Annotated in this window: 51 protein-coding genes (1 of these 51 cut by a window edge); 32 read left to right on the plus strand and 19 right to left on the minus strand. The window is 71.0% G+C overall.

From position 1 onward, the window contains the following. Positions 1-163 precede the first annotated feature (163 nt). Positions 164-721: an acyl-CoA thioesterase gene (locus ABID77_RS19585; RefSeq protein WP_429599435.1), complete on the plus strand. Its 558-nt coding sequence runs from the start codon at positions 164-166 to the stop codon at positions 719-721. Here ABID77_RS19585 and ABID77_RS19590 read toward each other — a convergent pair whose 3' ends face one another. From ABID77_RS19590 to nirB, 4 genes are read right to left on the minus strand one after another with little or no spacing between them, the layout of a single operon-like run. Beyond that, positions 722-2464 carry a protein kinase domain-containing protein gene (locus ABID77_RS19590; RefSeq protein ID WP_429599438.1) on the minus strand — a complete coding sequence of 581 codons (1743 nt, stop codon included), beginning with the start codon at positions 2462-2464 and terminating at the stop codon, positions 722-724. A gap of 26 nt (positions 2465-2490) precedes the next feature. Then, the gene (locus ABID77_RS19595) at positions 2491-3303 is read right to left on the minus strand and encodes a formate/nitrite transporter family protein (protein WP_429599441.1); all 813 of its coding nucleotides are present in this window, start codon (positions 3301-3303) and stop codon (positions 2491-2493) included. 42 nt (positions 3304-3345) lie between these two features. Further along, a complete protein-coding gene (gene nirD / locus ABID77_RS19600; RefSeq protein ID WP_429599444.1) occupies positions 3346-3699 on the minus strand; it encodes a nitrite reductase small subunit NirD in 354 nt (117 codons plus the stop codon). A gap of 20 nt (positions 3700-3719) precedes the next feature. After that, positions 3720-6248: a nitrite reductase large subunit NirB gene (gene nirB / locus ABID77_RS19605; protein WP_429599446.1), complete on the minus strand. Its 2529-nt coding sequence runs from the start codon at positions 6246-6248 to the stop codon at positions 3720-3722. 352 nt (positions 6249-6600) lie between these two features. On the opposite strand from nirB, the gene ABID77_RS19610 reads away from it, so the two are divergent. From ABID77_RS19610 to ABID77_RS19620, 3 genes are read left to right on the plus strand one after another with little or no spacing between them, the layout of a single operon-like run. Next, complete coding sequence (locus tag ABID77_RS19610; RefSeq protein ID WP_429599448.1) at positions 6601-7938, plus strand: DUF2254 domain-containing protein; 1338 nt, start codon at positions 6601-6603, stop codon at positions 7936-7938. Between the two features lie 35 nt (positions 7939-7973). After that, the gene (gene parS, locus ABID77_RS19615) at positions 7974-8507 is read left to right on the plus strand and encodes a type II RES/Xre toxin-antitoxin system antitoxin (protein WP_429599450.1); all 534 of its coding nucleotides are present in this window, start codon (positions 7974-7976) and stop codon (positions 8505-8507) included. Next, complete coding sequence (locus ABID77_RS19620) at positions 8489-8965, plus strand: RES family NAD+ phosphorylase (RefSeq protein ID WP_429599452.1); 477 nt, start codon at positions 8489-8491, stop codon at positions 8963-8965. Before parS ends, ABID77_RS19620 begins: the two co-directional genes overlap by 19 nt. On the opposite strand, the gene ABID77_RS19625 is transcribed toward ABID77_RS19620, so the two are convergent. Next, the gene (locus ABID77_RS19625; protein ID WP_429599624.1) at positions 8952-9221 is read right to left on the minus strand and encodes a hypothetical protein; all 270 of its coding nucleotides are present in this window, start codon (positions 9219-9221) and stop codon (positions 8952-8954) included. The genes ABID77_RS19620 and ABID77_RS19625 overlap by 14 nt on opposite strands. Here ABID77_RS19625 and ABID77_RS19630 point away from each other — a divergent pair. Beyond that, a complete protein-coding gene (locus tag ABID77_RS19630; RefSeq protein WP_429599454.1) occupies positions 9171-9350 on the plus strand; it encodes a hypothetical protein in 180 nt (59 codons plus the stop codon). The genes ABID77_RS19625 and ABID77_RS19630 overlap by 51 nt on opposite strands. A gap of 151 nt (positions 9351-9501) precedes the next feature. On the opposite strand, the gene ABID77_RS19635 is transcribed toward ABID77_RS19630, so the two are convergent. Continuing rightward, positions 9502-11241 carry a tannase/feruloyl esterase family alpha/beta hydrolase gene (locus tag ABID77_RS19635; RefSeq protein WP_429599456.1) on the minus strand — a complete coding sequence of 580 codons (1740 nt, stop codon included), beginning with the start codon at positions 11239-11241 and terminating at the stop codon, positions 9502-9504. Positions 11242-11539: 298 nt separating this feature from the next. Between ABID77_RS19635 and paoA the strand changes: the two genes are divergently transcribed. The 4 genes from paoA (at position 11540) to ABID77_RS19655 (ending at position 15889) form a co-directional block, all read left to right on the plus strand. Beyond that, positions 11540-12232 (plus strand): aldehyde dehydrogenase iron-sulfur subunit PaoA, encoded by a 693-nt coding sequence (gene paoA / locus ABID77_RS19640; RefSeq protein WP_429599459.1) that lies wholly within the window; start codon positions 11540-11542, stop codon positions 12230-12232. Next, the gene (locus tag ABID77_RS19645) at positions 12229-13179 is read left to right on the plus strand and encodes an FAD binding domain-containing protein (protein WP_429599461.1); all 951 of its coding nucleotides are present in this window, start codon (positions 12229-12231) and stop codon (positions 13177-13179) included. The genes paoA and ABID77_RS19645 overlap by 4 nt, the downstream gene beginning before the upstream one ends. Before the next feature lie 8 nt (positions 13180-13187). Further along, a complete protein-coding gene (gene paoC / locus ABID77_RS19650; protein WP_429599463.1) occupies positions 13188-15383 on the plus strand; it encodes an aldehyde oxidoreductase molybdenum-binding subunit PaoC in 2196 nt (731 codons plus the stop codon). A 203-nt stretch (positions 15384-15586) separates the two neighbouring features. Then, positions 15587-15889, plus strand: coding sequence for a hypothetical protein (locus tag ABID77_RS19655; protein ID WP_429599466.1), 303 nt, complete (start codon positions 15587-15589; stop codon positions 15887-15889). Here ABID77_RS19655 and ABID77_RS19660 read toward each other — a convergent pair. Together ABID77_RS19660 and ABID77_RS19665 are read right to left on the minus strand one after the other, a co-directional pair. Continuing rightward, positions 15874-16674: a hypothetical protein gene (locus ABID77_RS19660; RefSeq protein WP_429599469.1), complete on the minus strand. Its 801-nt coding sequence runs from the start codon at positions 16672-16674 to the stop codon at positions 15874-15876. The two genes, ABID77_RS19655 and ABID77_RS19660, sit on opposite strands and share 16 nt — an antisense overlap. 4 nt (positions 16675-16678) lie before the next feature. Beyond that, positions 16679-17146: a winged helix-turn-helix transcriptional regulator gene (locus ABID77_RS19665; RefSeq protein WP_429599471.1), complete on the minus strand. Its 468-nt coding sequence runs from the start codon at positions 17144-17146 to the stop codon at positions 16679-16681. A 129-nt stretch (positions 17147-17275) separates the two neighbouring features. On the opposite strand from ABID77_RS19665, the gene ABID77_RS19670 reads away from it, so the two are divergent. Continuing rightward, complete coding sequence (locus tag ABID77_RS19670) at positions 17276-18574, plus strand: D-amino acid dehydrogenase (protein WP_429599473.1); 1299 nt, start codon at positions 17276-17278, stop codon at positions 18572-18574. Positions 18575-18581: 7 nt separating this feature from the next. Here ABID77_RS19670 and ABID77_RS19675 read toward each other — a convergent pair whose 3' ends face one another. From ABID77_RS19675 to ABID77_RS19685, 3 genes are all read right to left on the minus strand, one after another. After that, positions 18582-19184: a hypothetical protein gene (locus ABID77_RS19675; RefSeq protein WP_429599475.1), complete on the minus strand. Its 603-nt coding sequence runs from the start codon at positions 19182-19184 to the stop codon at positions 18582-18584. A 302-nt stretch (positions 19185-19486) separates the two neighbouring features. Continuing rightward, complete coding sequence (locus ABID77_RS19680) at positions 19487-21025, minus strand: alkaline phosphatase (RefSeq protein ID WP_429599477.1); 1539 nt, start codon at positions 21023-21025, stop codon at positions 19487-19489. Between the two features lie 47 nt (positions 21026-21072). Then, a complete protein-coding gene (locus ABID77_RS19685; protein ID WP_429599479.1) occupies positions 21073-22539 on the minus strand; it encodes an alkaline phosphatase in 1467 nt (488 codons plus the stop codon). Positions 22540-22773: 234 nt separating this feature from the next. Between ABID77_RS19685 and ABID77_RS19690 the strand changes: the two genes are divergently transcribed. Together ABID77_RS19690 and ABID77_RS19695 are read left to right on the plus strand one after the other, a co-directional pair. Beyond that, positions 22774-23832 carry a catalase family peroxidase gene (locus tag ABID77_RS19690; RefSeq protein WP_429599482.1) on the plus strand — a complete coding sequence of 353 codons (1059 nt, stop codon included), beginning with the start codon at positions 22774-22776 and terminating at the stop codon, positions 23830-23832. Continuing rightward, positions 23829-24416 carry a cytochrome b gene (locus ABID77_RS19695; protein ID WP_429599484.1) on the plus strand — a complete coding sequence of 196 codons (588 nt, stop codon included), beginning with the start codon at positions 23829-23831 and terminating at the stop codon, positions 24414-24416. Before ABID77_RS19690 ends, ABID77_RS19695 begins: the two co-directional genes overlap by 4 nt. 53 nt (positions 24417-24469) lie before the next feature. Here the strand turns inward: ABID77_RS19695 and ABID77_RS19700 are convergent, their stop codons facing one another. From ABID77_RS19700 to gntA, 3 genes are all read right to left on the minus strand, one after another. Further along, the gene (locus tag ABID77_RS19700; protein ID WP_429599486.1) at positions 24470-24931 is read right to left on the minus strand and encodes an ABC transporter substrate-binding protein; all 462 of its coding nucleotides are present in this window, start codon (positions 24929-24931) and stop codon (positions 24470-24472) included. A 173-nt stretch (positions 24932-25104) separates the two neighbouring features. Next, positions 25105-25743 carry a DUF1989 domain-containing protein gene (locus ABID77_RS19705; protein ID WP_429599488.1) on the minus strand — a complete coding sequence of 213 codons (639 nt, stop codon included), beginning with the start codon at positions 25741-25743 and terminating at the stop codon, positions 25105-25107. Beyond that, entirely contained in the window at positions 25736-26428 is a 693-nt protein-coding gene (gene gntA / locus ABID77_RS19710; RefSeq protein WP_429599491.1) for a guanitoxin biosynthesis heme-dependent pre-guanitoxin N-hydroxylase GntA, read from the minus strand. The genes ABID77_RS19705 and gntA overlap by 8 nt, the downstream gene beginning before the upstream one ends. Before the next feature lie 179 nt (positions 26429-26607). On the opposite strand from gntA, the gene ABID77_RS19715 reads away from it, so the two are divergent. The 9 genes from ABID77_RS19715 (at position 26608) to ABID77_RS19755 (ending at position 35440) form a co-directional block, all read left to right on the plus strand. After that, on the plus strand, positions 26608-27096 hold the full coding sequence (locus ABID77_RS19715) for a C40 family peptidase (RefSeq protein WP_429599494.1): 489 nt from the start codon (positions 26608-26610) through the stop codon (positions 27094-27096). Between the two features lie 145 nt (positions 27097-27241). Beyond that, positions 27242-27853: a hypothetical protein gene (locus tag ABID77_RS19720; RefSeq protein WP_429599496.1), complete on the plus strand. Its 612-nt coding sequence runs from the start codon at positions 27242-27244 to the stop codon at positions 27851-27853. A gap of 24 nt (positions 27854-27877) precedes the next feature. Further along, positions 27878-28957, plus strand: a complete 1080-nt coding sequence (locus ABID77_RS19725) for a TAXI family TRAP transporter solute-binding subunit (RefSeq protein WP_429599499.1) — start codon at positions 27878-27880, stop codon at positions 28955-28957. A 239-nt stretch (positions 28958-29196) separates the two neighbouring features. After that, positions 29197-29742, plus strand: a complete 546-nt coding sequence (locus ABID77_RS19730; protein WP_429599501.1) for a (2Fe-2S)-binding protein — start codon at positions 29197-29199, stop codon at positions 29740-29742. Beyond that, positions 29739-30755: an FAD binding domain-containing protein gene (locus ABID77_RS19735; protein WP_429599503.1), complete on the plus strand. Its 1017-nt coding sequence runs from the start codon at positions 29739-29741 to the stop codon at positions 30753-30755. Before ABID77_RS19730 ends, ABID77_RS19735 begins: the two co-directional genes overlap by 4 nt. Next, entirely contained in the window at positions 30755-33025 is a 2271-nt protein-coding gene (locus ABID77_RS19740) for a xanthine dehydrogenase family protein molybdopterin-binding subunit (RefSeq protein ID WP_429599505.1), read from the plus strand. The genes ABID77_RS19735 and ABID77_RS19740 overlap by 1 nt, the downstream gene beginning before the upstream one ends. A 939-nt stretch (positions 33026-33964) precedes the next feature. Further along, positions 33965-34384, plus strand: coding sequence for a hypothetical protein (locus tag ABID77_RS19745; RefSeq protein ID WP_429599508.1), 420 nt, complete (start codon positions 33965-33967; stop codon positions 34382-34384). Position 34385: 1 nt separating this feature from the next. Next, the gene (locus ABID77_RS19750; protein ID WP_429599511.1) at positions 34386-35111 is read left to right on the plus strand and encodes an N-acetylmuramoyl-L-alanine amidase; all 726 of its coding nucleotides are present in this window, start codon (positions 34386-34388) and stop codon (positions 35109-35111) included. After that, positions 35108-35440 carry a hypothetical protein gene (locus tag ABID77_RS19755; RefSeq protein WP_429599513.1) on the plus strand — a complete coding sequence of 111 codons (333 nt, stop codon included), beginning with the start codon at positions 35108-35110 and terminating at the stop codon, positions 35438-35440. The genes ABID77_RS19750 and ABID77_RS19755 overlap by 4 nt, the downstream gene beginning before the upstream one ends. Positions 35441-35539: 99 nt before the next feature. Here ABID77_RS19755 and treF read toward each other — a convergent pair whose 3' ends face one another. Next, entirely contained in the window at positions 35540-37189 is a 1650-nt protein-coding gene (gene treF, locus ABID77_RS19760) for an alpha,alpha-trehalase TreF (RefSeq protein WP_429599516.1), read from the minus strand. Positions 37190-37496: 307 nt separating this feature from the next. Here treF and ABID77_RS19765 point away from each other — a divergent pair, with 307 nt between their 5' ends. From ABID77_RS19765 to ABID77_RS19805, 9 genes are all read left to right on the plus strand, one after another. After that, positions 37497-38300 carry an SDR family oxidoreductase gene (locus ABID77_RS19765; protein WP_429599615.1) on the plus strand — a complete coding sequence of 268 codons (804 nt, stop codon included), beginning with the start codon at positions 37497-37499 and terminating at the stop codon, positions 38298-38300. A gap of 165 nt (positions 38301-38465) precedes the next feature. Next, positions 38466-40451: a putative bifunctional diguanylate cyclase/phosphodiesterase gene (locus ABID77_RS19770; RefSeq protein WP_429599518.1), complete on the plus strand. Its 1986-nt coding sequence runs from the start codon at positions 38466-38468 to the stop codon at positions 40449-40451. A gap of 169 nt (positions 40452-40620) precedes the next feature. Then, the gene (locus ABID77_RS19775; protein WP_429599617.1) at positions 40621-42918 is read left to right on the plus strand and encodes a heavy metal translocating P-type ATPase; all 2298 of its coding nucleotides are present in this window, start codon (positions 40621-40623) and stop codon (positions 42916-42918) included. Continuing rightward, on the plus strand, positions 42915-43352 hold the full coding sequence (cueR, locus tag ABID77_RS19780; protein WP_429599521.1) for a Cu(I)-responsive transcriptional regulator: 438 nt from the start codon (positions 42915-42917) through the stop codon (positions 43350-43352). The genes ABID77_RS19775 and cueR overlap by 4 nt, the downstream gene beginning before the upstream one ends. A 149-nt stretch (positions 43353-43501) precedes the next feature. Then, positions 43502-45748 (plus strand): ATP-binding protein, encoded by a 2247-nt coding sequence (locus ABID77_RS19785; RefSeq protein WP_429599524.1) that lies wholly within the window; start codon positions 43502-43504, stop codon positions 45746-45748. Then, the gene (locus ABID77_RS19790) at positions 45741-46199 is read left to right on the plus strand and encodes a response regulator (RefSeq protein ID WP_429599526.1); all 459 of its coding nucleotides are present in this window, start codon (positions 45741-45743) and stop codon (positions 46197-46199) included. The genes ABID77_RS19785 and ABID77_RS19790 overlap by 8 nt, the downstream gene beginning before the upstream one ends. Further along, a complete protein-coding gene (locus ABID77_RS19795; protein WP_429599528.1) occupies positions 46192-48747 on the plus strand; it encodes a response regulator in 2556 nt (851 codons plus the stop codon). The genes ABID77_RS19790 and ABID77_RS19795 overlap by 8 nt, the downstream gene beginning before the upstream one ends. Positions 48748-48834: 87 nt before the next feature. Continuing rightward, positions 48835-49068 (plus strand): DUF2789 domain-containing protein, encoded by a 234-nt coding sequence (locus ABID77_RS19800; protein ID WP_429599531.1) that lies wholly within the window; start codon positions 48835-48837, stop codon positions 49066-49068. Positions 49069-49133: 65 nt separating this feature from the next. Beyond that, positions 49134-49652, plus strand: coding sequence for a hypothetical protein (locus ABID77_RS19805; RefSeq protein WP_429599533.1), 519 nt, complete (start codon positions 49134-49136; stop codon positions 49650-49652). Between the two features lie 10 nt (positions 49653-49662). Here ABID77_RS19805 and ABID77_RS19810 read toward each other — a convergent pair whose 3' ends face one another. The 3 genes from ABID77_RS19810 to ABID77_RS19820 form a co-directional block, all read right to left on the minus strand. Continuing rightward, positions 49663-50088, minus strand: a complete 426-nt coding sequence (locus ABID77_RS19810) for a type II toxin-antitoxin system VapC family toxin (protein WP_429599536.1) — start codon at positions 50086-50088, stop codon at positions 49663-49665. Continuing rightward, entirely contained in the window at positions 50085-50339 is a 255-nt protein-coding gene (locus tag ABID77_RS19815) for a type II toxin-antitoxin system Phd/YefM family antitoxin (protein WP_429599539.1), read from the minus strand. Before ABID77_RS19815 ends, ABID77_RS19810 begins: the two co-directional genes overlap by 4 nt. Before the next feature lie 71 nt (positions 50340-50410). Beyond that, positions 50411-52927 carry an AI-2E family transporter gene (locus ABID77_RS19820; RefSeq protein ID WP_429599542.1) on the minus strand — a complete coding sequence of 839 codons (2517 nt, stop codon included), beginning with the start codon at positions 52925-52927 and terminating at the stop codon, positions 50411-50413. Between the two features lie 128 nt (positions 52928-53055). Between ABID77_RS19820 and ABID77_RS19825 the strand changes: the two genes are divergently transcribed. Further along, entirely contained in the window at positions 53056-53964 is a 909-nt protein-coding gene (locus ABID77_RS19825; protein WP_429599545.1) for an NAD(P)-dependent oxidoreductase, read from the plus strand. A gap of 29 nt (positions 53965-53993) precedes the next feature. Here the strand turns inward: ABID77_RS19825 and ABID77_RS19830 are convergent, their stop codons facing one another. Next, entirely contained in the window at positions 53994-54818 is an 825-nt protein-coding gene (locus ABID77_RS19830) for an aldo/keto reductase (RefSeq protein ID WP_429599620.1), read from the minus strand. A 369-nt stretch (positions 54819-55187) separates the two neighbouring features. Here ABID77_RS19830 and ABID77_RS19835 point away from each other — a divergent pair, with 369 nt between their 5' ends. Continuing rightward, positions 55188-56098, plus strand: partial view of a Bug family tripartite tricarboxylate transporter substrate binding protein gene (locus ABID77_RS19835; RefSeq protein ID WP_429599547.1) — the 5' portion only. It continues 73 nt past the right edge of the window; the window shows 911 of its 984 coding nt (coding positions 1-911); its start codon is at positions 55188-55190; its stop codon lies off the right edge, out of view.

The raw sequence follows: 56098 nt of genomic DNA on the forward strand, positions 1-56098 counted from the left end.
GGGTCACCGTGTCGATGCCGGCGTCCGCACTATCGCCGCGCCGGACGCGCGGCCGTGCAGGACCGGGGCTCTTTCGGTGCCCGGAACGGCGCCGCGCCGCGCTCCGGAACACGCACCTTTCCATCTAAACTTCCGCGACTTCTTCGACGGAAAAGCCAGCCCCATGAACCTGCCCGCCCACCAGTTGACGATGACCGTCCTCATGACGCCCGACATGGCGAACTTCGCCGGCAACGTGCACGGCGGGACGATCCTCAAGTTCCTCGACCAGGTGGCCTACGCCTGCGCCAGCCGCTATGCCGGCCGCTACGTCGTCACGCTGTCGGTCGACCAGGTCATGTTCCGCGAGCCGATCAACGTCGGCGAGCTGGTGACCTTCAACGCCTCGATCAACCACACCGGCACCTCGTCGATGGAGGTCGGCATCAAGGTGCTGGCCGAGAACATCCGCACGCAGGAGACGCGCCACGCCAACAGCTGCTTCTTCACCATGGTGGCGGTGGACGACGAGCGCAAGCCGACGCCGGTGCCGCCGCTGCGGCCGTTCTCGCCGGAGGAACGCCGGCGCTACGCGGCGGCCGAGTTGCGCAAGCAATTGCGCCAGGAGTACCGCAGCCGCTTCGAGGCCGCCCGCAACGTCGCGCCCCCGCCGCCCCCGCCGCGCCTGCCGGGCATCGACAAGGCCAAGGGCACCGCCCCGGCCCCGGCCGGCAAGGCCTGATCAGGCCCCGGCGATCCGAAGGCCCAGCAGCCCGATCGCCAGCGCGCCCGACAGCACGGTCGCGCACTTCCAGAACAGCACCGGATCGCGCTCGATCAGCGGCGTCGCGCGTCGCTCCAGGAACTCGCGCCCCGGCGCGCGCAGGTCGTGGACGAATTCCGACACCACCTGCTGGCGCTTGGCCGGCTGCGGATGCAGGGCCTTCTGCAGCACCGCGTCGAGCCACGCCGGCAAGGTCGGCCGGAAGTGGCGCACCGGCACGTAGCGCAGCCGCGCCGCGTCCGCCGGCGTGCGCACGCGCGTGACCTGCAGGCCGTAGGGCAGGTGGCCGGTGAGCATCCGGTAGGCGATGACGGCCAGCGCGAACAGGTCGGAGCGCTCGTCCGCGCCGGCGCCGGTGAAGTACTCCGGCGCGGTGTACTGCAGCGTGCCGACGATGGCGCGGGCCGGGTCGCCGCGCCCGCCGTCGGCCAGCCCGGCCACGTGCGCCGAGGCCAGGTCGATGATCCGCACGGTGCCGGCGCGGTCGATCATCACGTTCTCCGGCCGCAGGTCCTGGTGCAGCATCTCCTTGCCGTGCAGCGCCTGCAGGCCGCGCGCGAGCTGCTCGACGATGCGGCGCACGGCGTCGAGCGCGGGCTCGGGGTGGTCGACCATCCACTGCGCCAGCGTCTGCCCCTCGACGTACTCCATCGCCACGAACAGGTGGCCGCGCGCGCGTTCGACCGGCGCGGCCTTCAGGACGTGCGGGCTGTCGATGCGGCGCGCCACCCATTCCTCCAGCACGAAGCGGTCGAGGTGGTCGGCGTCCTCGTGCATGTCGACGGCGGGGAACTTCAGCACCACCTGCGCGCCGGTGGCGTCGTCCACCGCCAGATGGACGTGGCTGCGCGAGCTGGCGTGCAGCTCGCGCACCAGCGTGAAGCCCTCGAAGCGCGCGCGCGGCCCCAGCGGCGGCGGCAGGGCCAGGCCCTCGCGCGGCAGGGGCAGGCGGGCCGTCTCGGCGGGATCGGGCAGGGCGTCGACGCGCACGATCTGCACGGTGGCGTCGTCGTCGCTGCCGTGCGCGCGGGCCCGTTCGGCCAGCCGGCGCGCGGCGGCGTCGAGGTCGTCGGCGTGCAGCGCCAGCGCCTCGTGCACCGACGGGGCGTCGAGGTGGACGCACGCGCCGTCGGTGGCCAGCACGTAGACGTCGCCGACCGCCGTGTCCCAGCGGCGGTAGTCGATCTCCACGTGCGAGCCCGCGCCCAGCGCCCGCGCCAAGTACGACTCCAGCGAGGAGACGTGGACCCGGTGGTCCTCGGTGAGCTGCTCCAGCGCGTGGGCGTGCAGGCGGTGGACGCGGGCGTCGCCCACGTGCAGCAGGTGGGCGTCGCGGCCCTTGAGGATCAGGGCGCTGAAGGTGCAGACGTGGCCGCTGTCCTTGTCGAAGCGCGCGTCGCCGCGCATCGTCTGCGCGTGCAGCCAGGCGTTGGTGGCGTCGATCACCCGCTGGGCCGAGCGGCGCACCGACCAGGCGTCGGAGGTGGCGTAGTAGTCGTCGAGGAAGCCGCGCACCGCCGCCGCGCTGGCGATCTGGCTGACGCGGCTCGAGCCGATGCCGTCGGCGATGGCGATGGCGATGCCCTTGGCGTCGCGCAGCGCCCCCTCGGGCAGCATCGCGCCGTGGAAGTCCTGGTTGACCGCCTTGCCGGGGCCGGCCAGCGAGTGCTGGCCCAGGCTCACGCGCAGCGGGGTCCGCATCGCGCCGGTGTCCGGTCGGCGCCCGTTCAGCGCACGACGCGCTTGGGCGCCGTCTTGTAGTGCGTCGAGTAGAGCGTCAGGCCGACGAAGGTCAGGCCGCCGACCAGATTGCCCAGCACGGTCGGGATCTCGTTCCAGATCAGGTAGTCCATCAGCGTGAACTGGCCGCCCAGCAGCAGGCCGGTGGGGAACAGGAACATGTTGACGATCGAGTGTTCGAATCCCATGTAGAAGAAGATCATGACCGGCATCCACATGCCGATGGCCTTGCCCGAGACGGTGGTCGACATCATGGCGGCGACCACGCCGGTGGACACCATCCAGTTGCACATCACGCCGCGCACGAACAAGGTGAGCATGCCGGCCGCGCCGTGCGCCTGGTAGCCCAGCGTGCGGCCCTCGCCGATGTGGCCCAGGCGTTGGCCGATGGCGTTGGGCGCCTCGCTGAAGCCGAAGGTGAAGATGATCGCCATGAGCACGGCCACGGTCAGCGCGCCGGCGAAGTTGCCGCAGAACACCAGCCCCCAGTTGCGCAGCACGCCGGCCCAGGTGGCGCCGGGGCGCTTGTCGAGCACCGCCAGCGGCGCCAGCGTGAAGACGCCGGTCAGCAGGTCGAAGCCCATCAGGTACAGCATGATGAAGCCGACCGGGAACAGCATCGCGCCGACGAGCGCGTTGCCGGTGTTGACGGTCACGGTGACGGCGAAGGCCGCCGCCAGCGCCAGGATGGCGCCGGCCATGTAGGAGCGGATCAGGGTGTCGCGCGTCGACATCAGCAGCTTGGATTCGCCGGAGTCGACCATCTTGGTCACGAATTCGGCGGGGGCGAGATAGGCCATGGGGTTCCTTGGGGAGAAGAGGGAATGCGGGGAGGGCCGGGCTCAGGCCAGCGCGACCTGCACGCGGCCCTCGTGCACGCGCACGGCGTGGGCGCGCACCGAATGCTCGGGCGCCTCCAGGCATTCGCCGCTGTAGAGGTCGAAGTGGTTCTTGTAGAGCGGCGAGGCGACGACGACGCGCTCGCCCAGGTTGCCCACCAGCCCGCGCGAGAGCACGCTGGCGCGCGACTTGGGGTCGACGTTGTCGATGGCCAGGAAGGCCTGCTTCGCCGCGACGTGGAAGATCGCGACGTGCACGCCCTCGACCAGGGCGCAGACGCCGGTGTCGGGCAGGATGTCCTCGGGCGCGCACACGGCGGTCCAGCGCGGGGCGTCGTCGGTGGTGGGGGTGGTCATGGGGTGTTCCTCGATCTCGTTCATGCGGTGGCGGTGGCGGTCGCGGCGGCGCGCTCGTCGGCGTTGGCCGGGCGGATCTGCCCGCGCTCGCCGACGAAGACGATGTGCTCGTCGGGCTTGTCGCTGTTGACGAAGGAGCGGAAGCGCTGGCGCACGGCCGGGTCGGTGATGGCGGTCTTCCACTCGCACTGGTAGGTGTCCACCACGTGCTGCATCTGCGCCTCCAGTTCGGCGGCCAGGCCCAGGGTGTCGTCGATGACCACGCCCTTGAGGTAGTCGAGGCCGCCCTCGAGGTTGTCGCGCCAGGTGCTAGTGCGCTGCAGGCGGTCGGCCGTGCGCACGTAGAACATCAGGAAGCGGTCGATCAGGCGGATCAGCTCCGTCTTGGTCAGGTCGGTGGCGATCAGCTCGGCATGGCGCGGCTTCATGCCGCCGTTGCCGCAGACGTAGAGGTTCCAGCCCTTCTCGGTGGCGATGATGCCGACGTCCTTGCCCTGCGCCTCGGCGCACTCGCGGGTGCAGCCGGAGACGCCGAACTTGATCTTGTGCGGCGCGCGCAGGCCCTTGTAGCGGTTCTCCAGCTCGACGGCGAGGCCGACCGAGTCGTCTACGCCGTAGCGGCACCAGGTCGAGCCGACGCAGCTCTTGACGGTGCGCAGCGACTTGCCGTACGCGTGGCCGGACTCGAAGCCCGCCGCGATCAGCTCCTCCCAGATCGCCGGCAATTGCTCGACGCGGGCGCCGAACATGTCCACGCGCTGGCCGCCGGTGATCTTGGTGTAGAGGCCGTACTTCTTGGCGATCTGGCCGCAGGCGATCAGGCCGTCGGGCGTGACCTCGCCGCCGGTCATGCGCGGCACGACGGAGTAGGTGCCGTCCTTCTGGATGTTGCCGAGGAAGTAGTCGTTGCTGTCCTGCAGGCTGGCGAGGTCCTTGCGCAGGACGAAGTCGTTCCAGCACGAGGCCATGATGCTGGCGGCGGTCGGCTTGCAGATGTCGCAGCCCAGGCCGTGGCCGTGCCTGGCGAGCAGGTCGGCGAAGGTGCGGATCTCGCCGACGCGCACCAGGTGGTAGAGCTCCTGGCGCGAGTAGGGGAAGTGCTCGCACAGGTGGTTGTCGACGGCCATGCCGCGCTTGGCCATCGACACCTTCATCACCTGCGTGACCAGCGGGACGCAGCCGCCGCAGGTGGCGCCGGCCTTGGTGCAGGCCTTTATCTCGGCGATGGTGCAGGCGCCGGTACCCACGGCAGCGTCGATCGCGCCCTTGGAGACGTCGTTGCACGAGCAGATCTGGGCGGTGTCGGGCAGCGCCTCGACGCCGATGCCCGCCGGCGAGTGGCCGTCGCTCGAAGGCAGGATCAGGAACTCCGGCTCGGCCGGCAGCGGGATGCCGTTGAGCGCGATCTGCAGCAGCGTGCCGTACTCGGCGGCGTCGCCCACCAGCACCGCGCCCAGCAACTGCTTGTTGTCCTCGCTGACGACGATCTTCTTGTAGATGCCCTTGTGCTCGTTGACGTAGCGGTAGGCGCGCGACTTCGGCGTGCGGCCGTGGGCGTCACCGATGCTCGCGACGTCCACGCCCATCAGCTTGAGCTTGGTGCTCATGTCGGCGCCGGCGAAGGCGGCGTCGGTCTGGCCGGCGATGTGCCGGGCGGCCACGCGGGCCATCTCGTAGCCCGGCGCCACCAGGCCGAAGGTCTGGTCGTTCCAGGCCGCGCACTCGCCGATGGCGTAGATGTCGCGGTCGCTGGTGCGGCAGTGGGTGTCCACCGCCACGCCGCCGCGCGCCCCCACGGCCAGCACGCTCTGGCGCGCGAGCTCGTCGCGCGGGCGGATGCCGGCGGAGAACACGATCATGTCGGTCTCCAGCCAGGTGCCGTCGGCGAACACCATGCGGTGGCGCGCCGTCGCGCCGTCGACGATCTCCACCGTGTTGCGCCCGGTGTGCACGTGCAGGCCCAGGGCCTCGATGCTGCCGCGCAGGGCGGCGCCGCCGCCCTCGTCGACCTGCACCGCCATCAGGCGCGGCGAGAACTCCACCACGTGCGTGTCCAGGCCCATGTCGCGCAGGGCCTTGGCGCATTCCAGGCCCAGCAGGCCGCCGCCGACGACCACGCCGCTCTTGGAGCGCGCGCCGCATTCCTTCATCGCCACCAGGTCCTCGATGGTGCGGTAGACGAAGCAGTTGGGGCGGTCGCGGCCGGGCACCGGCGGCACGAAGGGCACCGAGCCCGTGGCCAGCACCAGCTTGTCGTAGTGCAGCACCTCGCCGTCGGCGGTGGTGACGGTGTTGTCGCGCCGCTCGATGGCGACCGCGCGCGCGGCCAGCCGCAGCGAGAAGCCGCTGCGGTCGAAGAAGCCGTCCTCGACCATCGTCAGGTCCTCGGCGCTCTTGCCGGCGAAGAACTCGGAGAGATGCACGCGGTCGTAGGCCGCGCGCGGCTCCTCGCACAGGATGGTGACCTGGACGTCGGGCACGCCGAGGTCGTGGAGCTGTTCGAGGAACTTGTGGCCGACCATGCCGTGGCCGATGACTGCGATTTTCATGTGGGGTCCTGCGTGCGATCGATGCCGGGGCGGGGGTCGAGGCGCGTGGCGTGCCGGGAGGCAGCGCGCATGCAGGGGACTCCCGCCAGGGAATGGATGCGAATCGGGTTGGAACGGGCGGAACGTCGGCCGGGGCCTCGGATCCGCTTCAATCCCGCCTTCGTTAGCGGAAGCACCGCGGACCGGAGGCAGCAATGCCCTGGTCGCAGTGACCGCAGAGCAAGCACGTTGCGTGCCAGCGTTTTCGGGGGCTTCGGGGCGGTCCGCCGGGGTCGCGGCGCCCGGCGGCGGCCCATCCTGGCGCACGGCCCCCGGAATTGGTGCGTCCGTGCACTCGCCTATGCTGCGGCGCATGTCCGAAAAGCTGCTCTATCTCATCCAGCGCACGATGCGCAAGACCTGGTGGCGCTGCGCGCTGTTCTCGCTCTTCGCGGTGCTGGCCGTGGTGCTCTCGACCGTGCTGGGGCCATGGATCCCGGCGCACGTCGCCCTCCGGATGGGATCGGACTCGATCGACAGCCTGCTCAACATCCTGGCCTCCAGCATGCTGACCGTGGCCATCTTCTCGGCCAGCACCATGGTCGGCTCGTTCACCGCCGTGTCCAACAGCGCCACGCCGCGCGCCTCGCAGCTGCTGATCGAGGACAGCACCGTGCAGACCACGCTGGCCGTCTTCATCGGTGCCTTCCTCTACAGCGTGATCGCGCTGATCGGCCTGCACGCCCACGTCTACGGCGACGGCGGGCGGCTGGTGTTGTTCGGCTTCACCATCGTGATCCTGCTGGTGGTGGTGGTCGTGCTGCTGCGCTGGATCGACTACCTGTCGGTGCTCGGCCGGCTGGGCGAGACCATCCGGCGCGTCGAGGCGGCCACGCGCGCGGCCATGGACCAGCGGTTGGCCAAGCCCTACCTCGGCGGGCTGCCGCAGGAGGACGGAGCGGATGGCGGGGAGGGCGCGCGCGGCGCCCATGCCGTCGACGCGCCGGACACCGGCTTCGTCCAGCACGTGTCGATGGACCTGCTGCAGAAGTGCGCCGAGCGGCTCGACGCCCGGCTGCGCCTGCACGTGCTGCCCGGCGCCTTCGTCGACCCCGGCACCGCCATCGTCAGCAGCGACACGATGCTCGACGACGCGGCCCGCCGGGCGATCGCCGACGCCGTGCTGATCGGTCCGGGACGCAGTTTCGACCACGACCCGCGCTTCGGGCTGGTGGTGCTCGGCGAGATCGCGGCGCGCGCGCTGTCGGCCTCGGTCAACGACCCCGGCACGGCGACCGACGTGATGACCGCGATGGTGAAGTCGCTCGCCCACTGGTCGCAGGCCCGGCACGCGCGCGACGCCGAGGGCCGGCCCGAAGTGGTCTTCGACCGCGTCAGCGCCCCGGCGATCGACGAGGCCGGGATGGTCGACGACGCCTTCCTGCCGGTCGCGCGCTACGGCGCGCCGGCGGTGGACATCGGCATCGCGTTGCAGCGCTCGCTGGCGTCGGTGCGGCGGCTGCGCGGCACCTTGCCGGCGTCGGCGGCGGCGCTGTCGGCCTATGCGCTGGAGCGCGCGCGACACGCGGGACTGGCGCAGGTGGACGTCGAATTGCTGGAGCGGGCGGCCTCGAAGGAGGGATCGAAGCCGGTGCGGGCGGGAAACGACGACGGCCCGCGGCAATCCATCGGATCGACGACGGCGGATTGACGAGGATTCGCCATCTGGCGTAAAGTTAACGCCATATGGCATACAGCGACCTCTCCACCGTCAGCGATGCCCTGCGTCGCACCCTGGGCTACTTTTCCAGCGAGTCCGGCGCCGACGTCGACGCCGATCCTGCCGGCGGTCCGTCGGCCACCGGCTCCGCCCTGCCGACCGGCCGGCGCTCGCGCGGCGCGGCGACGAACCTGTTCTTCTCCATGTCGGCGGACGCCGAACTCCTGCTGGAACCTGCGGCCATCGATCTCCTGGCGCGCCGGCTGCAGGTCGATGCGAACTCGCTGCTGCAGGTCTCGCGCATTCCGGCGCGCACCTTCCACCGGCGCCAGGCCGAGGGCAAGTCGCTGTCGGGCACGGAAACGGACCGGGTGCTGCGCATCGCGCGGGTCGCGAGCCTGGCCGAACGCGTCTTCGAGGACGCCGACAAGGCGCGGCGCTGGCTGTCCAAGGACCATCGCCTGCTGGGCGCGAAGCCGCTGGACCTGCTCTCGAGCGACCAGGGCACGCACGAGGTGGAGGCCGAACTCCATCGCATCGAGTGGGGCGACTTCGCCTGATGCGGGTCTACCGCATCAGCAAGCCGGCCCACGTCGCCACGTCGCTCTCCGGGCTCGGCTCGGCGGCGTACCCGGGCCGCTGGAATTCACAGGGCGTTCGCCTGGCGTACACGGCGGGTTCGTCCGCGCTCGCCATGCTGGAGCTGCTGGTTCACCTGGACAAGGAGGACGTGCCCGCCGGCCTGCGACTGCTGAGTTTCGAGCTGCCCGACGACGCGGTCGACACCCTGGACCCCCTGCCGCCGGGCTGGGACCGCCTGCCGTACGCCGCCGCCGTGCGTGCCGCGGGCGACGCGTGGATCGCCTCGACGGCCTCGCTGGCGCTGCGTGTTCCCAGCGCCGTGGCGCACGACGAGTCCAACCTGCTGGTCAACCCCGCGCACCCGAGGTTCGCGGAGGTCCGGCTGCTCGACGACCGTCCGCTGGCCCTCGATCCGCGACTCTTCATGCCGCCGTGAGGCAGAGCAGCCCGATGCACAGAGCTTGTTCTGAAAGAAAAAACGGAAAAATCGCGAAGCGCGGTGCGCGAAGCGGTGAATCGTTGTCGCACGGGAATCTGCGCGTCTTCGGTTCGGTCCTGCATGGCACCGACCAGGATGGCAGCGATCTCGATCGACCAAGTCCGTCTTCCTGACCGACAGGCGCACCCAGCAGGCCGTCGTCATGAGCCTCGTCATCATCGGCGAGGCGGCTGCGAAGGTGATGGAAGGTCATGCCGCATTCACCCGGGCGCACTCCGAGGTGCCATGGCGCGGCATGCGCAACGCATGGCCCACGGTGACTTCGACATCGACCTCGACGTGGTGTGGGAGACGGTCAGGGAGTGGTCGCCGCAGTTGCTGAGGCAACCGTCCGCCTTGCGCCCGGATGCCGACGATCGAGGCGGCGACGACCGTGCGTGAGACACGCCACGCCGACCCGCGCGGCACCCGTAGCGTCTTCATGAACGACCCCACTCGGCGTCGGCAGCCGAGCGAAGGCCGCGCTCGGTTGTTCACTGGCAGCTGAAACTCGCCGCGTTCTCCACGTCGCCCGTGCCCCGGTAGCGCGCCACCTGCGGGTAGGGGCACAGCGGCCGGGTGCGGGTGGGCGACCAGTTGGCGGGGAGCTCGGTGTTGACGCCGCCGGCGTTGCCCGCGCCGCGCGCCGAGGCGATCACCCGGTCGGGCGCCCGGCCCTGCTCGACCCAGGCGACCAGCGCGCCGACCATGTCGAACTGGTCGGTGGCCGGGCCGGCGCTGCAGTGGTTCATGCCGGGCACCAGGTAGAGCCGGGCGAAGTCGGCCGCGTTGCCGCCGTAGCCGTCGCGCAGTCGGTCGTACCAGGCGGCGGTGTCGTCGGGGGAGAACACGCCGTCGCTCACGCCGTGGTAGATCATCATCTTGGCGCCCCGGTTGCGCAGGGCCGACAGGTTGTCGGCGTTCGGCGGCGTCATGAAGGACAGCGAGGATTCGGTGTAGAGCGCGTTGGTGGCGGCGATCTTCGGCGCGTCGGTGTCCATGCTGAAGCCGAGCGCGAAGGCCCGGGTGTCGGCCAGGATCGACGTCGGCGCCGGCGGCACCTGGAAGATGAAGCCGACGGCCACCGGGTCGCGCGCCGCGCCGATCGAGGAGGTGAACTTCCAGCCGGCCCAGTTGGTGCTGGTGATGCCGGCGTCCCACGGGAAGGAGGCGTAGATCGCCTCGCCCCGGCTGTTGCGCGCGCCGGTGAAGATGTTGCCCAGGGCGGTCTTCTGCGCGCCGCTCAGGCAGCTGCCGTCGCGCGCGCCGGCGCAGGTGGGCACGTCGCGCTCGAGCGAGAACGCGGCCTTGCAGGCCTGCACGTCCTGCACTTGACCGTCGGTGGCACCGTCGAGGGCGTCGCAGCGGCCGAGCACCCGGCCGGCGACCAGCGCACGCTCGGCGACGGTGAAGGAGGTCGACAGGTCGGTGGTGCTGGTGGCCACCGTGTTGAGCTGCTGCGCGCCGTAGAGCTGGGCGACGGCGGCCTTGGGCAGGTTGAAGCCCGGATTGCCGGCCAGGATGCCGTCGTACTGGTCGGCGTAGCGCGCCGCGCCCACCATCGCGTGGCGCCCGCCGTTGGAGCAGCCCACCAGGTAGGAGCGGTCCGGGGCCTTGCCGTAGGCGGCGGCGATCACGGCCTTGGCCATCGGCGTGAGCTTGCCGACGGCCTGGTAGCCGTAGTCCAGCCGCGCCTGCGGGTCGAGGCCGAACAGCGGGTTCTGCGCCGCGCTGTGGCCGGCGTCCGAGGTGATGACCGCGAAGCCCTGCTGCAGCCCGTTGGTCAGCGGCCCGCCGCCGCCGATGCCGCCGGTGGCGGTGCCGACGACGCCGTCGGTGCCGCCGTTGACCTGGTGGAAGAAGCGCCCGTTCCAGTTGCGCGGCAGGCGCATCTCGAAGCCGATGGCGTAGGTCTGGCCGTCGACCGGACTGGTGCGGCTGAACATGCGGCCGGTGACCTGGCAGTGCTCGCCCACGGGCTGGCCGGCGACGCTCAGGGTGCCGGCGGGGACCAGCGTGGCGGCCGTGTAGGTGGTGTTGGCGTAGGCGGCGCGACCGGCGAGGTCGGTGCACGACTGCAGCGTGGCCGGCGTGGCGGCGGCGAGGCGGGGCGGCGTCGGGAAGGGCGGCGCGTCGTCGTCGGAGCCGCCGCCGCAGGCGGACAGCAGCAGGGCGGACGCGGCGAGGGCCAGCGCCCGGCCCGGCAGCGGGCGATCGAAGAGGGATCGGGACATGGGTGGGAGTCTCCTGTTGTGCTTGATCGGGGGAGCAGGGAAGCAAGGCCGGCGCGGGACCGGACCCGGTCCGAAGATAGTGGCCGCTTCCCGTTTTGAACATCGCGCTTGCCCGTAGAGACGACGTCGTACCGGGCGAAGCCAGCGCATCAATTCCTACGAGCAAACGCGCCCGCTCCCACGGAGCCGGCCGACCGCGCTTTCCATACTGGGTCCACGGATTGCCCATGGGCGCTCCGGCCACGTGCCGGGTCGCACACGCGGGTGGTGACCGACCCCACGAACAAGGAAGAAACCCATGGACCTCAATCGACAACTGCCGATGACCCGGCGCGGCGTCCTGGCCGCCGCCGGTGCCGGCGCCTCGACCGCGCTCTGCGCGGCCCCCGCCGCCGCCCAGAACAGCGGCGCCGCCAACGCCGCCGCCCGCCCGATGGACGCCTCGATGTCGCGCATCTCGATCACCGTGAACGGCCAGGTCCAGCAGATGGAACTGGACACCCGCACCACGCTGCTCGACGCCCTGCGCGAGCACCTGCACCTCACCGGCACCAAGAAGGGCTGCGACCACGGCCAGTGCGGCGCCTGCACGGTCATGGCCGACGGCCAGCGCATCAATTCCTGCCTGACGCTCGCGGTCATGCACGACGGCGGCTCGGTCACCACCATCGAGGGCATGGGCACGCCCCAGAAGCTCCACCCGCTGCAGGCGGCCTTCGTCAAGCACGACGGCTACCAGTGCGGCTACTGCACCCCCGGCCAGATCTGCTCGGCCGCCGGTGCCCTCCAGGAGATGCAGCAGGGCATCCCCAGCCACGTGACGGGGGACCTCACGGCCAAGCCGATGCTCTCGGCGGCCGAGCTGCGCGAGCGCATGAGCGGCAACATCTGCCGCTGCGGCGCCTACAGCAACATCGTCGACGCCATCGCCGAGGTCGCGGGCATCCCCGCCATCCCGAAGATGGCCGGCGCCGCGGGAGCCAAGGCATGAAGACCTTCACCTACGAGCGCGCCACCACGCCCGCCGACGCCCTGGCCAAGGCCGCCAGGTCCCCCGAGACCCGCTTCATCGCCGGCGGCACCAACCTGCTGGACCTGATGAAGCTGGAGATCGAGACCCCGGCCCACCTGGTCGACCTCAACCGCCTGAACCTCAAGGCCATCGAGCCCACGCCCGAAGGCGGCATCCGCATCGGCGCCATGGTCAGCAACACCCAGCTCGCGGCCGACGAGCGCGTGCGCCGCGACTACGGCGTGCTCTCGCGGGCGCTGCTCGCGGGCGCCTCCGGCCAGCTGCGCAACAAGGCGAGCACGGCCGGCAACCTGCTGCAGCGCACGCGCTGCCCGTACTTCTACGACACCAACCAGGCCTGCAACAAGCGCCAGCCCGGAGCCGGCTGCGCGGCCATCGGCGGCTTCAGCAAGCAGCTGGCGGTGGTGGGCGCAAGCGACGCCTGCATCGCCACTCACCCGAGCGACATGGCCGTGGCCATGCGGGTGCTCGACGCCCAGGTGGAGACGCTGCGTCCGGACGGATCGAAGCGCGTGATCCCGATCGCGGACTTCCACCGGCTGCCCGGCAGCACGCCGCACATCGAGACCGAGCTGCAGCGTGGCGAGCTGATCACCGCCGTGACCCTGCCCGCGCCGATCGGCGGCACGCACATCTACCGCAAGGTGCGCGACCGGGCGAGCTACGCCTTCGCGCTGGTGTCGGTGGCCGCGGTCCTGCAGAAGGACGGCAAGGGCCGCGTCGCCATCGGCGGCGTGGCGCACAAGCCCTGGCGCATGGAGAGCGCGGACGCGCTGCTGCCGCGCGGCTCGAAGGCGGTGGCCGACGCGCTGTTCGCCGAGGCGAAGCCGACCGAACACAACGCCTACAAGCTGCCGCTGGTGGAGCGCACGCTCGCGGCGACGCTGGCCCAAGCGAGGACCTGAGGACCATCATGAAATTCGACACCCCCGCCACCACCAACCCGATCGACCAGATGAAGGTCGTGGGCCAGCCGCTCGACCGCGTCGACGGGCGCCTCAAGACCACCGGCACGGCCCGCTACGCCTACGAACACCACGACGTCGCGCCACGTCAGGCCTACGGCTACGTCGTCGGCGCCGGCATCGCCAAGGGCCGCGTCGTCTCGATGGACCAGGCGGCCGCCAAGGCCGCGCCCGGCGTGATCGCCATCGTCACCGCCGCCAACGCCGGCAAGCTCGGCAAGGGATCGATGAACACGGCGCGCCTGCTGGGCGGCCCGACCGTCGAGCACTACCACCAGGCCATCGCGCTGGTGGTCGCCGAGACCTTCGAGCAGGCCCGCGCCGCCGCGCAGCTGCTGAAGGTCACGTACGACAAGGCGCCCGGCACCTACGACCTGTCGAAGGCCCGCGACACGCAGCGCCGCACGGTCGACAAGGACAAGAAGGTCGGCGACTTCGCCACCGCCTTCGACCAGGCCGGCATGCGCATGGACGTCACCTACACGACGCCCGACCACTCGCACGCCATGATGGAACCGCACGCCACCACGGCGGTCTGGAACGGCGACCAGCTCACCGTCTGGACCAGCAGCCAGATGGTCGACTGGTTCACCGGCGACCTGGCCAAGACCCTGGACATCCCGAAGTCGAAGGTGCGGATCGTCTCGCCCTTCGTCGGCGGCGGCTTCGGCGGCAAGCTGTTCCTGCGCGCCGACACGCTGCTCGCGGCGCTGGGCGCGCGCGCCGCGGGCCGGCCCGTCAAGGTCACGCTGCAGCGGCCGCTGATCGCCAACAACACGACGCACCGGCCGGCGACCATCCAGCGCATCCGCCTGGGCACCACGCCGCAGGGGAAGATCACGGCCGTCGCGCACGAGACCTGGTCGGGCAACCTGTCGGGCGGCGATCCGGAGGACGGCTCGGCCCAGACGGCGATGCTGTATGCCGGCGAACACCGCCTGACCGGCACGCGCCTGACCTCGCTCGACCTGCCCGAGGGCAACGCCATGCGCGCGCCCGGCGAGGCGCCCGGCCTGATGGCGCTGGAAGCGCTGATGGACGAGGCCGCCGAGCGCCTGAAGCTGGACCCGATCGAGTTCCGCGTCATGAACGACACGCAGGTCGATCCGGCCAAGCCGGAGCGCCGGTTCTCGCAGCGCCAGCTGGTGCAGTGCCTGCGCCTGGGCGCCGAGCGCTTCGGCTGGAACCGCCGCAGCGCCGTGCCCGGCAAGGTGCGCGACGGCGAATGGCTGGTCGGCATGGGCGTCGCGTCGGCCTACCGCGAGAACGCGGTGAAGAAGTCGGCGGCGCGGGTCCGGCTCGATGCACGCGGCACCGTCACGGTCGAAACCGACATGACCGACATCGGCACCGGCAGCTACACCATCATCGCCCAGACCGCCGCCGAGATGATGGGCGTGCCCATCGAGCGCGTGGTGGTCAAGCTGGGCGACTCGACCTTTCCGGTGTCCGCCGGCTCGGGCGGCCAGTGGGGCGCCAACAGCTCGACCTCGGGCGTCTACGCGGCCTGCGCGAAGCTGCGCGACCTGGTCGCGCAACGCGCCGGCGTCGACGCCAAGACGGCCGTCTTCGCCGACGGCAAGGTGACGGGCGGCGGCAAGAGCGTCGCGTTGACCGAGGTCGGCGGCGGCCAGGAGCTGATGGCCGAGGACACGCTGGAGTTCGGCAAGCTGGACAAGGAATACCAGCAGTCGACCTTCGGCGCGCACTTCGTCGAGGTCGGCGTGCACGCGTACACCGGTGAGGTGCGGGTGCGGCGGATGCTGGCGGTCTGCGCCGCCGGCCGGATCCTGAATCCGAAGACCGCGCGCAGCCAGGTGATCGGCGCCATGACCATGGGCGCCGGCGCGGCGCTGATGGAGGAACTGGCCATCGACGAGCGTCTGGGCTTCTTCGTCAACCACGACCTGGCGGGCTACGAGGTGCCGGTGCACGCCGACATGCCGCACCAGGACGTGATCTTCATGGACGAGACCGATCCGATCTCCTCGCCCATGAAGGCCAAGGGCGTGGGCGAGCTGGGCATCTGCGGCGTCGGCGCGGCGGTCGGCAACGCGGTCTACAACGCCACCGGCATCCGGGTGCGCGACTATCCGATCACGGTCGACAAGCTGATCGAGAAGCTGCCCGCGATCGAGGCCTGATCGGCCGCGCTCCTGCCGGAGCGGGCCGACACGCCGCGCGGCCCGCGCGCGGCGTGCGAATGCTGACTTTCTTCACGGGCCGAGGGACTTCGTGCCCGGTCCGGACGACACGTCAGGACACATTTCAGTGACGCTTGGTGCACCGCGAACCGCTCCATTCCGGAGCGGTTCCGCCTTCCACCCCCGTCACCCAGGACCCCACCATGAATCCGTCCGCACACCTTTCCTCCGCCCAGCCGGTGCCCTTCGACGCCTCGCAGATCCACCTCGTGCTCGAGCTGCTGGACATGCGCACGCTGGCGCCCAAGGAGACCGCCGCGCGCTTCTTCCAGCTCGGCAACGAGGCGGTCTTCTCCGCCGGCCAGCAGGAAGCGGTCGAATGGCTGTTCGAGCTCGAGGACGACCAGATCGCCGACGTGCTGATGGAATTCGCCGACGACGAGGCGCGCGACATCGTGCGCGACCAGCTGGCGCACGAAGCCCGGCTGGACTACGTGATCGCCTGATCCGGGTCCGGGTCTCGGCCCCGCAGCAAGCGGCCGGACGCCGGGCACAGCCGGGCCGGCGCGCCGTCCCACCGAAGTCCTTCTTCTTCGATCCCGGTCGGCGCCACGTCGTCGACCACGATGCCCAGGACCTCCGCCACGCGCGGGTCTCCGATGGGCAGCTCCCAGGTCAGGAACACCTGATCGCGGTCCCGGCCCGACGCGAAATCGGCGGCGTCGAACCGGTCCGCGCCGCGCGGCACGACGGCGTGCGGTTGGCCCGTGTCGAAGAGCAGCATCGTCCCGCGCGTCAGCGCGATCCGGCGGCTCGCCATCGGGAAACGCACCTCCAGCCCCCGGTCCTCGCTCAGGAAGAGGTTGCAGAAGACCGAGCCGCCGTACTGCGCGGCGTCGTGGTGGTGGCGCGCGCCCCGGCACGCCATCAAGGCGATCTCGCCGGTGGCGAGCACGTCGGGCAGGCCGAGCGTCCCCATCCAGTCCGATGCCGCCTGGACACAGCGCCTGAAATCCGGCCAGCGCATCCGCGCGCGCGGCAGCGACAGGGGCTCGACGTCGCCGGGTTCCAGTCGCAGGTTCGTCGCGATCTCGCGCGTCCAGTCCGCCACGAGCCGTGTCGGCGGCGCCGGGACGTCGACCACGCCCGACCGCACGATGCCGCCCACGCTCCGGCCGCGCATCGTCTCGCCGTCGTGGAAACGGACGACGAGCCGTCCGCTCGCGTCCTGCCCGGCCACCGGCGAGCGGCCGGCCGGCTTCGACGGTTCGACGGCGAGGCGATCGGCCATCGGGCTACCGGTCCGTCCGCAGCACCAGCGATTCCTTCAGTTCCTCCATCACCACGTAGCTGTGCGACTGCGCGGCCACCGGCAGCTTCTTGAGGAGGTCGCCGAGCAGGGCGCGGTACTCGTCCATGCCGGCCAGCCGGGCCTTGACCAGGTAGTCGAAGCTGCCGGAGACCAGGTGGCATTCCTGCACGTCGGGCATGTTCAGCAGTTCGTCGCGCACGCGGTCGAAGACCTCGCCGGATTTCGACGCCAGCGTGATCTCGATGAACACCAGCAGGGTCCTGCCCAGCGCGCGCGGCGCCACCCGGGCGTGATAGCCGGCGATGACGCCGTCGCGCTCCATGCGCCGCACGCGTTCTGCGCAGGGCGAGGTCGACAGGCCGATGCGCTGGGCCAGGTCGGTCATCGAAAGGCGGCCCTCGCGCTGCAGGATGTCGAGGATCTTGCGGTCGATGCGGTCGAGTTCTGGCATTTCACTCCCGGGGCCGGGCTGGGGGCTCCAGTTCGGCAGCATTCACTGCCGGAGCCTGGAAAAACGAAGGAATTTGCCGAGGATAAGGCCATAGATTAGGGGAATCCCTCAGCAATTCCAGGTCCTGCCATGAAAGTCCTAGTCCTCGGCGGCGGCGTCATCGGCGTCACCACCGCCTACTACCTCGCGAAATCCGGCGCCGAGGTCACCGTGCTCGACCGGCAGCCCGGTCCGGCGCTGGAGACCAGCTTCGCCAACGCCGGCCAGGTCTCGCCCGGCTACTCGACGCCCTGGGCCGCGCCGGGCATCCCGCTCAAGGCGCTGAAGTGGATGTTCCAGAAGCACGCGCCGCTGGCCGTGCGCCCGGACGGCACGTGGTTCCAGCTGCAGTGGATGGCGCGGATGCTGCGCAACTGCTCGCCGGAGCGCTACGCCGTCAACAAGGAACGCATGATGCGCGTGGCCGAGTACAGCCGCGGCTGCCTGCAGCAGCTGCGCGCCGAGACCGGCATCGCCTACGAGGAGCGCACCGGCGGCACGCTGCAGCTGTTCCGCACCCAGGCGCAGGTCGACGCCGTGCAGCGCGACATCGCCGTGCTCGCCGAGTGCGGCGTGCCCTACGAACTGCTCGCGGCCGACCGGCTGGCCACCGTCGAACCGGCCCTGGCCCGGGCGCGCGACCGGCTCGCGGGCGGCCTGCGCCTGCCGCGCGACGAGACCGGCGACTGCCACCTCTTCACGACCGCGCTGTGCCGGCGCGCCGAGGCGCTGGGCGTCGACTTCCGCTTCGGCCGGACGGTGGACGGCCTGGTGCGCGAGGGTGACCGCATCGCCGGTGTGCGCGTCGGCGGCGAGGTGCTGAAGGCGGACCGCTACGTGCTGGCGCTGGGCAGCTACTCCCGGGCGCTGCTCGAACCGCTGGAACTCGACCTGCCGGTGTACCCGGTCAAGGGCTACTCGCTGACCGTGCCGCTGGTCGACCCGGCCTTGGCACCGAAGTCCACGGTGCTCGACGAGACCTACAAGATCGCCGTCACGCGCTTCGACGATCGCATCCGCGTGGGCGGCATGGCCGAACTGGGCGGCTTCGACCTGCGGCTGGACCCGCGCCGGCGCGCCACGCTGGAGATGGTGGTGAACGACCTGTTCCCGGGCGGCGACGTCGCGCGCGCCACCTTCTGGACCGGCCTGCGCCCGATGACGCCGGACGGCACGCCGGTCGTCGGCGCGACGAGGTACGCCAACCTGTTCCTCAACACCGGCCACGGCACCCTGGGCTGGACCATGGCCTGCGGCTCCGGGCGGCTGGTGGCCGACCTGGTGACGGGACGGCGCCCGGAGATCAGCCCGGTCGGCCTGGGCATCGACCGCTACGCCGCCAGCGGCGCGCGCGCTCGCCCGCACCGGCCGGCGAGCAGCCCGGCCTGACGCGTCCTCAGTCCAGCAGGTCCGAGTAGTCGCCGCGGTCGAAGGCCGCGCTGGCCTTCCACGGCGCGGCCAGGGGACCGGCCACGCGCGTGGCGGTCACCACGTCGCGCGAGGTGCCGTGCGCGTCGCTGCGTTCGATGCGCCTCGGGTACTGGCCGGCGACGTCCCAGTCCACCTGCAGGGTGCGCTCGCCCTGGCTCAGCCGGTATCGCTGCACGCCCGCCCTGGGGGCGCCCACCGCTTCCATCTTCCGCAGGCTCGCCGGCGGGATCAGCCAGTACACGGCATCCCACGACCCGCCGTAGCCGACGTTGCCGTGGTGCGCCCGATCGACCTCGATCACGCGGCGCGTCCTGGCCAGCACCACCTCGACGAGCTCGGTGCCGTCGGCACGCCGCGTCACGCGCAGCGGCGCGCCCTGCGCCTCGTCGTGCGCGTGCCCCGCCTGCGGCCCGTGCCCGTGGTCGTGCCCGTGCGACGCGCTCTCCCGCACGTTCGCCGGCAGCTCCCGCTCGGTCCACACCGATCCCTTGCGGCGGTACACCCGGTTCACGTGGTGCGTCTCCCGCCGCACCCCGTCGCTGCCGACCGTGCGGCTGTCGTACGCCACCCGCAGATCCACCTCCGGCGCCGCATCGACCGCCGCCGTCGTCGCCGCGACCGTCGCGGTGCCGGCATCCGGCGCGGAGGAAGCGCCGGATGCAGCAGAGACAGCCGACGCTGCATGCGCTGCATGCGCTGCATGCGCTGCAGGCGCAGCCGCAGCAGACACCGTCCCCATCGAAACAGCCGTCAGGACCGCCGCAGCCCAAGGCCAGCGGACACCGCGGAACCGGCTTCGCCGGGCCGCCGGTGTCGCCCCCTGCAAGGGGGTTGGCGAAGCGACACGCAGTGCGCGAAGACTGGGGGTGTTCATAGTCCCGCTGCCTCCCTGACTTTCGAAAACACCTTCGTGTTGTCCATCGTCCCCTTGAAGATCCTCGCGCCCGCGCCGCCGGCGAACAGCATCACGTCGCCGCCGCCGTGCGTCTCCGAGCCCGGCGTGCCCAGGTTGACGCCCACTTCCTGCAGGAAGTTGTCCTGCGTCGTGTCGACGTTGGTGAGGTCGTCGCGCGTGGCACCGCGCGCCGGGGCGACCCAGGGCTTGTTGGCGTCCTCGGTGTTGATCTGGCTGGCGGCGGTGGCGTTGGGCCGGCCGCCGTTGCCGAACACCAGCGTCGTGTAGGGCTTGCCGTCGGCGGCCTTGGCCAGCTCGTTGGTCTGGTAGTCGCGTACCTTGCCCAGGATCGGGTTGCCGATGCGGGTGTAGCCGTTGAAGGCGATCGCGTGGTCGTGGTCGGCGGTGACGACCACCAGCGTGTTCTTCAGGCCCGGGTCCTTCTTCTCCATGTAGGCCAGCGCGGCGTCGATGGCCTGGTCCAGCGCCAGGGTGTCCTCCAGCGCGCGCTTGGCGTTGGTGCCGTGCAGGGCGTGGTCGATGCGCCCGCCCTCGACCATCAGGAAGAAGCCCTTGTCGTTGCGGCTGAGCACGTCGAGCGCCTTCTGCGTCATCTGCGACAGGCTGGGCTGGTCGAGCTTCTGGTTCACGCGGTCGAGCTCGTAGGCCATCTCGCTCTGCGAGAACAGGCCCAGCAGCTTGCCCGCCTTGGTCGCGTCCAGCGCGGCGAGCTGGGTGCCCGTGTCGACGTAGCTGTAGCCCTTGGCCTGCATCGCGGCCACGAGGTTGGCGCCGTCGGTGCGCCGGCTGCCGGCGTTGACCGACTTGGGCAGGTAGTTGCGCTGGCCGCCGCCGAGCAGCACGTCGACGCCGTCGCCCAGCAGGGTGTTGTAGCGCGGGTGGCCGGGCACCGACTGCTCGGCGATGGTGTTGTAGGCGTTGCGGTTGCAGACGTGGGCGTAGGTCGCCGCCGGGGTGGCGTGGCCGACGCGGGTGGTCGAGACGGCGCCGACGGCGCGGCCCTGCGCCTTGGCCAGCTCCAGCAGGGTCTGCGTTGGCTTTCCGTTGGTGGCGGCGCAGGTGGTGTCCTCGCCGTTGATGTACTGCGAGCCGTCGGCGGCGTAGGCCAGCGTGTCGGAGGACATCGAGATGACCTCGTTGTTGGCCTTCACGCCGGTCATGTACGCCGACATGGACGGCGCGCTGTCGGTGGTCTGGCCGTCGTGCGAGAAGGTCTTGATGCGCGCGGCGTGGCCGAGCGACTGCATCGTCAGCTCGGCGCGCTCGCTGGTGGGCAGCGAGCCCGGCGCGGCGGCGAGCTGCTTCTCGCCCTTGTAGATGCGCGCGGCCGTCACCGTGACCGGGCCCATGCCGTCGCCCAGGAAGAAGATGACGTTCTTCGCTTCGCCGGCGGCCTGCGCCGTGCCGCCGAGGGTGAAGAGCGCGCCGGCCAGGACCAGCGAGAGGGAGAGCGAGCGGGCGGGCGGGGTGCCGCGGAGGGGGGAGGAGGTCATGTCGTTGTTCCTTGAACTGGCGCTTCTTGCGGTGTCGCGGGGGGCGGTCACAGACCGACGGCCTTCCTGATCAGGCCGTACACCTCGTTGTTGGTCAGCGAACCGGCGAAGTTCTCGGCGCCCAGGCCCTGCGCGCCCAGGAAGACGTCGCCGCCGCCGTGCGTCTCGGTGGCCAGCGGCACCACGGCCTCCTGCAGGAAGTCCGCGCCCTCCAGCGTGCTGGCGTCGATCGGGCCGCGCGTGGCCAGGCGCCGCGGGCCGTTGCCGAAGCCCAGGATCGTGTAGGGGTTGCCGTCGACGTCCTTCGACGGCGTGCCGTCGACGTAGTTGTTCACCAGGCCCAGCACGCCGGGCTTGCCGGGCTCCGTCCTGCCGGTGCGCTTGGCGTAGCCGTTCATCTGCAGCGTGTGATCGTGGTCGGCGGTGACGACGACCAAGGTGTTCTTCAGGCCCGGATCGATGGCCTGCATGCGGTCGAGCGCGGTCCTCACGGCGTCGTCGAAGGCCACGGTGTCCTGCAGCGCGCGGCGCGCGTTGGTGGCGTGCAGGGCGTGGTCGATGCGGCCGCCCTCGACCATCAGGAAGAAGCCTTTCTTCCGCGCGGCCAGGGCGTCGATGGCCTTGGCGGTCATCTCGGCCAAGCTCGGCTCCTGCGTCGCGACGCGGTCGAGGTCGTAGGCCATGTGGCTCTTGGTGAAGAGGCCGGCGATCTTGGTCGCGCCGTCGACCGGCAGCTTGTCGAATTCGCCCTTGTTGGCCGCGAAGCCGTATTTCCCCGCCTTCAGTTCGTCGACGAGGTTGCGCTTGTCGTTGCGCAGGCCGCCGCTCTCCTTGGGCAGGAAGTAGCTGCTGCCGCCGCCGAGCACGACGTCGATGCCGTCGCCGAGCCGGGCGTTGTAGCCGGCGCCGCCGGGCACCAGGGTCGCGGCGATGGTGTTCTCGGCGTCGCGGTGGCAGACGTGCGAGTAGGTCGCCGCCGGCGTGGCGTGCGTGATGCGCGCGGTGCTGACGACGCCGGTGGCGTAGTTGGCGGCCTTCATCTGTTCCAGCAGCGTCGCCACGGGCGTGCCGTTGCCGGTGGCCGGACAGGTGCTGTCGTAGTCGAGGTGGTAGGGCTTGCCGGCGGCGTCGGTCGCCCGGGTCTCGGGCGACATGGAGATGACCTCGTTGTTCATCTTCACGCCGGTCATGTAGGCGGCCATCGAGGGTGCGCTGTCGGTGACCTGGCCGTCGTTGGAGTACGTGTGGACGAAGGCCGTCTCGGGCAGCTGGTCCATCGTCAGCTCGCCGTCCTCGCCGACCTTGTAGATGCGCGCGGCGGTCATCGTCGTGATGCCCATGCCGTCGCCCAGGAAGAAGACGACGTTCTTGTTGGCGACGGGCGCGGCCGTGCCGGGCGTCGTCGTCGTGGGCGTCGCCGGCGTGGCGACGGTGTCGTCGTCGCCGCTGCCGTTGCAGCCGGCGAGCGCCAGCGACAGGGCCAGCAGCGATGAGTGGATCAGTTTGTCTTTCATGCGATTCCTCGTCGCGCGGCCATCGCCGCGCGCTCTCGTTGATGTGTCGGGATTCGTCCGGAGCCGACGCAATCTAGGCGGGCCGCGTGACGCCCCGATGACGCCCGCCGGACGTCGTTTCCCGATCGATCGTCGCGGCCTATCCCGGCGATGTAATTTGATGACAGCGCGGCCGCGACGCCGCTGCTACATTGCGCCGCGCTCCAACCCACAACATCCAGAAGAAGCCCACCGATGAATCCGCGAAAAACACCTTCCGCCGGCGCCAGTCCGGGCCGGCTGGTCCTCATTGCCGTCGTGGTCGCCGGCGTCGCCGGCGCCTTCGCGTACACCGCCGGCTGGCTTTCGCCGCAGCGCGTCACGCCGGACAAGGTCGTCGACATCCTGGCGCCGCCGGGCGGCCCGGTCGCCGGCTACCGCCGCAACCACGCCAAGGGCATCTGCTTCACCGGTACCTTCGACGCCAACGGCGCCGGCGTCGCGCTGTCGAAGGCGCAGCTGTTCGCCGCCGGCAGCCATCCGGTGACCGGCCGCTTCAACCTCGCCGTGCCGACGCCCACGGCCGACGACGGCGCCGCCCGCGTGCGCGGCCTGAGCCTGCGCGTCCGGACGGCCGACGGCCAGGAGTGGCGCACGGCCATGATCAGCGCGCCGTTCTTCCCGGTGGCGACGACGCAGGCCTTCTACGAGCTGCAGACGGCCTCGAAGTCCGCCGATCCCGGCGCCATGAAGGCCTTCGCGGCGGCGCACCCCGAGCTCGCGGCGTTCGGCGCCTGGGCCGGCAGCGCGCCTTTCACGGGTTCGTACGCCGACACCGCCTTCAACGGCCTCAACGCCTTCGTCTTCACCAACGCGCAGGGCCAGGACGCGGCGGTGCGCTGGTCCTTCGTGCCGGCCGCCGCGCCGGTGGCGGTGCCGGCGGCCGAGCTCAAGCAGCGCGGCACCGACTTCCTCGACAAGGACATCGCCGATCGCGTGGCGCAGGGACCGCAGCGCTGGACCCTGTCGGTCACCGTCGCCGACCCGGGCGATCCGACCGCCGATCCCAGCAAGGCCTGGCCGGACGACCGTCGCAAAGTCGGCACCCTCGTCGTCACGAAGGTCGAACCCGAGGCCGACGGCCCCTGCCGCGACCTCAACTTCGACCCGACCGTGCTGCCGGCCGGCATGCGCACCTCGGACGATCCGTTCCCGGCCGCGCGGTCGGCCGCCTATTCGGTCTCCTACAACCGGCGCACCGCCGAGGAGAAGAGCTACCCCCGCACCGCCGCCGCTTCCGGAGCCAAGCCATGACCACCGCCCCCCGACGCCGATTCACCGCGCTGCAGCGCACCCTGCACTGGCTCATGGCGATCTGCATCCTGGCGATGCTGTTCATCGGCGTGGGCATGGTCTCCACCATCAGCCCGAACTACCTGACGCTGGTGTCGATCCACAAACCGCTGGGCATCGCGATCCTGCTTCTGGCGCTGCTGCGGCTCGTCGTGCGGCTGCGCGACGGCGCGCCGCCGCTGCCGCGCGACATGCCCGAGCCGATGAAGCTGGCGGCGCGGCTGTCGCACGTCGCGTTCTACGCGCTGATGGTCGCGATGCCGCTGCTCGGCTGGGCCATGCTGTCGGCGGCCGACTATCCGGTCGTGGTCGCGGGCATCCATCTGCCGGCCATCGTGGCGCCCGACGCATCGCTGCACAGCACGCTGTGGAACGCCCACCGCTTCCTGGCCTTCGCCTTCTTCGCGCTGATCCTGCTGCACCTGGCCGCCGCGCTGTTCCATGCGCTGGTGCGGCGCGACGGCGTGTACGAGGCGATGGCACCGTACCCGGTCGAGATGCCGGCACCGGCGGTCTCGACCCTGAGCCAGCGCGCCCGCAGCTGACGGCCGCGGCGGCGGCGCCCGGACGGGCGCCACGTCTTGATCGACCGACCGACCTACTTGGTCGCCGCGCGGGCGGCGTCGGCCTTCGCCTTGGCCTCGTCGGCCTTGCGCTGAAGTTCCTTGGCTTCCTTCTCGTGGGCCTCGGCTTCCTTGGCCTTGGCTTCCTTTTCCTTGTCGGCCGACGACGGGCCGGCGATGGCGTTGCCGGCCATGGTGCCGATCAGGCCGCCGGCGGCGACGGCGCCCATCGTGCCCATCAGGCCCGGACCAGCGGCGGCGGGTGCGGCGGCGGCGGCCGCCGGGGCGGCGGTGTTGGCGGCGGCGGGTGCGGCCGGCGTCGTGGCCGGGGCGCGGGCCGCGGGCGTGGGTGTCGCCGGCGTGGCCACCGGACGTGCCGCGGTGGTGGAGCGGCTGCCGAAGCGCTTGGCGTGCGCCACGCTGGGGATCGTCATGGAGGCGATCGTCAAGGCGATGACGGCGGCGGCGGTGGAGCGGAAGGAAGCTGAATGACGCATGGGGTGTCCCTTGGAAGTTGGTTCGAGAGCGCGGGGCCGACGACGGCACGCGGTGGCCCCATGATGCGCAGTGTTCGGGGCCGCATGCACCAGAGTCCCCAGGACCCGGGAGGTTTCGGGGTCATCGCGCGGGATCGCTGCGGCCCCGTGGGACGTCGAGGACGACGACGGCTTCACGGCCGCCCGGCCGCGACGATCTCGTAGTCGATCGGCTTGAACGTCCCGTTGTTCGACTGCTCGGCCGAGCACGACGTCAGCGCGCACACCAGGTCCATCTCGGCGCGCAGTTCGATGGCGTCGCCCGGCTTCGACGTCGGCGGCAGCACGGCCACCCTGCCCTGGGGGTCCACGGTCACGTTCATGAAGATGTTGAAGGTGGTGTGGATCTGCTCCGGCCGGATGCCGAACTCGGCGAAGGCCGTGTAGAGGTTCTCGAAGCAGCTCGGGTGGTGCCCGACGTGCCGGTACAGGATCTCGAACATCTCCTGGCTGCAAGGCGTCAGCAGGAAATCGTGGCGGCCGACGTCGTCGGCGACGATGGTGAACATCCGCTGGCTGTCGTTGGCGTAGAGCACGTCGCCGGTCGAGAGGTAGATCTTCGAGGCGTAGTCGATGCTGCGGCCCGACGACAGGGCGCAGGCGTGGTTGCCGTCCTGGAAGGCGTAGAGGTCGGCGACCTGCTCGCCTTCGGGGTCGGTGATGCGCAGGATGTCGCCCTTCTTCAGTCGGAAGCCCCGGCCGGACTGCGGCGGGATGCGGCACGAGACGCCATGGACGTGCGGATGGGCGTGCGAACGGTCGTGCTCAGACATCCTGCGACTCCCGGCGATGGAAGGGACAGGCCCAGTCCGACTCGACCGCGCGGCCGGAGTATTGACGCGCCTCCGACGCATCGCCGAAGCGCGAGAGCACCGGGTTCACCGAGCCCTGCAGTGCCACGTCGCGCTTGCGGATGGCTTCCTGCATCGTCTGGTACTTGCCCGAGGCCTTGAGGGCCTCGAACTGGTCGTGGAAGTTGAAGACCAGACAGGGCGCCGGCGAGCGCCGGGCCAGTCGCGAGGCCCCGGGATGCAGGCCGACGACGAAGAACGCCCGTCCGCCGATGCTGAAGGAGAACTCCTCGCGCGCCGGGTCGTTGGACACCGTCGCGTCCCAGGTCGAGCCCAGCGAGGCGTCGTAGGCGTGCATGTCGCTCAGCTGGCGCCAGAGCAGCTGCTCGAAGCCGAGTTCGTCGAGCGCTACCGGGTCGAACAGGGCGATGAAGCTGACCGGCGTCGTGCCGGGCTTCTCGAACTCCTGCGAGAAGGCGTGCAGGGCGTGCACGAGCCGGCGCGACGCCGCCTCGCTGCCGAGCACGCCGGCCGGCGCGAAGCGCAGCCGGTCCTTGTGCAGGGCGGATTTGGCGCCGACGCAGGGAAACGAGGCGCCGGCGACGAAGTCGGAGAAGGACTGCCGGGCGGGAACCGGCGCCGGGGACGAAGCGGTGGAAGGATGCATGGGGTGGCCTGATAACTGGATATACGTCCAGGGTAGGCGGCGCCGGTTTCGTCCTTGACGGTCATCGGAGCCACCTCGAGTGGGCGTGCGCGAGGCGGGGCGTAAGGGAAAGCGCTGCCGCTCACCTGCGCGTTGGCCGACACTCGGCCATCGACATTCCCGGACTTCAGGGCTTCCGCATGACCAGACATCCGCTCCTGCTTCCGCTCCTGCTGGGCGCCACGGTCTGGCTCGGCGGCTGTGCCAGCGGCCCGCGCGCCCCGGCGCCGCGGCCGACCGTCGTGCCGTCGGCGATCACGCCGGAGCAGGCGCAGGACCTCGCCATCCACGCGCTGGGCCTGGTCGGCACGCCCTATCGCTACGGCGGCAACACGGTGGAGGGCGGCTTCGACTGCAGTGGACTGATCGCGCACGTCTACCGCACCCGCGTGGGCGTGACGCCGCCGCGCACCGTGGCGCAGCTGGCGGGCTTCGGGCGGGCGGTCGATGCGGGCGAACTGCGTACCGGCGACCTGGTGCTGTTCGGCGGCGCACGGCCCACGCACGCGGGCATCTACGTGGGCGACGGCCGCTTCGTGCACGCCCCGTCCTCGGGCGGCGACGTGCGCCTCGACCGGCTCGACGGGCCGTACTGGTCGCGCCAGCGCTTCGAGGTGCGGCGGATCTGAGGGGCACGGCCGGACTCGTCGCCATGCCGGGCGCCCATGCTGCGCATAAACCCGCTTTTTGAGGGGCGCGGGCGTGGGTGATACTCGGCGCGATCACAGATCCCCACGGCATGCGCGCCCCGCGCTCGAGAAAGTTGTTGAACACATGGTGAATCTGGCCGATCAGGACACGTCGTTCCTCGTCCCGTGCCGACATTGCGGCGACCTGCTGCCCGAACAGGAGCGGATCTGCCCGCACTGCGGCAAGGACCAGACGGTCGCGCCGGCCAAGGGCGGCGCGGGCGCCGCCCCGTTCGTTTCACCCGCCTCGCCCGGCATGCCCTCGGACGACGACGGCGCGACGGATCCCTTCGCGGCGGCGCGCGGCCCGAACGACTTCACCGCCGCCGGACTCGGTCCGCACGCGGTGGACGACGGCGCGGCGCGGCGGCGTCGCAAGGCGATCGGCATCGTGGCGCTGATCGCCGGCGTGCTGCTGCTGGGCATGGCCTACGACCGCTACACGAAGCAGAACGCGGCGACCCCGCCGTCGCCCGCGCTCGCGCAGGAAGCGCCGGCGACGGCCACCGGCCCCGTCGTGCGCACCCCGTCCGCCGCCACGCCGTCGACCACCCCCGCCGCCCCGGCGACGCCGCCGGCGGCGACCTCCGGGACGACCCCGCCCGCCACGTCGCCCGCCGCGCCCGCCGGCGCCGACGACCCCGCGTCGCCGTGCAACGAGGCCCTGGCCGCGCTGTCGCTGTGCGCCCGGCCCTGAATCCGCATCCCGAAGGAGCCTCCAATGTCCATCCGATCCCTGCTCGCGGCACTGCTGCTCGCCGCCACCGCCTGCTCGGTCGCCGCCGCCCCGACGCCGGCGCCGCCTTTCAAGATCGTCACCGCGTCGAAGACCGGCACGTACATCCAGATCGGCAACGACCTGGCCAAGTGGGTCGCCGAACCGGCGGGCATCCCCCTGGAGGTGCTGGAGTCCAAGGGCTCGGCGGAGAACGTGCAGCGCATGCGCTTCGAGCCCGGCGTGCGGATGGCGCTGGTGCAGTCGGACGTCTACCAGGCCTTCCTCGACGAGGCCAAGGCCGGCAACGCGGAGGCCGGCAACATCATCCGGCCGTTGCGCCTGATCATGCCGCTCTACGACGAGGAGATCTATTTCGTCGCCCGTGCCGATTCGCCGATCAACGCCATCCACGAGATCAAGGACAAGAAGATCGGCGTCGGGCCGATCGGCAGCGGCACGGCGCTGACCTCGCGCACGGTCTACCAGCTGATGTTCGGCGAGCCGCTGCCCCCGGCCAACGCCAGCTACCTCACCAACGAGGAGGCGCTGACCAAGCTCACGGTCGACAAGTCGATCGACGTCGCCATCGTCGTGGCCGGCCAGCCCGCCAAGCTGTTCGCCGACATGAAGCCCGAGGCGCGCAAGTACATCAAGATCCTCAGGTTCGAGGATGCCGCGCCCGAGAGCGCACGGGCGAAGAAGACCTACTTCCCCGTGACCCTGCGCAAGGAGAGCTACCCGACCTGGCTCACGGCCGACGTGCCGACCCTGAGCGTGAAGGCCTACCTGGTCACCTACGACTACGGCCTGAACTCGACCGTGGACGGCCTCAACCGCTTCGCCGAGTCGCTGTGCACGAACTTCGACAAGCTGCAGGCCAGCGGCCATCCGAAGTGGAAGCAGGTCAAGCTCGACCTCCCGCCCCTCGGCCAGGGCTGGCGCTACTACGCGCCGATGGAGCGGCGTCTGCGCAAGTGCATCGCCTCGCAGCCGGTCCCCGAGGCGGGCGCGACGGCCCGCTCGCAGCCCAAGGCGCGCGCCTGCACCGAGCAGGAGCGGGTGCTGGGGCTCTGCAAGGGCTGATCCGCCGCGATCCGGGCGTCGCCGTCGCCGCCGCGTGCCGTGGCGCCCGTTCCCTCGCGGGCGCGGCGAGGCCGGCGTGGCGATTCCGACGGGGGTTGAGGCGGTGTGAGGCTTGTCCGGGCCGCGACCGGAGGTCGCTCCTACAAGTCGGGTGGAAGTCGGTCGTTAGTTTGCATGCGACGGTGGGTTGTCCTGCCGCATCAGAACGAACCCCACGACCCGCCCCACAAGGATTCCCCATGGACGACACAGTTCACCCCGCCACCCTCGCCGCGACGCAGGACACGGCTTCGCGCGACGCCACGTTCCCCATCACGCTCCATCTCAACGGCACGGCCCATCCGACCCGCGTCGCTCCCTGGGTCACGCTGCTCGACCTGCTGCGCGAGGAAGCGCACCTCACCGGCACCAAGAAGGGCTGCGACCACGGCCAGTGCGGCGCCTGCACGGTGCTGCTCGACGGCAAGCGCGTCAACAGCTGCCTGGTGCTGGCGGTGTCGGCCGACGGCGCGAAGGTGCAGACCATCGAGGGCCTGGCCGGCGGCGCCGACGGCTGCGAACTCGACCCGCTGCAGCAGGCCTTCATGGACCACGACGCCTTCCAGTGCGGCTACTGCACGCCGGGCCAGATCTGTTCCGCGCGCGGCCTGATTTCCGAGGGCAAGGCCAGGACCCGCGAAGAGGTGCGCGAACTCATGAGCGGCAACCTGTGCCGCTGCGGCGCCTACACCAACATCGCCGACGCCGTGATGCACGTGCTCCAGCGCGAAGGAGCCACGTCATGAACCGCTTCGACTACGCCCAGGCCCACGACAGCGCGGAAGCGGTCCGCCTCGGCGGCGCCGCCGGCGCGCGCTTCCTGGCCGGGGGCACCAACCTGGTCGACCTGATGAAGGAGAACGTCGAGCGGCCGGTCTCGGTCATCGACATCCAGCGCCTGCCCTTCGCCGCCATCGAGGAGACCGACGGCGGCGGACTGCGCCTGGGCGCCCTGGCGACCAACGCCGACACCGCCTACGACGAGCGCGTCGCCGAGCGCTATCCGCTGCTGGCCTCGGCCATCCTCGCCGGCGCCAGCCCGCAGTTGCGCAACCGCGCCACCAACGGCGGCAACCTGAACCAGCGCACGCGCTGCTACTACTTCTACGACACCGCCACGGCCTGCAACAAGCGCGAGCCCGGATCGGGCTGCGGCGCCCTGGGCGGCGTCACGCGCATCCACGCCATCCTGGGATCGAGCGAGCAGTGCATCGCGACGCATCCCTCCGACATGTGCGTGGCCCTGGCCGCGCTGGAGGCCACGGTGCGCGTCGAGGGTCCGGACGGCGAACGCACCATCCCCTTCGCCGACTACCACCGCCTGCCGGGCGACGACCCGGCGCGCGACAACACGTTGGAGCCCGGCGAGCTGGTCACCGGCATCGACCTGCCGGCCGAGGGTTTTCCGACCCACTACACCTACCTGAAGCTGCGCGACCGGCTGTCCTACGCCTTCGCGCTGGTGTCGGTCGCCGTGGCGCTCAAGCTGGGCGACGACGGCCGCATCGAGACCGCGCGCATCGCCCTGGGCGGCGTCGCGCACAAGCCCTGGCGCGTGCCGGAGGCCGAGGCGGCGCTGGTGGGCGCCACGCCCTCGCACGAGGCCTTCGCGGGCGCGGCGCAGCGTCTGCTGCAGGGCGCCGTCGGCCGTGGCGACAACGAATTCAAGATCGAACTGGCCCGGCGCGCCATCGTGCGCGCGCTCCAGCAGGCGGCCGACGGCACGCCCCAATCCCAAACCGACAAGCGGGTGGTCTGATGAACACGACGACGACAGAAAAGACAGCCCCGACGACCTCCAGCGTGCGCATCGGCGACGCCTTCAACCGCGTCGACGGCCTGGCCAAAGTGACCGGCCGCGCCCGCTACGCCGCCGAGTACGCGGCGAGCGACCTGCTCTACGGCTGGGTCGTCTCCAGCGACATCGCCAAAGGCCGCATCGTGGCCTTCGACGAGACGAAGGCGCGCGCCGTGCCGGGCGTGGTGGAGATCATCACGCACGCCAACCGGCCCCACCTGCCGCTGCGCGACGGCAGCTACACGGACATGGTCTCGGTGCCGGGCTCGCCGTTCCGCGCGCTCTACGACGACAAGATCGCCTTCAGCGCCCAGCCGATCGCGCTGGTGGTGGCCGACTCGCTCGAGGCCGCGCGCGACGCCGCCGCGCTGCTGCGCGTGGAGTACGACGTCGAGGCGCACAACACCGACTTCAACGCCGCCATGCGCGAGAAGTTCGAGCCCTCGAAGAAGCGCAGCACCTTCATCCCGCCCAAGCCGCGCGGCGACGCCAAGGCCGCCTTCGAGGCCGCGCCGGTCCAGCACGTGGGCGCCTACCGGATCTCCCCGCACTTCCACAACCCGATGGAGATGCACGCCGCCACGGTCGTCTGGGAGGGCGAGGGCAAGATCACCGTCTACGACAAGACGCAGGGCTCGCAGAACGTGCAGGCCTACCTGTCCTCGGTCTTCGGCTTCTCCAAGGAGGACGTCCGTGTGGTCAACGCCTACGTCGGCGGCGCCTTCGGCTCCGGCCTGCGGCCGCAGTACCACGTCTACCTGGCGACGCTGGCGGCCAAGAAGCTGGAGCGCTCGGTGCGGGTCGCGCTGACGCGCCAGCAGATGTTCAGCCACGTGCACCGGCCCGAGGCCATCCAGTCGGTGTCGCTCGCGACCGACGAGGACGGACACCTGCAGGCCATCATGAACGACGCCACCACCGCCACGTCCCGCTTCGAGAACTACATGGAAGTGGTGTGCAACTGGGGCTTGATGAACTACGCCTGCGAGAACGCCTCGGCGGCCTACACCATCGCGCCAGTCGACACGTACACGCCCGGCGACATGCGCGCCCCCGGCGCCGCCACCGGCATGACGCTGTTCGAGATGGCGATCGACGAGATGGCCTACGCCGTGAAGCAGGACCCACTCGCATTCCGCCGCCTCAATTACTCCGAGGTCGACGCGATGAACGACAAGCCCTACACGTCGAAGGCGCTGCGCGAGGCCTACGACGAGGGCGCGGCACGCTTCGGCTGGTCGGCCCGTTCGCACGAACCGCGCTCGATGAAGGAAGGCCGCGACCTGGTCGGCTGGGGCATGGCCACCGGCATGTGGGACGCGCTGTTCATGAAGACCGCCGCCAAGGCGCGGCTGACGAAGGACGGCGCGCTGGAGATCTCCAGCGCCGGTTCGGACATCGGCACCGGCACCTACACCGTGATGTCGCAGATCGCCTCGGAGACGCTGGGCGTGCCGCTCGACCGCATCACCGCCAAGCTCGGCGACAGCGACCTGTCGGCCTCGCCGCCCGAGGGCGGCTCCTGGGGCGCGGCCTCGTCGGGCGCCGCCACGCAGCTGGCCTGCCGGATGATCGCGCTGAAGCTGCACGACGCGGCCCTGGAGATCGAGGGCGCGCCGCTGGGCAAGGTCAAGTTCGACGAGGTCGAGTTCAAGGACGGCCGCATCACGGTCAAGGCCGATCCGTCGCGCTCGGTCAGCCTCGCCGAGGCCATGGCCGCCACCGGCAAGGACGTGCTGGAGGAGGAGCAGACCGCCAAGCCCGGCGTCGGCGACATGGTCAGCATGATGGTCAAGGCGCGCAACACGCACAGTGCGGTCTTCGTGGAAGTGAAGGTCGACGAGGAACTCGGCGTGGTGCGCGTGACCCGCGTGGTTTGCGCCGTGGCGGCCGGCCGCATCATCAACCCCAAGACGGCGCGCAGCCAGATCCTGGGCGGCGTGGTGATGGGCATCGGCATGGCGCTGCACGAGGAGGGCATGACCGACCACCGCCTGGGCCGCGTCATGAACCACAGCTTCGCCGAGTACCACGTGCCGGTGAACGCCGACATCGACGACATCGAGGTGATCTTCGTCGACGAGCCCGATCCGGACGTGACGCCCCTGGGCGTCAAGGGCCTGGGCGAGATCGGCATCGTCGGTACGGCGGGCGCGGTGGCGAACGCGATCTTCCATGCGACGGGAAAGCGGCAGCGGAGTCTGCCGGTGACGATCGACAAGCTGCTTTGAGGACGGCGGCGACGTCGTCGCGCATCGGGAGCGTGCGCGGTGTCGTCGCCTGCCGGTGCTCCCGTCAGCCGGCGGTGGGCGGCGGGTGGCGGCGCGATGTCCGATGACTTTCGCGCGTCCAGCCAATTCCTCACCATCCCATTGGTCCATCTCTCGGACGCGGCGAAGCCGCCGGGCGCCAGCAGCCGCCGGCGCACGGTCGCGGCGAGGGCGTTCGCCTGATCGGGCGTGGCGGTGTGGATGAAGAGCGAGGCGACGGTGGCGGCGTTCAAGTGCCGCAGGCGGTGCCGGTGGTCCGGGAAGCGCCGGTCTCCGCACACCAAAGAGATGTCGGTCATGGCACCTCGATAGGCTTCGCGCAGTCTTGTAACTCCCGCGTGGTCGCACCTTCACTCCCGTCGTGAGGGAGCCGGACGATGGTCAATTTCAATTCGACCAACCTTTTGGCATGCGAACCGGGAATGATTGTTTCCGGGGATCGAGCCTTTCTCTTAGATACAAGTCGCTCGAATCGGCATCTGCTTATCGACCCATCTAGCATGCAGTTACGCGATGCATGATCGAGTCGGAAAATCGTCATGAGAACGTATGCAATACCTGGTCGAAATTCATCAACTCATGCGGAATTACTAGCTGGTCTTCCTTTGCTTCGGTCTGCTTGATATTTTATCAACCCAGTATTGTTCAGATCATTCCTAGAGGTGATGCGGCATATGATCCAGAAAAATAGAAATCTTTTTTGATGGCGTGCGAAAGGAGTTGGATGTGTGCGTATACGGGCGATCATTCATTCGCGAAGGCGATACCACGACTCCAGCAGGAGGACGGGTCGAACCGAGACCGCAGAGATATCCTTCCCATATTCACGGGAAACTTGCCTGCTACGAAGGCGACCCCGTGTATTGCAACGCTTGCAAGAGTTGGGGTATCACCAAGTGCGTGCCTCCTTATCGCCCGAATACCGATCCGATCGGCAGGCAGGCAAATCTGGATGGCGATCTGTGCATCTGCAAGTGTTCGAACCCACCACGCCTGAAAGCGTTGTTCGATGATTATCGAATGCATTTTCAGGCGCACGAGATCGCCGGGATGGCAGGTTCCGATGCATGGCTCATCCACGCCGGACATGCTCCTCTTTCAAAGGCACGGGAAAAGCACGGGAAAGTCTTCGAATTCAAGGACAGCGAGACGGGAAAATTACTTGCAAATCGCACTTTCGTCGTGAACGACAATGGCGCGATACGCAAGGCAAAGACCGATCAAGACGGCCGGGCCATCATCGAAGCACCTGCAGGGCACTCGATCACCATCCATCTGGTTTTCGAAGCGCCGGCTGGCGAAATGAATTTCGAAACATGATATGACCCGACCGGCATACAAAGTCGAGCATTGGACAGTCGCACTGGCGGAGCAGAATTACCGGGTGCAAACGCCTCAGACAGTCACGGTCAACGATCGCGCTGCGACGAGGCAGGCCATCATCGACGGGGTGCGACATGCGGGGACCGAGTTCGTGGAGCGCTCGGACTGGGCGGCTCACAAGAACAGAGCCACACAGATGGAGGACGACTGGAATTATTCGATGATCGCCATCCATCATGCGGGACGCAGCGTGTCCTGCGGGCCTGCTGCGTTGCAGTTGCAAAGCATCCAGGAAGAGCACATGAATCGGAAAAAATGGCCCGACATCGCCTATCACTATGCGATCGATTGTTTCGGCAACATCTACGAAGGCCGGGACATAAGGTTCAAGGGCTCGCATTTGAACAGGTACAACACAGGGGTGGTCGGAATCGTGCTTCTCGAAAATCTGGCAGAACCCGAAGACTCCAGTGACGTAATCAGCAACGGCCTGTCGTTTTTCAAGGCGATCGGCATGGGTAGATCGATCGTCCTGCCTGAAAGCCAGAAAAAATCCATCACCGACCTGATCAAGGTCATCGGAAATCTATTTGCCATAAAAAAGCTTGGAGGCCATCAAGAATTTCCGAATCAAAACCTGAGCGAAGCGAGATTGTGCCCCGGATCGCACGGAATGAAGTTGGTCAAAGAATTGCGAGGGCTGACCGGCTTGCAGAAGCCATGAAAGTGAAGATTTTCTTTGCGATCGCTTTGGCGATTGCATCGTGGTTGAAAACCGGTGTGTTGGTCGTGGCCAGAATGGAAGGCGAGGATCACGTCGAATTCTTTGTGAAGACACATCCGACATGGAAAATTATTTTCAATGATCCTTATCGATCGGATGTCGTCGGCGAAGAACATGAATACCGCAGTCGAATGGACGGCAAGGGCGATTGGCTTCCCGGTACGAAAGAGTCCAGCGATTACCTGACATATTGCAAATACAGGTACGACATCGCCGATGTCGAGAAGACGGAAGCCATGGTCAAATGCAGGGATCGCCAAGAGTATTGAATGACGCTTTTCCCTTCGCATGCGGATCGGAGATCAAGGCTGCAGCGTCAAGACGCATTTCCCGGAATTTCGTTTGAGCGCCTCGACATGTCGGCCAAGTCAATTCGCCGGTCTCGGTGATTCGTCGCCAGTGTCGAGTGTTGAATCGGCAGCGCGCCGTCCCTCCAGCCAATTTCTCACCACCCCGTTGGTCCACCCGAACCCGTCCTGCAGCGGGTACTCGCCACCCCCGCCGCCGCAGGGCGCCTCGTGCGCCGAGTCGCGCAGGGCGTACTTCTCGACCAGCTTGCCTTCCTTCGCGTAGACCTGTTCCACCGTGTCGAGCCAGCGCGCGCGGATGTCGCGCGCCAGGTCGTGATGGCCGTAGGCCTCGAAGCCTTTCACCGCCAGCCATTGCAGGGGTGCCCAGCCGTTGGGGCGGTCCCATTGCTGGCCGCTCTCGACCTCGGACGTGGCGAAGCCGCCGGGTGCCAGCAGGCGCCGGCGCACTGTCGTGGCCAGGGCGTTCGCCTGATCGGGCGTGGCGGTGCGGGTGAAGAGCGGGGCGACGGTGGCGGCGTTCAGGTGCCGGCGGGCGGTGCCGGTCGTCCAGTCGTGGTCCAGGAAGGCGCCGGTCTCCGCGCACCAGAAGACCGCCGTCATGGCGCGTCGACGGGCCTCGGCGCGGTCCTCGAACGCCCGTGCGGTCGCGCCGTCCCCGGCGGCGCGCGAGAGCCGGGCGATGGTCGACTCCAGCCTGTGCATCAGGGCGTTGAGGTCGACCGGCAGGATCGACGTGGTGCGGATCGTCGCCAGCGCGTCGGCCGGCGACGCGTCCGCTGCCGCCGCCTCGTCCAGCCAGCGCGAGCCGAAGTCCCAGCCCGACTCGGCCGCCGCCCGCAGGTCGCGCCAGACCTGCGCCTTCGGCCGGTCCGAGCGCGCGGCGGTCGCGACGTCCTCGCGCCAGGACTCCTCGCGTGGCGTGTCGCGGTCGTCCCAGTAGCGGTTGAGCAGCGCGCCGTCGGGCAGCCGCACCACGCGGCGGTGCGCCGTGCCGGGCTCCAGGCCGTCGGCGCCGTCCATCCAGTAGGCGTGCTCGCGCCGCATCTGCGGCAGGTAGCGCCCGGCGCCGCAGCCCCGTTGCGACTCGCACAGCTCGGCCATGAGCGCGAAGACCGGCGGCTGCGAGCGGCTGAGGTAGTAGGTGCGGGTGCCGTTGGGCACGTGGCCGTGGGTGTCGATGAGGTAGGCGAAGTTGTCGGTCATCGCGTGGAGTAGCGCGTGACGGCCGCTCGCCGACAGGCCCAGCATCGTGAAGTACGAATCCCAGTAGTACATCTCGACGAAGCGGCCGCCCGGCACCACGTAGGCGTGCGGCAGCGCCAGCAGCGAGCCGCGCCGGGGATGGCGCGCCGGATGCCGGGTCAGCTCGTCCCACAGCGCGTCGATGTGCGCCGCGATCGGCAGCCCGGGGGCTACGCCTTCGCGATGCTGCGCGGCGCGATGTTCCGGCGCGAAATGCGCGTGCACGAAGGCGCGCAGGTCGAAGCCCGGCGCGCGGCACTGCGCGCGGTAGGCCGCCAGGATGGCTTCGGGCGCCTGCCGGGGCGCGCAGTCCACGAAGGTCTTGGAGTCGTCGAAGACGTCCGAGCGCTGCACGGCGACGAACAGCTCGGCATAACGGTCGGCGGGGGAGTGGGTGTCGGCCGGGGGCGCGGCCGTCGCGGCGGCGTGGCGGGCGGTGGCGTCGGAAGGTGTGCGCTGCTGCATGCGCCGACTGTGCCGCAAGCGCGATCGGCCGGCGCGCGGGCGGAGGCCGACGCGGGCCGGACGGACGCCCGACGCGCCGTCGGCCGTCGGCGGTTCCCGCCGGTCCTTGGGTCTTGTCTGGCGGCGCCTGGCAGCGACGGCTGGCAGCGCGCGACCGGGGCGATGCGGCAAGTTGAGGCTCGTTCCGTCGCCATCCGGCATCCGTCAACCCCGGTGGCCCTTCACCCGGCCGCTCCTCGCTCCCATCATGAACACCTCGTCCCGATCGCCCGACACCGCTCCATCGTCCCCGTCACCGGCCGTGCCCGTGGCTCAGGTGCTGAAGGGCCAGCCGGCCCTGGTCACCGGCGCCAGCTCCGGCATCGGCCGCGCGGTGGCACTGGCGCTGGCCCGCGCGGGCGCCGACGTGGTGGTGAACTACGCCCACGACGAGGACGGCGCCAGGGCCTCCGCGGCCGACATCGAGGCCTGCGGCCGGCGCGCCGTCGTCGTGCAGGCCGACGTCGGCGACGAGGGGGAGGTCGAGGCGATGTTCGCGCGCGCCATCGAGGCCTTCGGCACGCTGCACGTCGTGGTCTGCAACGCCGGTCTGCAGAAGGACGCGCCGTTCCACGAGATGACGCTCGACCAGTGGAACCGGGTCATCGGCATCAACCTCACCGGCCAGTTCCTGTGCGCGCGCGCCGCGGTGCGCGAGTTCGACCGCCGGGGCGTGCAGCAGGGCGTGTCGCGCGCGGCGGGCAAGATCATCCACATGAGTTCGGTCCACGAGGTCATCCCCTGGGCCGGCCACGCCAACTACGCGGCGTCCAAGGGCGGCGTGATGATGCTGATGAAGACGCTGGCGCAGGAGGTGGCGCCGCGGCGCATCCGCGTGAACTCGATCGCGCCCGGCGCCATCCGGACGCCCATCAACACCGAGGCCTGGGAGACGCCCGAGGCCTATGCCGACCTGATGAAGCTGGTCCCCTACCAGCGCATCGGCGAGCCCGACGACATCGGCCAGGCGGCGGTGTGGCTGGCCTCCGACGCGTCGGACTACGTGACGGGCACCTCGCTGTTCGTCGACGGCGGCATGTCGCTCTACCCCGAGTTCGCGCACGGAGGCTGAGCGGCGGGGTCCGCCCCAGGCGCGGCCATCGGCGACGTCGGCGGCGCGCCGAAGTCCCGAAAAGCCGTGGGGCCACGGCCTTTTTCGGGACTTCGGCGGTGCCCGGAATCCGTATGCTGGCGCTCGATCCGAGGCCGAGGTGGCCCTCGTCGCCCCGTCCTCTTCATGAACCCCAGTCTGCCGCCGGACCCCGTCACCGTCATCGCCCCCATCGACGAGGAGTCGCTCTCGCACATGGTGCGGCGCGACCAGCTCGTCATGCTGCGCGCCAGCGTGCGCGAGGCCATCCCCATCAACCTGGTGCTCAGCGTCACGGCGATGCTGGTGGCGGTCTACGCGGGCCTGGTCGTCGAGGGATTGCTCTGGCTGGCGCTCTCGGTGGTGGTGAACGTGCTGCGCCACGCCCTGTGCGGCCAGGCGTTCGAGGACTCGGCCGCCGGCGTCGAGCGGCAACTGCGGCGCATGGTCGTCGCGGCCGTGGCGTCGGGGTCGGTCTGGGCGCTGGTGTCGCTGCTGTGCGCCGGCTACACGGCGCCGCAGACGCTGTTCTACGTGGCGATGGTGTGCGGCATCTGCGCGGGCGCGGTGAGCTACGGCATCGCCTACGCCGCGGTGCCGATCGGGTTCATCACGCCGCCGCTGCTGTCGGCGGCCGTCTGCTTCGCGGCGACGGGCGGCTTCGACCGGCTGTGCCTGGCGGCCATGGTGGTGGTGTATTTCACCGGGCTGCTGCGCGCGGCGGTGCAGAGCGAGCGCGGCATGCGCAGCGGCTGCCGCCTGAAGAACGAGGCCACCGCCATGGCGGCGCAGCTGGGCGCCGCGCACCGGGCGCTGCAGAAGTCGACCGAGCGTCTGGCCGTGCGGGCCTCGCTGGACGCGCTCACGGGCCTGCTCAACCGCGAGGGTTTCACCCAGGCCGCCACGCGCCGCATCGCCGAGCGGCCCGGCCGGCCGCACTGCCTGTTCCTGTTCGACCTCGACGGCTTCAAGGGCGTCAACGACGCCTTCGGGCACCAGACCGGCGACCGGGTGCTGCGCGACGTGGCGCGCTGGCTCGAGCGCGAACTCGACGGCCTGGGCGCGACCGTCGGGCGCTGGGGCGGCGACGAGTTCGTGGTGTTCTGCGACCACGACGACGAGCGCGCGCAGGCGCCCGCCGCCCTGGCGCAGGTCCTCATCGCCTCGCTGCCCGGGGCCATGGCCGCGAGCGGCAGCCACATGGGCATGAGCGTGGGCATCGCCGTGGCCCGCGACGCCGACGTCGTCGACATGATCAGCCTGGCCGACGAGGCGCTCTACGAGGCCAAGCACGCCGGACGCAACCGCTGGCGGCTCGTCGACGACGCCCTCAACAAGCGCCTGGCCGTGCGCCGCGACGTCGAGCGCGACCTGCTGGACGCGATCGAGGCGCGTGCCATCCGGCTGTGGTACCAGCCGATCGTGGCGCTCGACTCGCAGCGCGTCCACAGCCTGGAGGCGCTGCTGCGCTGGGACCATCCGAGCCACGGCCGCATGCCGCCCGAGCAGGTGGTCTTCGCCGCCGCCGGAACCGGCCTGGCCGAGGCGCTGCTGCGCTACATCGTCGAGGAGGTCTGCATCGCGCTGCGCGAGCTGGAGGCGCTCGGCGGCGAACTGGCGTCGGTGCCGATCGCGCTGAACGTCTCGCCGCGCGAGATGGCCCAGCTGGGCGTCGACCGGCTGGTGCTGGGGCTGCTGGAGGAGGAGGGCATCGACGCGCGGCGGCTGAAGATCGAGATCACCGAGGAGGTCGCGCTCGACACCCCGGCCGCGCGCGGGTGCCTCAACGGGCTGGCGGCGGCGGGCGTGACGATCGTGGTGGACGACTTCGGCGTCGGCTATTCGTCGCTGGCGTCGCTGCGCGAACACTACGTGCGGCAGGTCAAGATCGACCGCAGCTTCGTCGCCGGCCTGAGTGGTTCGTCGGGCAACCGGGTGCTGGTCAATGCCATCCTGCAGCTGGGGCGGGCGCTGGACATCGAGGTCGTGGCCGAGGGCGTGGAGACGGTCGACGAGCTCGACGTGCTGCGCGCGCTCGGCTGCCGGCTCGGCCAGGGCTACCACTTCGCCCGGCCGGCGCCGTTGGCCGAGGTCGTCGCCTGGGCCGGGCGGCGGCGGGTCCCGGCGGGCTGACGCCGGGACGATGGATTGACCTTTCCATGATGGAAGGGTTGAGACTGGGTCCCGCGCCCGCATGTCCGGGGCGAGGAAGCATTCGATGAACACCACCACCGTCGCCGACGCCACCGCGTCCCGACCACCCGCCCGTCCGCCGGCCCCCGCTCCCGCGACGCCGTCGCCGATGTCGCCCGGGTCCACCGCCGGGTCCGAATGGAACCTGCCGATCGACGGCATGAGCTGCGCGGCCTGCGCCGGCCGCGTCGAGAAGGCGCTGCGGGCCGTGCCGGGCGTCGCCGAGGCGTCCGTGAACCTGGCCACCGAGGTGGCGACCGTGCGCGCCGGCGGCGACGTCGGTGCCGACCGCCTGCATGCCGCCGTCCGCAAGGCCGGCTATGCCGTGATCGAGCCGCCGGCGCCGACCGCCGACGCGCCACCGGCCGGCGCCGGGGTGGAAGCCGCGCGCCCGACGACCGTGCCGGCGCGATCGCGCGACGCGGTCTGGCCGATCGCCGTCGCGGCGGCGTTGTCGCTGCCGCTGGTCGCGCCGATGCTGGGCATGCCCTTCGGTGCCGACTGGGCGCTGCCGGGCCTGTGGCAGCTGGCGCTGGCGACGCCGGTGCAGTTCTGGCTGGGCGCGCGCTTCTACCGCGCGGGCTGGAAGGCCCTGAGGGCGCGCGCCGGCAACATGGACCTGCTGGTCGCGCTGGGCACCTCGGCGGCCTACGGCCTGAGCGTGTTCCAGCTGTTCTTCGCCGGCGACGGTCACGGCGCGCCGGGTGGCCACGGCGCCGCGCCGCACCTGTACTTCGAGGCCTCGGCCGTCGTCGTCACGCTGGTGCTGCTGGGCAAGTGGCTGGAGGCGCGCGCCAAGCGCCAGACCACCGACGCCCTGCGGGCCCTGAACGCCCTGCGGCCCGAGACGGCCCGCGTGCGGCGCGGCGGCCGGGACGTCGAGCTGCCGCTGGCCGACGTGGCGCCCGGCGACCTCGTCGTGGTGCGCCCGGGCGACCGCGTGGCGGTCGACGGCATCGTGGTCGAGGGCGCGAGCCACGTCGACGAGTCCCTGCTGACCGGCGAGAGCCTGCCCGTGGCGCGCGCCGTGGGCGACGCGGTCACCGGCGGTGCCGTCAACGCCGACGGCCTGCTGCTGGTGCGCGCGACCGCCGTCGGCGCCGAGTCGACGCTGGCGCGCATCGTGCGGCTGGTGGAATCGGCGCAGGCGAGAAAGGCGCCGGTGCAGCGGCTGGTCGACCGCGTCAGCGCAGTCTTCGTGCCGGTGGTGGTGGGCATCGCCGTGGCGACGCTGCTGGGCTGGGGCCTGGCCACCGGCGACTGGACGCGCGCCGTCCTGAACGCGGCGGCGGTGCTGGTCATCGCCTGCCCCTGCGCGCTGGGCCTGGCGACGCCGACGGCGATCATGGCCGGCACCGGGGCCGCCGCGCGGCGCGGCATCCTGATCAAGGACGCGGAGGTGCTGGAGGTGGCGCACCGCATCGACGTGGTGGCCTTCGACAAGACCGGCACGCTGACCGAGGGTCGCGCGACGCTGGTGGCGGCCGAGCCGGCGGAGCGCGTCGATGCCGACGCCGCCGCCGGCCGGCTTGCCCTGCTGGCGGCGAGCGCCGCGATCCAGGCCGGCAGCGCGCACCCGCTGGCCCGCGCGGTGCTCGAAGCGGCAGGGCGGGAGGGCGTGCCGCCGGCGGGCGTGGCCACGGACGTCCGCGCCGTGCCCGGACTGGGCGTCGCGGCGACGGTCGAGGGCCGCGAACTGCGCCTGGGCAGCACGCGCTGGATGCGCGAGTCGGGCGTCGCCATCCCGCCGGCACTGGCCGAACGGGCGGCGCGGCTCGAGGCCGAGGGCCGCACCGTGTCCTGGCTGGCCGCGTCGGGAGACGGCGCGATACCACTGGTGCTGCGCGGGCTGCTGGCCTTCGGCGACGCCGTCAAGCCGACCGCGCGCGTCGCCGTCGACGCCCTGCGCGCCCAGGGCGTGCGCACGGTGCTGGTCAGCGGCGACAACACCGGCGCCGCGCGGGCGGTCGCGAACGCGCTCGGCATCGACGAGGTGCATGCCGAGGTCCTGCCGGCCGACAAGGCGGCGCGGGTCGAGGGCCTGCGCGCGGGCGGCCGCACCGTGGCGATGGTGGGCGACGGCATCAACGACGCGCCGGCGCTGGCGGCGGCCGACGTCGGCATCGCCATGTCCACCGGCACCGACGTCGCCATGCACGCCGCCGGCGTCACGCTCATGCGCGGCAACCCGGCGCTGGTGGCCGACGCCATCGACATCTCGCGCCGCACCTGGGCCAAGATCCGCCAGAACCTGTTCTGGGCCTTCGTCTACAACGTGGTGGGCCTCCCGCTGGCGGCGGCGGGCCTGCTCGATCCGATGCTCGCCGGCGCCGCGATGGCCTTCAGCAGCGTCAGCGTGGTGGCCAACGCCTTGCTGCTGCGGCGCTGGAAGGGGACCGGGACATGACGACGACGACCGCGCACTTCAACATCGGCGTCGCCGCGTCGCGCTCGGGCGTGTCGGCCAAGATGGTGCGTCACTACGAGTCTCTGGGCCTGCTGCCGGCGATCGACCGCACCGAGGCCGGCTACCGGCGCTACACCGACCGCGAGGTCCACACGCTGCGCTTCATCCGCCGCGCGCGCGACCTGGGCTTCTCGATGGCGGAGATCGCCGAACTGCTCAGGCTCTGGCAGGACCGCGGCCGCACCAGCGCCGGCGTGCGCCGCATCGCCCAGCGTCACGTCGAGGACCTGGAACGCAAGATCGCCGAACTCACCGCCATGCGCCGCACGCTGGAACGACTGGTGGACTGCTGTCACGGCGACGGCCGGCCGGAGTGCCCGATCCTGGAGGAACTGGAGGGTGGGGCGGCGCCACCGGCTCCCGGTCCCGGGTGAATCGCGCTGACCCGCCGACCCGGCGCCATCAGACAAGATGTCGGCGACAAACTGGCATCATCCGGAATCCTTTCAAAAGCTTTCAAGATGGCGTCGCTCCGGATGCCCCGACCGTGCCGACGCCGAACGATTCCCTGCCCCGTGATGCCTTGACGATCGCACCGCCCGCGATGGCGGCCACGACCGCCGACCTGACGGCCTGCGACCTCGAACCGATCCGCGTCCCCGGCGCCATCCAGCCGCACGGGCGGATGCTGGTGCTCGCCGCCGATGCCGCGCCGCTCGCCCACAGCGCGAACTGGCCGGCGGACGCGTTGCGCGAGGCGTGGACGGTCGTGCCTTCCGATGCCCTGGCGTCGCTGGTGGACGGTCAGGCGCCGGTCGCGCTGGAGGACGTACGGGTGGGGGGCGTTGCCTGGGCGCTGTCCGGCCACCGCTGCGGCGAGCACCTGATCCTGGAGTTCGAGGACGCGCCGCCGGCGCCGCCGCAGGCCCAGGCGCCGATCCACTCGCTCACGCGCGTGTTCCTGCCACGGCTGCAGGAGGCCGGTTCGCTCGATGCCCTGACGGCGCTGGTCGCCGCCGAGATGAAGCGCCTGAGCGGCTTCGGCCGCTGCCTGGTCTACCGCTTCGACGCCGCCGGCCACGGCGAGGTGCTGGCCGAGCGCATCGACCCCGGCTACACCAGCTACGCCGGCCACCATTTCCCGGCCGGCGACATCCCGAAGCAGGCGCGCGAGCTGTACGTGCTCAATCCGTTCCGGCTGATCGCCGACGCCACCTACGACCCGGTGCCGCTGGTGGCCGCCGACGCGCGCGCCGCCGACCCGGTGGCGCCACCGCGCATCGACCTCTCGCAGGCCCAGCTGCGCAGCGTCTCGCCGGTGCACCTGGAGTACATGCGCAACATGGGCACGCTGGCGTCGATGTCGGTGTCGATCGTCATCGGCGGGCGGCTCTGGGGCCTCGTCTCCTGCCACGACCATCATCCGCGCCGCCTGGCGCCGCCCACGCGCCTGGCCTGCGAGCACCTGGGCCAGCTGTTGGCGCTGCAGATCCAGGCCGTGGAGGCCAACCGCGCGGTGGCCGAGCGGCTCGACCTGCGCCAGCTGACGCTGGAGATCGTCGCCCGGCTGGCCGACAGCGACGCCACGCTAGCGCGGCTGGTCGAGCACCCCGGGCCGATGCTCGCCCTGGCGGGCGCCACCGGCGCCGCCGTGGTGCTGGACGACCGCATCTGGACCGTCGGCGAGGTGCCCGCGCACGACGACGTCCGGCCGCTCGCGGACTGGATCTGGGGCCTCGGCCGGGAGGTCTTCGAGACCGCGTCGCTCGCCGCGCACCACGCGACCGGGCACGACCTGCGGCACGTCGCCGCGGGCGTGCTGGCGATCTCGATCTCGCAGGTCCACCGGCACCTGGTGCTGTGGTTCCGCCCGGAGATCCTGCAGACCGTGACCTGGGCCGGCGATCCGCGCAAGGCCCACGCGTCGGCCGACGGCCGCATCCATCCGCGCCGCAGCTTCGAGAGCTGGGTCGAGACCATCCGCGACCGGGCCACGCCCTGGACTCCCGCGCAGGTCGGCGCCGCCGGCGAACTGCGCCAGGCGCTCATCGGCATCGTGCTGCGGCGCGCCGAGGAGATGGCCCAGGTCGCCGCCGAACTCGGCCGCGTCAACAAGGAACTCGAAGCCTTCTCGTACACCGTCTCGCACGACCTGCGCGCGCCGATGCGCCACATCGCGGGCTATGTCGACCTGGTGGTCGAGTCCGAGGGCGATCGGCTGGGCGAGCGCACCCTGCGCTACCTGGCGCACGCCAAGGAAGCCGCCGCGTTCGCCGGCCAGCTGGTCGACGGACTGCTCGACTTCTCCCGCATGGGTCGCGCCGCGCTCAAAGTCCGCGCGATCGACACCGGCGCGCTGGTGGAGGAGCTGGTCGGTGAACTCGTCCGCCTGGAACCCGGGCGCGAGATCGTCTGGTCGGTCGCGCCGGACCTGCCCGTGCTGCAGGCCGACGCGCTGCTGCTGCAGGTGGCGGTGCGCAACCTGCTGGGCAACGCCGTCAAGTACACGCGCGGACGCCGGCCCGCGCACATCGCCGTGCGGGCCGTGCGGCGCGACGACGGCGAGGGCCTGGAGGTGGAGGACGACGGCGTGGGCTTCCAGATGAAGTACGCCGGCAAGCTCTTCGGCGTGTTCCAGCGCCTGCACGCGGCCGAGGAGTTCGAGGGCACCGGCATCGGCCTGGCCAACGTGCGGCGCATCGTGGAGCGCCATGGCGGCAGCGTCTGGGCGCGCGGCGAGATCAGACAGGGGGCGTGCTTCGGCTTCGTGCTGCCCCGCCGGACGCCCGCCGACGGGCCGTCCGCAGAAGCGGGAGAACCTCATGCTTAAACCGATTCTGCTGGTGGAGGACGACAAGCGCGACCTCGAACTGACCCTCATCGCCCTGGAGCGCAGCCAGCTGGCCAACGAGGTCGTGGTGCTGCGCGACGGCGCCCAGGCCCTGGACTACCTGCTGCGCGAGGGCGAACACGCCGGGCGGCCCGAGGGCAATCCGGCGGTCATCCTGCTCGACCTGAAATTGCCCAAGGTCACCGGGCTGGAGGTGCTGGAGAAGCTCAAGGCCACGCCGTCGCTGCGCAGCGTCCCGGTGGTGATGCTGACCTCCTCCCAGGAGGAGTCCGACGTGGTGCGCAGCTACCAGCTCGGCGTGAACGCCTATGTCGTGAAGCCGGTGGCCTTCGACCGCTTCGTCTCCGCCATCTGCGAGCTGGGCGTGTTCTGGGCCGTGCTCAACGAGCCGCCGCCGGGCTCGCTCAGGACCGCGCGCCACGATGAGTGACACCCGGACCGTCGCCCCGGCGTCCCGCGCCGCGCCGGTGGCGTCACCGGAGGCGCCCCTGCGCGTGCTGCTGCTGGAGGACTCGCGCTTCGACGCCGAGCTGGTGCTCGAGGCGCTCGCCCGGGTCCATCCGCGGGCGCGGCCGACCTGGGTGCGCGACGAGGACGGCTTCGTCGCGGCGTTGTCGGAGCAGCCCTTCGACCTGATCCTGTCGGACGTCGAACTGCCGGGCTTCTCCGGCGCGCAGGCGCTGGACTTCGCGCGGGCGCAGCATCCGGCGGTGCCCTTCGTCTTCGTCTCCGGCGTGATCGGCGAGGACAACGCGGTCGAACTGCTCAAGCGCGGCGCGACGGACTTCGTCAGCAAGGGCCGCATGGCGCGCCTGCCGGTGGTGCTGGACCGGGCGCTGCGCGAGGCGGCCGAGCAGGCGGCGCGCCGGACGGCCGAGAAACGCCTGCGCGAGGCCGACGACGTCTTCACCCGGGTCGAATCCCGCCGCATGGCGCTCGTCGAGCTGAGCGACCGCATCCGCGACCTCGACGACCCCGGCGACCTGGCCTACGCCGCCGCCGAGATCCTGGGCCGGCAGTTGGGCGTCGACCGCGCCGGCTACGGCATCGTGGACACCACCGCCGAGACCATCACCATCGACCGCGACTGGACCGCGCCGGGCGTGCCGAGCCTGGCGGGCATGCTGCGCTTCCGCGAGTACGGCTCCTACATCGACGACCTGCGCCGCGGCGTGACGGTGGTCATCGGCGACGCCTACGTCGACGTCCGCACGGCGGCCACCGCGGCGGCGCTGACGTCCATCCAGGCGCGCGCGTTCGTCAACATGCCGATGACGGAGAAGGGCGGTCTGGTCGGCCTGCTCTACGCCAACCACGGCGCCGTGCGCGGCTGGTCGGTCGAGGACCTGGCCTTCATCCGCGAGATCGGCGAGCGCGTGCGCGCGGCCATCGCGCGGCGCGAGGCGCAGATCGAACTGGCCGCCTTCGCCGCCTCGCTGGAACGCCAGGTCGAGGAACGCACCTACGAGCGCGACCGGACCTGGAAGCTCAACCAGGACCTGCTGGGCGTGGCCAATCCGCAGGGCTTCTTCGAGAGCGTGAATCCGGCCTGGGAGGCCACGCTCGGCTGGAGCAGCGACGAGATCCGCCGCATGCCGTTCCGCGACCTGATCCATCCCGACGACCTGGCCGCCACCGAGGCGGAAATCGAGCGCCTGACGCAGGGCCAGCGCACCCAGCGTTTCGTCAACCGCTACCGCACCAAGGCCGGCGGCTGGCGCTGGCTGGCCTGGACGGCGGTGCCCGATCGCGGCCTGGTCTACACCGCCGCGCGCGACATCACCGATGAGAAGGAGCGCGAGGCCGAGCTGGAGGCCGCCAAGGAGCAGCTGCGCCAGAGCCAGAAGCTCGAGGCGGTCGGCCAGCTCACCGGCGGGCTGGCGCACGACTTCAACAACCTGCTCGCGGCCATCACCGGCAGCCTGGAGCTAATGCGGCGACGCCACGCAGCGGGCCAGACGGCCGAGCTGGAGCGCTACATCGGCGTCGCCCAGGGCGCGGCGCAGCGCGCGGCGGCGCTCACGCACCGGCTGCTGGCGTTCTCGCGCCGCCAGACGCTCGAGCCCAAGGCGCTCGACGTCAACCGCCTGGTGGCCGGCATGGAGGACCTGCTGCGCCGCACGATCGGCCCGGAGATCCGCCTGGAGACGGTCGCCGCCGTCGGCCTGTGGAGCGTGCTGGTCGACCCCAGCCAGCTGGAGAACGCGCTGCTCAACCTGTGCATCAACGCGCGCGACGCCATGCCCGGCGGCGGGCGGCTGGTCGTCGAGACCGCCAACCGCTGGATCGACGAGCGCACCGCGCGCGAGCGCGAGCTCGAACCCGGCCAGTACGTCTCGCTGTGCGTGAGCGACGACGGCGTGGGCATGAGCGCCGACGTCGCCGCGCGCGCCTTCGACCCCTTCTTCACCACCAAGCCGATCGGCATGGGCACCGGGCTGGGGCTGTCGATGATCTACGGCTTCGCCAAGCAGTCCGGCGGGCTGGTGCGCATCTACTCGGAGGTCGGGCAGGGCACGATGGTCTGCATCTACCTGCCGCGCCACGCCGCCCTCGCGCCGCCCGTCGAGGCCGCCGCGCCGGCCGCCGCCGTGCCCCGGGCCGACCAGGGCCAGACGGTGCTGGTGGTGGACGACGAGCCGGCCCTGCGCATGCTCATCGTCGAGGTCATGCAGGACCTGGGCTACGCCACGCTGGAGGCCGCCGACGGCACCGAGGCCCTGGTCCACCTGCGCTCGGCCGCGCGCATCGACCTGCTGGTCACCGACGTCGGCCTGCCCGGCGGCATGAACGGGCGCCAGGTGGCCGACGCCGCGCGCGGCGTGCGCCCCGGCCTGCGCGTGCTCTTCATCACGGGCTATGCCGAGAACGCGGTGCTCAGCCACGGCCACCTCGACCCCGGCATGCACGTCATGACCAAGCCCTTCGACATGGACGTGCTGGCGCGGCGGGCGAAGGAACTGATCGAGAGCGACTGAGCGCCAGCGACTGCATCCTCCTACGCCGCGCCGCGCCGCCGTGCCTTTCAATCGGAGGCTTCACTTTCCGACGAGACCCACGCATCCATGGACACCACGACCCCCACCCTCCAGACCCTCTTCGACCAGCTCGGCCTGCCCAGCGAGGCCGCCGACATCGACCGCTTCGTGGCCGAGAACCGTCCCGTGCCCCAGGAGGTCGCGCTGCCCGACGCGCCGTTCTGGACCCCGGCCCAGGCCCAGTTCCTGCGCGAGGAGTGGAAGGACGACGCCGAGTGGATCCCGGTGGTGGACCAGCTCAACGTGATGCTGCGCGATTGAGGGCGGCCACGTCGGCGTCCGCAGCCGTGGCCGTGGCCGGCGCCGGACGGCGAGGATCGCGGCCGATGGCGGCCTGGGCGCTGGCCGCCGCACTGCTGGTCGGCGCGGCCGGCACGGCCGGCCTGCCGTCCGACGCCGTCGCGCAGGAACTGCCGGCCGGCGTCCAGCTGGGCATGAGCGCCGAGGCCCTGCGCGCGGCCGTCCCCGACGCCACGCGCGTCGCCCGGCCCCAGCGGCTGGCCGGCGGCGTCGCCGGCACGTGGCGTGCGCCTGCGGTGCGACTCGTCGACGCGCTGGACGCCGAGCCCGTCTTCTTCTTCGGCGGCGGCCGGCTGGTCCGCGTCGAGTACGTGGCCGCCGGCATCGACGCCCCGGACCGTGGCGAAGCCGCCTTCGCCGCGCTGCGCGACTGGGGCCGCGCCCGCTTCGGCGCCGAACTCGCCACGCGCGACCCCGGCAGCGAGATCGCCGCCTGGGTCGACGGCGACACCGACGTCTATGCGCAGCGCACCGTCGATGCCCGGGGCGCGACCGTGCGGCTGGTGCACAAGGCGCGGGTGGTGAAGGACGGCCGGGCGCTCTGACGTGACTGGATCAGCCTGCAGCCCAAGGATCGAGGACGGCCACGCCGGTGGGCTTGAAATCGTCGACGTTGCGTGTCACCACCGTCATGCCATGCACCAGGGCCGTGGCCGCGATGAGTGCGTCGCGCTCACCACGCTTGTCGGGAACGTGCAGACGGGCACAGCGCCGTGCCACGGCAGTGTCGACGGGAAGCGTGCGATCGGCGAACTCGGGCAGCACGTGCCGCTCCAGCCATGCGCGGAGCATGGCGCCCTGAGCGGCATCCTTTCTCTCGATCGACAGGACGCCGAGTTCCAGTTCCATGATGGTGATGGACGAGACGAAGAGTTCAGTGGCCGCCACGCTGTCCGACCACGCCGTCACGTTGCGGTCGGCTTTGCCGGAGTGCGCCTTGCGCAGCTCCGACACGACATTGGTGTCCAGAACGAAGGTCATGAGAAGTCGACCGGCCGGACCTCGACGGTCATGGGTGGCGGATCGAACTCGATGTCGTCCGGTCCCGGCATGGCCAGCGCATCGGCGATGTTGCGTCGTTGTTTCGTCAACCGCTGATAGTCCTCGAATGTCAGCAGCACGTGGGCGGGTCGTCCCCGGTCGGTGATGAACACCGGTCCATGGCTGGCGGCTCGTTTGGCCTCGCTGGTCGCTTGGTTGAACTCTCGGCTGGAAAGGGTGGTGATGGTCATGACGGCACCTCGTCGGATCGGAAATGTAGTGACGTTACTACACGATACGAGAAGGAAGAAGACCTCGCTTCTCACCCCGCCAGCAGCGGCTGCCCGACCGTCGCGGAAGCGGGCGGGCCGAACGGGTCGCCACCGGCGGGCAGCGGGTCGCCCCACTGGGCGCGGTTCTGGCGCAGCAGCGTCATGACGTCGTCGGCCATGGCCTCGAGCAGCTTGACCTCGCGCTGGCTCAGCACGCGCGGCTCGACGTCGAGCAGGCACAGCGTGCCCAGGACGTGGCCGGCGGCGTCGCGCAGGGGCGCGCCGGCGTAGAAGCGCACGCCCTTGGCGCCCATGGCCGGGTTGCCGGCGAAGCGCAGGTCGCGGCTGATGTCGGGCACGACCATCGTCTGCGCGTTGGCCACCACGTGGCCGCACATCGACAGCGGGCGCGGCAGGTTCAGCTCGTCGGCCGTCACCGGCGCCACGCCGGAGGCGTCGGGCGTGACCAGCGGGCCGTGGGCGGCGCGCACGTTCTGCCGGTCCTCCTCGATCAGCGAGACCATCGCCAGCGGCACGTCGAAGATGTCCGCCGCGCGCTTGGAGGCGGCCTCGAACAGCGGCATCGCGCGGGTGTCGAGCGCGCCGCTGGTGCGCAGCGCCTCCATCCGGATGCCGTCGTCGGCCGGCGTCTCCGGCACCAGGAAACCCTGGTCGAGCCGGGCGCCGGTCAGGGCGACGATGCGGATGACGGCCTCCGTGACGGAGGTGACCACGGCGTCGGCGCCGAGCGACTTGCAGGCCGCCTCGCCCAGCAGGTCGGCCGGGGCGTTCCACAGGCCCAGGATGATGTGGATGTCGGGCCAGCGCCGGCGCAGGCGGCGGCAGAAGTGGCGCGCCGGCACCTGCGGGTCGCGGCTGAAGTACGACAGCAGCACCACCTGCGCGCCCTTGAGGTCGAGCCGGGCGATGTAGTCGGCGCTGATGGTGGCCGCCGGCCGGTGCTCCGCCGGCAGGCCCTCCAGCGACAGCGCGTGGGCCAGCATGCGCGCGGCCAGGGTGTCGATCTCCCACTTGGCGCCGATGCACACCGTGGTCGGCCGGGCGCCCACCGTGGCGCCGGGATGCTGCTCGGCCACGTCGTCGATGAGCGTCTCCATGCCGATGACGATGCGGTGGCGGTGGTGCGCGGTCGACGCGCTGCCCTGGTCCTGACTGGCCATGCGCAGCACCGGCAGGCCGACCTGGTCGTAGAAGGCCGTGACCTTGACGTTGCTGGTCTGCTCGTGCGCCAGCTCGATCGCCTCCTCGACGTCGCCGGCGATCAGGCGCTGGTAGATGCGCGTCGGGGCGTCGAGCGCCGGCTGGCTGCCCAGCAGCACGTCGAGGAACTGCAGGCGCGGCAGGTAGCGCCCGATCACCAGCAGGCACACCGTCAGCGGCGTCGACATCACCAGGCCGACGGGCCCCCACAGCGCGGTCCAGAAGATCGCCGAGGCCATCAGTGAGATCGCCGACAGCCCGGTGCTCGCGCCGTAGAGCCAGGGCGCGACGAAGTTGCTGCTGACCATCTGCAGCACGCCGATGAGCGCCACCGTCCACAGCACCATGTGCCAGCCGGGGTCGATGGCGAAGGCCAGGGTCAGCGGGAACACCGACGAGATCATCGGCCCGATGTAGGGCACGAAGCGCATGACGATGGCCGTCGCGCCCCACAGCAGTGCCCCCGGGATGCCGATCACCCACAGCCCCAGGGCCAACGGCAGCCCGTAGCTGGCGTTGACCACCAGCTGCATCGTCAGGTACTTGCTGATGCGCGCGCCGGCCTCGTCCATGGCGTCGGTCGAGCGGTGCAGGCTGCCGCCCCACAGGCGCAGCATGCGGTCGCGCAGGTCCAGCCGGTCGAGCAGGATCAGCACCACGAAGACCATCACGATGCCCGCCGTGGCGAGCGGGCCGCTGCCCAGCTTGAGCCATTCGGTCGCGGTCTCGAAAGCGGAGGGTGGCGTCTCCTCGATGACCACGCGCCGCGGCGTCAGGTCGCGCGCGCCCGGGCGCGTCGCGTCCGCCGCCGGCGCGGGCGGCGTCGCCGGGAGGTTGATCTCGCGCCGCAGGGTCTCGAAGGTCTTGGACACGCCGTCGAACATGCCGGGCTTGTCGGCGTCCTCGCGCAGGTCGCGCAGCTTGTCGACGATGTTGTTCTGGTAGGTCGGCAGGCGCGCGCTCAGCGTGCTGACCTGGTTGGCCAGGAACAGGCCGGTCAGGCCGATGAGCACCAGCGTGGCGACGGCCACCACCGCCACGGCCGGCATGCGCGGCAGGCCCAGGCGCTTGAGCCGCACCACCAGCGGATCGAGCACGAAACCCAGGAAGATGGCCAGCGCCAGCGGGATGAGGATGTCGCGGCCGAAGTAGAGCGCCGCGATGATGATGGCGGCGGTCGCCAGGCCCATCACCAGCCGAAGCTCGGGCAGCAGCGTCAGCAGCACGTTGCCGGGATCGTTCATCTGCCGCAGCGAGGCCAGGTGGACCTGCTCGGCGGGGTCCTCCACGGGCTCGCGCGGGCGGGGGGGCGCCATGTCCTGGGCCGTCTTCTCGAAATCTGTCACTGCGGAACTCCGGTGGGGGTGCGCGAGGCGAGGGCGCCGGGGGGCGAGGATGGGAAAGCCGGTGCAACCGGCGGCTTCGAATTCACAATGCGATCACTTCTCAACCAACCGACGAACAGGAGACACGGATGCAGACACAGCAAGAACGACACCCGCAGCGCATCGGCTTGATCGGCGTGGGCCTCATGGGCCACGGCATCGCCTTCAACATCCAGAAGCACGGTCATCCGCTCGCGGTGCTGGCGCACGCAGGCAACCAGCCGATCGACGACCTCGTGGCGGCCGGCGCCACGGTCCTCGACACCCCCGCCGACCTGGCCGCGACGGTCGACGTGCTGCTGCTGTGCGTCACCGGCTCGCCGCAGGTGGAGGCCGTGCTGCTGGGCGAGGGCGGCGCGCTGACGACGCTGCGCCCCGGCAGCGTGGTCATCGACTGCTCGACCGCCATCCCGACGTCGACCGAACGCCTGGCCGCGCGCGTGGCCGAGGCCGGCGGACGCTTCATGGACGCGGCCATGACGCGCACGCCCAAGGAAGCCGCCGAGGGCCGGCTCAACCTGCTGGTGGGCGCCGACGAGGCGCTGTTCGCCCAGTGCCTGCCGCTGCTGAAGTGCTTCGCCGAGAACATCACGCACGTCGGTCCGGTGGGCGCGGGCCACCGCATGAAGCTGCTGCACAACTACGTGTCGCTCGGCTCGGTGGCGCTGATCGCGGAAGCCGCGGCCTGCGCCGCCCGCGCGGGCGTGGCGCCGGAAGTGTTCGTCGACGTGCTGGCCAAGGGCGGCGGCGGCGGCATGGCACTGGAGCGGCTCAAGCCCTTCCTGCTCGCGGGCGACGCGAGCGGCCTGCGCTTCGCGATGTCGAACGCGGTCAAGGACCTGGGCTACTACGCCACCATGGCCGAGGACGGCCACGCCGCGCGCGCCATCGCCGAGGGCGTGCGCCGCACCTTCGACGACGCCGTGGCGCACGGCGACCCGCAGGCGCTGGTGCCCGAGCTGGTCGCGCTGCTCACCCGGCGCGGCGACGGCCGCTGAAGAGGCCGCGAGGACGGCGTCGCGCCGCTTCACGCGAGCACGTCGGCGATGCGGCCGCGCCAGAAGGCCGCATCGGGCAGCGGGCCCGTGCCCGCGCGGGCGTTGTCGGCCATGTGCTCCGGCCGGCTGGTGCCGGGGATCACGCAGGTCACGGCCGGATGGGCGAGCGTGAACTTGAGCAGCACCTGCGCCCAGCTGGTCGCGCCGATCTCCGCCGCCCAGCCCGGCAGCGGCCGCCCGTGCAGCCGGCGCAGCAGGCCGCCGCCGCCGAAGGGCTGGTTGACGATCACCGCCACGCCGCGTTCGGCGGCCAGCGGCAGCAGGCGGCGCTCGACCTCGCGGTCGTCGATGGCGTAGTTGATCTGCAGGAAATCCAGGGGCTCGGCGCGCAGCACGGCTTCCACCTCGTCGAAGGCCGCCGTGGTGTAGTGCGTGATGCCGGCATATCGGATGCGGCCCTGCGCCTGCCAGGCGCGCACCGTGGCGAGCTGGGTGCGCCAATCGACCAGGTTGTGCACCTGCATCAGGTCGATGCGCCGGGTGCGCAGCAGCTCGAAGGAACGCTCCATCTGCGCGATGCCGGCCTGGCGCCCGCGCGTCCACACCTTGGTCGCCAGGAAGGCCGGCGGCTGCGGCGCCGGCGCGGCGGCCAGCAGCTCGCCGGTGGTCTGTTCGGAGCGGCCGTACATGGGCGAGCCGTCGATGACGCGGCCGCCGGCGTCGAACAGCGCGCGCAGCACGCCCGGCAGTCGCCGATGCTCGGCGCTGCCGGGCGCGTGGTCGAAGCCGATCCAGGTGCCGCAGCCGACGACCGGCAGGGCCTCGCCGGAGGAGGGGATGGGACGGGTGTGCATCGGGGAGGCGGACGGCGGCGCGACGGCGGGTCCGGCGGGCGTGGCGGAACCGCCGGGCGCCGGGATCTGGCCGTGGACGGCGGGCGGCAGCAGCGCGGCCAGCGACAGGCCGGCGGCGCGGCGCAGCAGCTGCGCGCGGGTCGGGCCGGGCGCACGGGGCGAGGGGTCGGGCGGAGCGGAATCTGTCATGCCTGCGGGCTGCGGGGTCGAGCGGTGGAAGGGATGCTCCGGTCTACCGGAATTTGTCCCGCCGGTCTGCAAGCCGAAAGGGCCGGATCGCAGCGACGAAGCGACCTTCATGGCAAATTCCGGCCCGGACTTTTCATCCACGCCGGCCCGGCCGGCGACAACGACCCGGAGACACCCCCCATGAGATTCCCGATGCCCCTGACCCGGCGGCTGGCCCTGCCATTGATCGCGACCCTGTTCGCCGCGCCCGTGCTGGCGCAGGGCGCCTATCCCGACAAACCGATCACCGTCGTCGTGCCCCAGGGCGCGGGCGGCGCCAACGACGCCATCGCGCGCATCGTGGTGCAGAAGCTGGCGACGGTCCTCAAGCAGAGCGTCGTCATCGACAACCGCCCCGGCGCCGGCGGCAACATCGGCACCGCCTACGTCGCCAAGGCCAAGCCCGACGGCTACACGCTGGTGCTCACCACCAACAGCGCGCACGTCGTCAATCCGTGGCTCTACAAGAACATCGGCTTCGACCCGGTCAAGGACTTCGCGCCGATCGGCACCGTGGCCACGGCGGGCTACGTGCTGGTGGCCAACCCGGCCTTCCCGGCCAACTCGGTCAAGGAGCTGATCGCGCGCGTGAAGGCCGCGCCGCCGGGCTCGATCAGCTACGCGTCGGCCGGCAACGGCACGCTCAACCACCTGATCGGCGAGATGATCAAGAAGCAGGCCGGCATCGACATGGTCCACGTGCCCTACCGCACCTCGGCGGCGGCGGTGACCGACGTGGTGGGCGGCCAACTGCCGCTGTCGGTGCAGAGCCTGCCCTCGTCGATCGCCTTCATCAAGGGCGGCAAGCTCAAGGTGCTGGCGGTGGCCAACGAGAAACGCATCGCCGCGCTGCCCGACGTGCCGACCCTCGGCGAGACCCTGCCGGGCCTGGGCACCACGCCCTGGTACGGCCTGCTCGCCCCGGCCGGCACGCCGCAGCCGGTGATCGACCGGCTGCAGGCCGCGCTCGCGCAGGCGCTCGACGGCAAGGACGTGCAGGAGCAGCTCGCCGCGCAGGGCTGCGAGGTCTTCAAGGGCACGCCGGCCGCCTT

This window comes from Variovorax sp. PvP013 (genome assembly GCF_050435945.1).
GTDB lineage: Bacteria > Pseudomonadota > Gammaproteobacteria > Burkholderiales > Burkholderiaceae_C > Variovorax.

Bases quoted from the DNA above. Each gene is read 5' to 3' on its own strand.
- gntA (WP_429599491.1), bottom strand. From the start codon at position 26,428: ATGCATCCTTCCACCGCTTCGTCCCCGGCGCCGGTTCCCGCCCGGCAG.
- ABID77_RS19755 (WP_429599513.1), top strand. From the start codon at position 35,108: ATGAAAGTGAAGATTTTCTTTGCGATCGCTTTGGCGATTGCATCGTGG.
- ABID77_RS19610 (WP_429599448.1), top strand. From the start codon at position 6,601: ATGTCCGAAAAGCTGCTCTATCTCATCCAGCGCACGATGCGCAAGACC.
- ABID77_RS19685 (WP_429599479.1), bottom strand. From the start codon at position 22,539: ATGAAAGACAAACTGATCCACTCATCGCTGCTGGCCCTGTCGCTGGCG.
- ABID77_RS19725 (WP_429599499.1), top strand. From the start codon at position 27,878: ATGTCCATCCGATCCCTGCTCGCGGCACTGCTGCTCGCCGCCACCGCC.
- ABID77_RS19740 (WP_429599505.1), top strand. From the start codon at position 30,755: ATGAACACGACGACGACAGAAAAGACAGCCCCGACGACCTCCAGCGTG.
- ABID77_RS19825 (WP_429599545.1), top strand. From the start codon at position 53,056: ATGCAGACACAGCAAGAACGACACCCGCAGCGCATCGGCTTGATCGGC.
- ABID77_RS19625 (WP_429599624.1), bottom strand. From the start codon at position 9,221: ATGACCTTCCATCACCTTCGCAGCCGCCTCGCCGATGATGACGAGGCT.
- ABID77_RS19680 (WP_429599477.1), bottom strand. From the start codon at position 21,025: ATGACCTCCTCCCCCCTCCGCGGCACCCCGCCCGCCCGCTCGCTCTCC.
- ABID77_RS19700 (WP_429599486.1), bottom strand. From the start codon at position 24,931: ATGCGTCATTCAGCTTCCTTCCGCTCCACCGCCGCCGCCGTCATCGCC.
- ABID77_RS19645 (WP_429599461.1), top strand. From the start codon at position 12,229: ATGAAGACCTTCACCTACGAGCGCGCCACCACGCCCGCCGACGCCCTG.
- ABID77_RS19715 (WP_429599494.1), top strand. From the start codon at position 26,608: ATGACCAGACATCCGCTCCTGCTTCCGCTCCTGCTGGGCGCCACGGTC.
- ABID77_RS19585 (WP_429599435.1), top strand. From the start codon at position 164: ATGAACCTGCCCGCCCACCAGTTGACGATGACCGTCCTCATGACGCCC.
- ABID77_RS19790 (WP_429599526.1), top strand. From the start codon at position 45,741: ATGCTTAAACCGATTCTGCTGGTGGAGGACGACAAGCGCGACCTCGAA.
- cueR (WP_429599521.1), top strand. From the start codon at position 42,915: ATGACGACGACGACCGCGCACTTCAACATCGGCGTCGCCGCGTCGCGC.
- ABID77_RS19730 (WP_429599501.1), top strand. From the start codon at position 29,197: ATGGACGACACAGTTCACCCCGCCACCCTCGCCGCGACGCAGGACACG.
- ABID77_RS19670 (WP_429599473.1), top strand. From the start codon at position 17,276: ATGAAAGTCCTAGTCCTCGGCGGCGGCGTCATCGGCGTCACCACCGCC.
- ABID77_RS19775 (WP_429599617.1), top strand. From the start codon at position 40,621: ATGTCGCCCGGGTCCACCGCCGGGTCCGAATGGAACCTGCCGATCGAC.
- paoC (WP_429599463.1), top strand. From the start codon at position 13,188: ATGAAATTCGACACCCCCGCCACCACCAACCCGATCGACCAGATGAAG.
- ABID77_RS19590 (WP_429599438.1), bottom strand. From the start codon at position 2,464: ATGCGGACCCCGCTGCGCGTGAGCCTGGGCCAGCACTCGCTGGCCGGC.
- nirD (WP_429599444.1), bottom strand. From the start codon at position 3,699: ATGACCACCCCCACCACCGACGACGCCCCGCGCTGGACCGCCGTGTGC.
- ABID77_RS19660 (WP_429599469.1), bottom strand. From the start codon at position 16,674: ATGGCCGATCGCCTCGCCGTCGAACCGTCGAAGCCGGCCGGCCGCTCG.
- ABID77_RS19815 (WP_429599539.1), bottom strand. From the start codon at position 50,339: ATGACCATCACCACCCTTTCCAGCCGAGAGTTCAACCAAGCGACCAGC.
- paoA (WP_429599459.1), top strand. From the start codon at position 11,540: ATGGACCTCAATCGACAACTGCCGATGACCCGGCGCGGCGTCCTGGCC.
- ABID77_RS19690 (WP_429599482.1), top strand. From the start codon at position 22,774: ATGAATCCGCGAAAAACACCTTCCGCCGGCGCCAGTCCGGGCCGGCTG.
- ABID77_RS19800 (WP_429599531.1), top strand. From the start codon at position 48,835: ATGGACACCACGACCCCCACCCTCCAGACCCTCTTCGACCAGCTCGGC.
- parS (WP_429599450.1), top strand. From the start codon at position 7,974: ATGGCATACAGCGACCTCTCCACCGTCAGCGATGCCCTGCGTCGCACC.
- ABID77_RS19770 (WP_429599518.1), top strand. From the start codon at position 38,466: ATGAACCCCAGTCTGCCGCCGGACCCCGTCACCGTCATCGCCCCCATC.
- ABID77_RS19720 (WP_429599496.1), top strand. From the start codon at position 27,242: ATGGTGAATCTGGCCGATCAGGACACGTCGTTCCTCGTCCCGTGCCGA.
- ABID77_RS19830 (WP_429599620.1), bottom strand. From the start codon at position 54,818: ATGCACACCCGTCCCATCCCCTCCTCCGGCGAGGCCCTGCCGGTCGTC.
- ABID77_RS19630 (WP_429599454.1), top strand. From the start codon at position 9,171: ATGAGCCTCGTCATCATCGGCGAGGCGGCTGCGAAGGTGATGGAAGGT.
- ABID77_RS19665 (WP_429599471.1), bottom strand. From the start codon at position 17,146: ATGCCAGAACTCGACCGCATCGACCGCAAGATCCTCGACATCCTGCAG.
- ABID77_RS19695 (WP_429599484.1), top strand. From the start codon at position 23,829: ATGACCACCGCCCCCCGACGCCGATTCACCGCGCTGCAGCGCACCCTG.
- ABID77_RS19635 (WP_429599456.1), bottom strand. From the start codon at position 11,241: ATGTCCCGATCCCTCTTCGATCGCCCGCTGCCGGGCCGGGCGCTGGCC.
- ABID77_RS19795 (WP_429599528.1), top strand. From the start codon at position 46,192: ATGAGTGACACCCGGACCGTCGCCCCGGCGTCCCGCGCCGCGCCGGTG.
- nirB (WP_429599446.1), bottom strand. From the start codon at position 6,248: ATGAAAATCGCAGTCATCGGCCACGGCATGGTCGGCCACAAGTTCCTC.
- ABID77_RS19810 (WP_429599536.1), bottom strand. From the start codon at position 50,088: ATGACCTTCGTTCTGGACACCAATGTCGTGTCGGAGCTGCGCAAGGCG.
- treF (WP_429599516.1), bottom strand. From the start codon at position 37,189: ATGCAGCAGCGCACACCTTCCGACGCCACCGCCCGCCACGCCGCCGCG.
- ABID77_RS19705 (WP_429599488.1), bottom strand. From the start codon at position 25,743: ATGTCTGAGCACGACCGTTCGCACGCCCATCCGCACGTCCATGGCGTC.
- ABID77_RS19735 (WP_429599503.1), top strand. From the start codon at position 29,739: ATGAACCGCTTCGACTACGCCCAGGCCCACGACAGCGCGGAAGCGGTC.
- ABID77_RS19805 (WP_429599533.1), top strand. From the start codon at position 49,134: ATGGCGGCCTGGGCGCTGGCCGCCGCACTGCTGGTCGGCGCGGCCGGC.
- ABID77_RS19655 (WP_429599466.1), top strand. From the start codon at position 15,587: ATGAATCCGTCCGCACACCTTTCCTCCGCCCAGCCGGTGCCCTTCGAC.
- ABID77_RS19750 (WP_429599511.1), top strand. From the start codon at position 34,386: ATGACCCGACCGGCATACAAAGTCGAGCATTGGACAGTCGCACTGGCG.
- ABID77_RS19595 (WP_429599441.1), bottom strand. From the start codon at position 3,303: ATGGCCTATCTCGCCCCCGCCGAATTCGTGACCAAGATGGTCGACTCC.